Source organism: Litoribrevibacter albus (assembly GCF_030159995.1).
In the GTDB taxonomy this organism is placed as follows: domain Bacteria; phylum Pseudomonadota; class Gammaproteobacteria; order Pseudomonadales; family Litoribrevibacteraceae; genus Litoribrevibacter; species Litoribrevibacter albus.
Genome location: NZ_BSNM01000016.1, coordinates 461372 through 519042 on the forward strand (window position 1 = coordinate 461372; position 57671 = coordinate 519042).

Below are 57671 nucleotides of genomic sequence, written 5' to 3' on the forward strand. Positions count from 1 at the left end.
GGTCGCCTTCGTTCAACTCGTCACCGACCTTGGCAAACAACTTAGCGATAGTGCCTGCCGACGGCGACGGAATTTCCATCGATGCCTTGTCGGTTTCCACCACAATTAAATAGTCATCTTCAGAAACCGAATCTCCTTCTGACACAGCGACTTCAATAATACTGACCTTCGCCGCGCCACCCAAATCCGGCACACGTACCGTTATGTTCGAAGATGATGACGGAGCATCAGTAACGACTGGGGCTTCATCCCTTTGATCAACCACAGGCTCTGAAACTCCAGACTGAGAATAGCCTCCAGCACTCGCATCGGCTTCCACTTCCAAGGTGAGAATCAAATCGCCTTCGGAGACCTTATCCCCCACCGCCAGATTCATACTCATCACTACGCCTGCATCCGTGGCAGGAATTTCCATCGTGGCCTTATCGGTTTCCAACACAATCACCGCATCGTCGACCTCAACTCGATCGTCCACTGCCACACTGATTTCAATGACCTCAACATCGGCTCCGCCACCAATGTCAGGGACTCTGAGTTCAACACTACTCATATCAAGCTCCTTATATTGATCACGTAACCTAGCGGCGCGCCGGGTTTGGTAAGTTTCGGTCAATGTCGTATTTACGCATGGCATCGAGCACCACCGACTTATCGATGTCATTGCGATTGGCCAGCGCTTCCAACGCAGCAACCGCCACGTAATGACGATCCACTTCGAAGAAACGACGCAACTTCTGGCGAGTATCGCTTCGGCCAAAGCCATCGGTACCTAGCACCGTAAAGTCGGTCGGTACATAAGCGCGAATTTGCTCACCATAGAGCTTGATGTAATCACTGGACGCAATCACCGGCCCTTGCTGATCTTTCAGACATGAAGTGACGTAAGCCTCTTTTGGCGCTTCATCTAAATGCAGAAGATTCCAACGTCGAACGTGCTGACCATCACGCGCTAATTCATTAAAGCTGGTGACACTCCATACATCCGAGCTGATGCCGAAGTCATCTTTCAGTAACTGCGCGGCAGCACGAACTTCATTGAGGATCGCGCCAGAGCCCAGCAGTTGAACTCTCAGGCCGAATTCACCTTTGTCTTCTGCCTCTACTTCCGCGTCCACCGACTCAAACAGATACATACCTTTGATGATGCCGTCTTCAACGCCTTCAGGCATTTCCGGCTGACGATAGTTTTCATTCATGATGGTGAGGTAATAGAAAATGTTTTCGTTCTCACCGTACATACGACGCAGGCCGTCCTGAATGATCACCGCTAATTCGTAAGCGTAAGCCGGATCATAGGCCACACAGTTCGGAATTGTGCCCGCCAGAATATGACTGTGGCCGTCCTGATGCTGTAAGCCTTCACCGTTCAAGGTGGTACGTCCGGCGGTGCCACCCATTAGGAAACCGCGCGCCTGCATATCGCCCGCTGCCCAGGCCAAGTCGCCCACGCGTTGGAAACCGAACATCGAATAGAAGATATAAAACGGCACTAATGGATAATCATGAGTGCTGTAAGAGGTAGCACAGGCCGCCCACGCCGACATCGCACCGGCTTCGTTGATGCCCTCTTCGAGAATCTGGCCTTGCTTGTCCTCACGGTAATACATCATCTGATCACGATCGTGTGGCACGTACTTCTGACCTTCAGCGGTATAAATACCGAGCTGACGGAACATGCCTTCCATCCCGAAGGTACGGGCTTCGTCCGGCACGATCGGTACAATCCGTTTACCAATGCGTTTGTCTTTAGTAAGCGACGACAACAAACGCACAAACGCCATGGTGGTGGAAATTTCGCGTTCGCCCGAACCTTTCAACTGACCTTCAAAGGCAGCCAGTTCCGGCACGGTTAATGGCTGACTTTTCGCACGACGACTTGGATAGAAACCGCCCAACTGCTGCCGGCGTTTATTCATGTACAGCATTTCCGGGCTGTCTTCCGCCGGACGATAGTAAGGCACATCTTTCAGCTGTTCATCGCTTAATGGAATACCAAAACGGTTACGGAACGACTTGAGCGTATCCTGATCCAGCTTCTTCAACGAATGGGTCGTGTTTTGCGCTTCACCGGCCGAACCGAAACCATAACCTTTAATGGTGTGGGCCAGAATCACCGTCGGCTGGCCTTTGTGTTTGGTCGCAGCCTGGTACGCCGCATAGACTTTATATGGATCGTGACCACCGCGATTCAATTGCGCGATGTCTTCATCGGTTAAGTCTTCGGTCAACTTGGCTAATTCCGGGTCACTGCCGAAGAAATGTTTGCGGATATAGTCTGGGCCATTGCTCTTAAGGTTCTGCAATTCGCCATCAACCACAGCGTCCATCGCTTTCTGCATGGCGCCGTTTTTGTCTTGCTCGAACAGCGGGTCCCAACGACGCCCCCAGACTACCTTGATCACGTTCCAACCAGCGCCACGGAAAACGCCTTCCAGTTCCTGAATGATCTTGCCGTTACCACGTACCGGGCCATCCAGGCGCTGCAAGTTACAGTTCACCACGAAAATCAGGTTATCGAGTTTTTCACGACCGGCCAAAGCAATGGAACCCAAGGTTTCCGGCTCGTCCGTCTCACCATCGCCAACAAAACACCACACTTTACGATCCGAGGTATTGGTCAGTTCGCGGCTTTCCATGTATTTCATGACATGTGCTTGATAGATTGCCTGCAGAGGCCCCAAGCCCATGGAAACCGTCGGGAACTGCCAATAGTCCGGCATCAACCAAGGGTGTGGATACGACGACAAACCATTGCCATCCACTTCGCTGCGGAAGTTATCCATTTGCTCTTCACTGATCCGTCCTTCGAGGAAGGAACGCGCATAAATACCCGGTGCCGTATGCCCCTGGATATACACCAAATCCGCATCACGGGTTTCATCACCGGCGTGGAAGAAGTAGTTAAAGCCGACATCGTATAAGGTCGCAATGGAGGAAAAGGTCGAGATGTGTCCGCCCAGATCACCCGGTCGCTGATTGGCTCGAATCACCATTGCCAAGGCATTCCAACGAATCAAAGAACGAATGCGTCGCTCCATAAATAAATCGCCCGGCATTGGCGCTTCTTTGCTGACCGGAATGGTGTTGCGATAGGGCGTGGTGATTGAATACGGTAACTGGGTGCCTTCACGCGTTGCACGCTCGGACAGTCGGGTAAGCAGATAGCTAGAGCGATTGATGCCCTGCGTTTCCATAACCGACTCTAAGGAATCTAACCACTCTCGCGTTTCGACCGGATCTGTATCATCTAGCATCGACTACTTCTCCTAAGGAATCTTACTGGTTGAAGTCATTACTTATTGTTTGAAGAGACACTTCTGGGAACGCGACTGACATCACGACAAGCACTGCGACTAACATCACGACAGACGCCAACAAACGCGTTGATCATCGCGTGGTTATTCAAGCAAAGGTCTCTGGACATTCTTTTCTAAAGCGTTTCTAACGTAACTTTTAAAGCGCTTTTGTTTCGTAAACAGTTTGGTTATTTAGTGTTGTTGTTTTTAATCAGTCTCGAAGAGCGCCGCGCCCATTGCAGGCGCGGCAGACGGTCATTTAAAGGGATGGAACCAACCGTCATTCAAAAACCAATTAACTTGCGTCGGCGTTTGAGTAAGAGGTCTGACGTCCCTGCACTTCAAAGGCAGGTGAAGCCGTCGCTTCTTTGTTATACACCGCTGTGTCCAGCTCGTTTTCAGTCTTGCCAACCAACACAGATACCATCAGGTCACCACAGACGTTGACACTGGTACGCGCCATATCAAGAATTCGGTCGATACCGGCAATGATCGCCAAGCCTTCCAGCGGTAAACCAACGGTGGTCAAAACAAGCGACAACATGATCAAACCAGCGCCCGGGACTCCCGCCGTACCAATCGACGCCAAAGTCGCGGTAATAATGATGGTGACGTATTCCGCCATGCCCAGATCCACACCAAACGCCTGAGCCACAAACAACGCCGTCACACCCTGATACAACGCAGTACCGTCCATATTGATGGTCGCGCCTAATGGAAGAACAAAACTTGAAATGCCTTTGGAAACGCCCATTTCTTCACGAGCGCATTTGATGGTCGCAGGCAAAGTACCTGAACTGCTGGTCGTAGTGAAGGCAACCGCCGCAGGGTTAACCAAGGCTTTCAGATAACGAATCGGATTCAATTTCGCAAAAATACTGATCATGCCACTGTACACAACCACCACATGAATGATACTGCCGATGTACGCCACCGCAATCACTTTGATCAACGGCATAAGGATGTCCAAACCGTACTTACCGGATACCCAAGCCATCAGACCGAAGATACCGTAAGGAGCGAACTTCATAACAAGCTCAGTCAGCTTGTACATGGCTTCCGCCAGGCTTTCAAAGACAGCGACCGCTGGTTTGGCTTTTTCACCCACCAGGTTAAAGGAAATACCCAGACCCAAAGCAAAGACGATGATCTGTAGGATGTTACCCGCCGCAAGCGCGTCTACCGGGTTCTTAGGTACCAGACTGATGATGGTGTCCACCAGCGACGGGGCACTTTTGCCTTCATCCGCAGCGGCACTGGCCACCATGTTCAACCCTTCGCCCGGCGTCAGCATAGTCGCCAACACCATACCAATGGTGATTGCCACGGCTGTGGTACCGAGATAAATGAACACCGACTTCAAACCAATCCGGCCCATCTTCCGGGTGTCCTGCATGGAAGTCACGCCCACAATCAACGAGCAGAAAACCAGGGGAACAATCAACATCTTGATCGCGTGAATAAACAGGGTACCGATAGGTTTCAACACTTCCGCATCGTGGCCAAAAATGGCACCAACAATGATACCGAGCGTCATCCCAATCAGGATCTTTTTCCATAGAGCCATTTGGCCCCAAATTCCCTTGTTACTTTCATTAGTCAATGATGGTTGCATAACATCACCCTATAGTTGTTGTAGTGGGTTGGTGTAATTCATTGAACAAGTTCAAATACTCTCTGCAGCGGTGTTGGACGCCGCTTTTTTCAGCACAGTCTTTCAGGACAGTTTTTCAAAATCGTTTTTCAAAACAGCTATTTTGAAGACCGTTATGTTAGGGACTGCCAGATCACTCAAAGAGTTATTTGAATTTGTTCAACCATTTGGGTTATAGAGGCGGTTGTGTTTTGAATACAACCGCATTTCAAAAACCGTTCTTTAAAAACAATCAGCCTCAGCGCAACCAGCGCTGAGGTCTGATCATGTTTTCGGGTTTTAAAATTTCATCGAGCACGTCGGGTTGTAACAGCTCTTCCTCACGAATCAGCTCCAATACGCCTCGACCACTGGCCAAGGCTTCTTTTGCAATTCGGGTGGCGTTTTCATAACCGATGTACGGACTCACCGCCGTGATACTGCCGATGCTCTGATCGACCATGCTCTGACAATGCTCTTCGTTGGCAGTAATGCCAGTGATGCAGCGGGTTTCCAGCATGTGCATGGCACGGGATAACATGCGGATGGATTCCAGCACGTTGTACGCAATCAATGGCTCCATCGCATTCAACTGCAATTGCCCGGCTTCCGCCGCCATGGTCACCGCCAGATCATTGCCGATCACCTGATAAGCCACCTGATTCACCGCTTCCGGAATCACCGGATTAATCTTGCCCGGCATGATCGAACTGCCCGGTTGTTGCGCTGGCAGATTAATTTCGTTCAGACCACAACGCGGACCCATGCTCAATAAACGCAAATCGTTGGAAATTTTGGAGAGCTTCACCGCCAGACGTTTCAACATCGATGAGAACAATACAAACGCGCCCATGTCGGAGCTGGCTTCCACTAAGTCCGTCGCAGACTTGAATTGAATGCCACTGATTGCAGACAGCTGATCAACCGCCAACTTGGCGTATTCCGGGTCGGTGTTAATTCCGGTACCGATGGCGGTGCCGCCGAGATTCACTTCTTTCAACAGCTCGGTTAAACCGGCGACACGATCAATGTCTTCGCCTAAGGTCGTGGCGAAGGAATTGAATTCCTGACCCAAGGTCATTGGCACCGCATCCTGCAACTGGGTACGGCCCATTTTTAAAATGTGGTTAAACTCGTCGGCTTTCTTCAAAAAGGCTTGTTGTAACGACGCCAGGGCATTTACCAAATCGCCGTGACTCAACAAGATCGACAAACGAACGGCGGTGGGATAGGCATCATTGGTGGATTGGGACATATTCACATCGTTGTTTGGATGCAGATGTTGATACTCCCCTTTTGGATAGCCCAGATGCTCCAACGCGATATTGGCAATGACTTCATTGGCATTCATGTTGGTCGAGGTCCCTGCGCCACCCTGCACCATGTCGACCACAAACTGATCATGGCAGTAACCTTCCAACAGTTTGGCAACCGCCGCTTCAATGGCCTTGGTTTTCGACTCGGCCAACAAGCCCAGTTGATTATTGGCTCTGGCCGCCGCCAGTTTGACCATAGCTAAGGCACGCACGAGCTGTGGGAAATGACTGAGTCGCACACCACTCAAATCGAAGTTCTGCGTCGCACGATGGGTTTGAATACCGTAATACGCCTCCCCTGGCACCAGGGCTTCGCCCAGTAAATCTTTTTCCTTACGGAAGGGAGATGTCATGTTCATCGCGTATGTCGTACTCATCACTCGGCACCTAATCTTTATTTTTAATAACCAAGGGCATTAACTGCTGTTGTTTTTCGGTCTGCTGTTTATTTGTCTGTTGACTATTTATCTGTTGAAAACAGTCAAACCGTCCATAACAATCGCAATATGAGTGCCAAACACGAGAATTCGTCTTAACAGACTGTTTTAAAAAGAGTTTTATTGATTGACTGAAGGGTACGTTCGAGTCCAAAGGGGTATAACCTACAGACAAAGAATCATCAAAAAAGCCGTCTATAAACACGCTTTATCCAATAAATTCAGACAGTTAGCCTATAACCACACAAGTTATAACCTTTCTCCAGGTTATACCCCTTTGAGAGCGCAGTTTCGGATGAACAAAAAAGAAGACATACGACAGCAAAGACTCAGGAAGCAATACAGAAAAAACCAAACAGGCAGGCATAAAAAAGGCGCTTAGAAGAAGCGCCAAACAAACAAGGGTCATTACTTAAAGGTAAGAAATGATTATGCCACCAAGCGCTCACTCCGATTCAGATACCAAGCCACACAGGCATCCGCCAGTGCGCCGGTGGCATCCACCGCCAACGGCAATAACGGGGAATGGATCGACTCCAGCGCCAATGGAATCTCGGTACACCCTAAAATCACCCGCTCCGCGCCGTTATCCAACATGCGTTGCATCGCCAATTCCAAGAGCGCCGCGCCTTCGTTGACCTTACCGGATTTCACCAGATAAATGCCGTCCATCACCGAAGACTGGGTTCCGGACTCAGGCAGCATACATTCCAAGCCGTAATGCGCTAATTCCCGCTCATAGAATCCCGCCTTGAGCGTTCCGTCAGTGGCTAACAGACCCACCCGACGCACCCCTACCCCACGGACTACCCCACGGACAGCCGAATCTTGGGCAATGCGCTCAGCACAGACCTTGGCAATGTGCAGCAATTGAATGTGCGTTTCTTTGGCTAAGGCTTCATGCCAGTAATGGGCGGTGTTGCAGGGAATGGCGATACAGCCGGCTCCACCTTGCACTAAGGTATCCAAACCCATTTTTAGGGCTGGCAATGGCGATGCCGCGCCCTCCATCAAACAGGCGGTTCGATCGGGAATCTGCGGCACAGAATGAATCAACAACGGGATATGATCCTGATCACTTTGCGCCGGCGTCTTTGAGATGATTTTTTGGATGAAGTCCACCGTCGCCATTGGCCCCATGCCGCCTAATATGCCCACTTTATCGCATACCTGGTCATACATCTTGCCACCTACGGGATGACGCATGCTGGTTCTGCTGTCGGAGTTCAGGGATGTGTTGAATCGATTGTTCATCTTGAGATCTGCTCTGCTGGTTTACGAATAGCTCTCAACATAAAAACCACGCGTCACGGCTACCAATGCCAAAACAACACCCGCCATACGCAAAACGCATAGCCTTGTAACATCACCAATTAAGTCCAATAAAATCAATATGATAGAAATCCCATACCCAAACAACATGAGCTATTCTTTAAATGCATACGCCCAAGAATTGATAGGCAGTGTGGGAATTTGGTTTAGAATTGAGTTGTCATAACAAAAACAATCGAGCAGTAAACAAGACCATGAACATCGAAACTAAATGGCTGGAAGACTTTCTCTCTCTGGCGGCGACCCAAAGCTTTTCCAAAGCCGCAGAAGCAAGGCACGTCACCCAACCGGCCTTTAGTCGACGAATTCGAGCCTTGGAAACCGCCGTCGGTTGTCATCTTGTGGATCGCAATCACACCCCGATTCAACTCACCGCCGAAGGTCAGTTGTTTAAGATCACCGCCAGCAACACGCTGGATCAACTCAAGTCGAGCATCGAGCACATTCAGGCTCTGGCAGCTCGACATCAAGTGGTGGATTTTGCGGTGTCGCACACTTTGTCGTTGTCCTTCTTCCCGAGCTTTATTCAGTCCTTACAGGCGGAATTGAGTAACACCCATACGCGACAACTGGTCGCTAATGTCGATGACAGTTTTCAGGCATTAAAGAACGGCATCTGTGATTTTCTGATCGCGTATGGCGGGCAACATGTGGAATCGGATCGTTTCACCGGCTTTACGCTCGCAACCGAATCTCTGGTTCCGGTATCCATTCCCAACGACAACGGCCAGCCTCTCTATTCACTAAACAGCTTAAAGCAAGCAAACGACTCTGAAGGCAACGTTCTCACCGAAGCACTTCCCTATCTCGCCTATCCGGAAGATATCTTTCTTGGGCGGCAGGTCAAACGGCTGCTAAGCCAACACACCACCTCGTTGAAAAAGACCTTTGAATCACCGATGGCCGACAGCCTCAAAATGATGGCGATGCAAGGCTTAGGGATCGCTTGGGTACCCGCCTATTCGGTGAAACGGGAACTGGAACAAGGCCACCTGATGATCTGCGGTGATAACACCTGGCAGGCACCGTTGGATATCTGGTTGTATCGCTGTGATCGCCCTCTCTCGCCAAGTTCGGAGAAACTGTGGCAAGCCTTACAGGCCAGGTTTGAAGTCGTCACAACCAGTCAAACGCCGAAGAGCATCGCCAGCCATGACTAAGGTTTCGCGTCAGTCCATTGTATGGTGGAGATTTGCTGAACGGATTTTTTCGAAGTTGCGTTTCTGCGCGGTCCTTATGGCCATGTACACTGTTTCCGGGATCACACACGCCAATCTGCAAGACCCCAATAAAGTGATTCAGGTGGGCGGTGATCTCAATTATCCACCCTATGAATCTCTCGACCCCGATGGCAACCCTGCGGGTTATAACGTAGAACTGACTCAAGCCATCGCCGAAGTGATGGGCATCAAGGTGAACTTTCAATTAGGCGACTGGGGCGCGATGCGCGATGCATTGGAACGTGGCGACGTCGATATTCTGCAAGGCATTTCCTACACCGACGAGCGCGCCCAGAAGTACACTTTCTCACCAGCGCACGCCTATGTTCATCAATCCATTTTTACTCGTAAAGGTAACCCGGTAATTGATGATATTTCCGACCTCAACGGCAAGTCGGTGGTTGTGCAACGCCAAGGGGTAATGCACGACTATTTGTTGGACCATAACATCGGCGCGGAATTAGTATTGGTAGATACTCACGCCGATGCCATTCGGTTATTGGCCTCAGGCAAACACGATTACGCCTTGGTCGCTAACCTCCCCAGTTTGTACCTCAGCCAAAAGCTGGGCATTTCAGACATCGTCCTTTCCGGTAAAGCCTTCGAAGCGCAAAAATACGGATACGCAGTGAAAAAGGGCAATGAATCCTTACTGGCCCAATTCAGTGAAGGCTTAGCCATTCTCAAAAATACCGGACGTTATCAGGAGATCTACGATAAGTGGCTGGGGCCATTGGAAGAACAGAAATTCCCCTGGCGTAAATTCGGCACCGCCGCCATCGTCATTTCACTCGTTATTCTCGCTATTGTGTTTTGGAACCGCGCCCTAGCCAGAGAAGTAGAACGCCGCAGTAAAGAGCTGGAACTGCGCCAACAACAACTCATTCAGGCCGATAAAATGACCTCGTTAGGTATTCTGGTCTCCGGCGTGGCGCATGAGATTAACAACCCCTGTGGCCTGTTGATGCTCAACATTCCTATCCTTCGGGATTCCTATCAGGACGCCCTCACCGTACTGGAAGAGCACTACCAAACCCACGGCGACTTTGAGTTGGGCGGCCTAAACTACTCACGAATGCGAGAAGAAATACCAGCCATGCTCGATGAAATGTTCGCAGGCGTGGAGCGCATCAAACGCATTGTCGATGATCTGGGCGACTTCTCACGCCAAGACACCTCCCGCATCAAAGAAGAAGTGGACTTAAACGCCATTACCACGGCGGCGATTCGTCTGGTGGATAATACCCTGCGAAAATCCACCGAAAGTTTTCATGCCGAACTGGGCCATAACCTGCCGACCTTCAAAGGCAATGCCCAACGCATCGAACAAGTCATCATTAATTTACTGGTGAATGCCTGTCAGGCATTGGACGACAAATCCCAAAAGATCGAACTCAAAACCTATTACCGGGAAAGCACTCAACAACTGGTGTTAAAGGTGATCGATCAGGGCTGTGGCATCCCACCCGAGAACCTCTCGTCCTTGAGTGATCCGTTTTTTACCACCAAACGGGAAACCGGCGGCACGGGTTTGGGGCTTTCCGTCTCCTCCGGGATTGTTCGCGAGCACGGAGGTACGTTAACCTTCAACTCGAAAAGCGGCGAAGGCACCACCGTTACTCTATCCTTACCCATTGAATAGCATTTCCGCTCATTAATTTATTAGATAGCCAAACAGGCAGTAAACGCACCATGACCAAGAACACCTTTCCTTCCTTTGGCGTATTGCTGGTTGACGACGAAGCCCCGTTTCTTCGAAGCCTAAGCATGATGTTGGAACGCCGCAGCGGCATTAATAATCTTCATCGATGTGAAGACAGCCGCATGGTCATGGACATTCTTAAACGGGAACACATCGGCCTGGTGATTCTGGATCTCACCATGCCCCATATCTCTGGCGATCAACTGCTTGAACAGATCACCGAACAATACCCGGAAATCAGCGTGATCATTTTAAGCGGCTTAAATCAGGTGAAAACAGCGGTGGATTGTCTTCATCTCGGAGCCTTTGATTACTTCGTCAAAACCACCGAAGAAGACCGTTTGGTGGAAGGCATCAATCGTGCGATTCAAGTCTTAGAGCTGAAACACGAGAATCAGGAACTCAGCAAACGGGTACTCAACAACACCCTTGAGAACCCGGAGGTTTTTGAAAACATCATCACCACCGACAAAGGTATGCGCTCGGTGTTTCAATATCTCGAATCCATCGCCGCCAGCCAACAACCCCTGTTGATCACCGGGGAAAGTGGCGTCGGTAAAGAACTGTTTGCCAAAGCCGCCCATGCACTCAGTAAACAAACCGGCCCACTGATTACCGTCAATGTGGCCGGACTCGACGACAATGTTTTCTCAGACACCTTGTTTGGACATCAGAAAGGCGCCTTCACCGGTGCCGATCGAGCAAGACCCGGCTTAATTGAACAAGCCGCTGGCGGCACCCTGTTTCTCGATGAAATCGGTGATTTGAGCATGGCCTCCCAGGTCAAACTGCTCAGACTGTTACAGGAAGGCGATTACTTCCCACTGGGCAGCGACAAACCGAAAACGCTGTCCGCTCGCGTAGTGGTCGCCACCCATCAAAACCTCACCGACAAACAAGCCAACGGCGAATTCCGCAAAGACCTCTACTACCGATTGCGAACCCACCATGTAGAAATCCCGGCGCTGCGCCAACGCCAAGACGACATCCCATTACTGCTTGAACACTTTCTCAACGAAGCGGCGAACGAACTGGAAAAGAACAAACCCAGCATCCCCAAAGAACTGCTGGTATTACTGAAGAACTACAACTTCCCAGGGAATGTGAGGGAACTGCGCGCCATGGCCTTTGACGCCATGAGCCTTCACAAATCCCGAATGCTCTCGATGAACGCCTTCAAAAAAGCCATCGACGCTACCAGCGACGGGGCTATGCCGACGGTTTCATCCACAGAAAACACCACACAAAATGTGTTCAATCCGGATGAGCCTTTGCCACAGATGTCAGAAGTCTCAGACCTACTGGCTCAGGAAGCCATGCGCCGCGCAGAAGGCAATCAATCCATCGCCTGCTCACTAATTGGAATATCCCAGCCCGCACTAAGTAAACGGTTGAAGAAGATGGAGAGTTCAGGGGAGGACTGAAAATCAGGCCTCCTGTGGAATAGAGCTTTTCAGGAATTACGTTTTCAAGAAATGCTATTTCAAGAAACACTTTTTCAAGAAATAAAGGCGTTGAACAGCTTTAACACCTGCTGAGGTGATTCTATATGAGGAAAGTGCCCAACGTCAGAGATCGAGTGAAGATCTTGGGTATTGGATAAGTCTTTTAACCTCTGGAAGACGTCATGGCCATACATGGGGTCAGCCTCTCCGACCACATAACGAATCGGCACATCCGTCTCTTGCCAGGCTCTGGCCCATCGCTCTCCGTGCATCTGACGATCTTTCAAGAAGAAATTCAACTGGTGCAGTTGTTTGTTGCCGTTTTGCAGAAGCAGTAACTGCCAATAACTGTTCAGTAGTTGACGAATACCGGGCTCCGTTAATTGGCTTTTCGAGGTTTGCGAGAATACCCGCAGCATGCTTCGATCAAACTTCTTCTGATTAAACATCAAAGAAATTAGAAAACCTACCCTCGAGATCAGCAGTTTCTGGATGAGCCTTGGGTTCGAAAGCTCAGGAAAAATGGAACCACTCATTGCAAACAAACTCAGCAAATAAGGTGCTTTACCTGTGGCCTGCTCCGGATGATTTCCCCGATCCAATAGCTCCTGAGCCACCAAAGTGCCAAAGTCATGAGCAATCACGTGGTATTCCACAACACCCAGGCTCTGCAGTAAGGCTTCCACTATGTCCGCCTGAACCATCACACTATACTCACCCTGTTTAGGTTTATCTGAAAAACCAAATCCCAGCTGATCCAAAGCAATCAGGCGATAGTGTTTCGATAGTTCCGGCCAGATATGGTGCCAATCCCAACTGGATGTGGGAAAGCCATGAATACAAATCACACAGGGCTTTTCGGCTGAACCATCGTCCCGATAAAACACCTTATACCCAAGATACTCAAAGAACTGCCCCTGAGATTTCCATTGCTGAAGTTGTGCGTTCATCTCGCCCTCCTCAAGTTAACTTTTGAACCATGAGTGTATGAAGGCAATACGGAAGAATCGTCCGACTCTATAGAGCCGGACACATCAGCAAACCAGAGTGGTTTTTAACATTCAGTCTCATCAGCCATGATCAACCTTTGACGATATTCAGACGGCGTTAAGCCGGTTTCTTTTTTAAACGCGCTATAGAAGGTGGAGGTCGAACGAAAGCCGGATTCCAATGACAGCACCAGAGAGGTTTGTGGTTGCGCGTGATCGTCAGCATGATCTTTAGCAAGCAGTTGCTTCGCAAAAGCGATGCGATGATGATTGATAAACTCGTAAAAGTTTTTGTGATAGAGACTGTTCACCACTTGTGACAAGTGATTAGTCGACATCGACAGTTGATCTGCCAAACGGGATAGAGACAACTCCGGTTGCAGAAACACTTTATCCCGAACCATAGCCGTTTCCAGCGTTTGTTGTATTGACTGCATTCCCGCCATCGTTAAGCCTGAGGTACGATATTTCTCCGCCGAATCGGACACATCGTGCTCTTTCACATCCGACTGATGGGGCTGATAGTTCAAATGCAAGGAAGGTACTTTGGCAAACAGCCGTCCCGTCGAATGGTTAAAATAGACCTGCACACTCTGCAACTTATTGTCCCGAATACAAAGCATATCCACCCCGGATAACTCTTTTCCCGGCAGCACCCCAGAGAGGCGCCAAGGCGAAGCCACCAAACCTTCCCCCTGAACATTCCGTTGCTCAATGGTAACGGTCATATTCGGGAAACAATCAAACAACTCTTGCGCACGAAGCGCAAACAACGAGGCCGGAATTTCATCATCAAGGTTGGCATCGATATACACCCCATCCGGATGGAAACACGCCAAGATAGCCTCTGCATCGTGGTTGTTCCATGCTTCAAGATATTGATCGGTTACGTGTTTATGCCCCACAGAATAAGCCCTTTTCCATAAGATCAGACAGAGTGAGCATAACCGGTTCTGGAGGGGATAACTGTGTTGCGACTAGCAAACGGAGATAACCAGATATCCACATCATAATGAATATCTGATTTAGATCGACTGCCTCTACTCGGATTTGTTATCTGGCTTTGCTAGGTTTTCAACCTTACCTAGGACAGATTCTTTCTCAAGCTCTTCCTGAATATCTTGAGGCTTTTCTTTAAAAAGCGCTTTCGCAGACTTTTTGGCTTGTTCTGCTGCGTACTTCAATCGTTCTTCTGGAGTCATAGCGGTTTCACCAAGTAATGAGGATTTCCTTGCTTCGCAGGCATCAACACAAAGCCACCATCCTTTGATGTGTAATAATTTATCAACTTTTGGTTCATTGGCTCAACAATACGAATATATGAAGCACCAATAAGCCTTCCATAAGTTTCATAAGCGAGCTGAGATACAGAGAATAAATCACCTGCATGTAAACAATGTTTAGGCCTTCGTTCAATAAAATCCAGTCTCATACTAGATCCCATGTACGTTGGTCTGCCTAAAGTTAAGGATAAGAGAGTATCACTGCTCCAAACAGATAGATCAAAAGCTTTAGGATAAAGTTGGCAATATCGAGTTGCTAAGGACCAGTTCCAATCTACTTTTCGCTCTTCCATCCGTTCCCATGCTTTGGAAGCATTAAGAGCTTTAGAATCAATTCCTTTAAGCTGTAAGCTATGTAAATGGGGTGGCAGGCTTGTTTTAGCTATGACTCTTGCGTCATCACGATGCTCATCATAGCGTTTGATAGTCTGAATGTGACTTGCTTGCATTTCATCTTCCTTAATTCTTTACCTGATAATCAGAACATCCTTTTTAAATAGCTATTTGCTAGTTACAGAAAGCAGGACATTAACAAAGGTAAAAAATGGAATAGCTTACAAGCTCTCAAATATTACAATTTTCGTAATTATTTAGAGATTGGATTCAATATACGAAATCTAACCAAGAATTAAGCATTAGACATGAACAAAGATAGCCAAGCCTTCCCAAACGAGAAGGCACTGAGAGATAAGATTAACGACTCCGCTCAATAATCCCCATCATCTTGTACATCAACAAAGACGCGGCAAAGTCATAGGCGTGAAAGCCGGCAATCGGGGCGAATTCCATCACGTCGAAACCGATGATTTCACGTTGTTTGGCAACGGATTCGAATAATCCAAGGGTTTGATACCAGCCTAAGCCGCCCGGTACTGGCGTACCAGTCGAAGGAAAAACGGACGGGTCCAAACCATCAATATCCAGGGTGAAGAACACTTTTTTCGGGAAGTCTTCCGGCAGTTCGATAGCACTGATGTTTTGAGGCACTAGGTCATCTGCATCTTGATAGTAAACACCGTGCTTTTTACGAATCTCGATTTCTTCTTCACAGTAGGCACGGATACCCAATTGGTACAAAGGAATGCCTTCGTCCACACAGCGTTTCATCACAGAGGCGTGGCTGTATTTGTCGCCTTCGTAGGCGTCACGTAAGTCGGCGTGTGCATCGATCTGAACGATACCAAAGTCTTTGATGCCAGCATCCAACATGCCTTTGATGATGCCGTAAGTGACTGTGTGCTCTCCGCCAATGCCCACCGGCATTTTGCCCATTTCACAAATCGGTTTTACCGCAGCTGCGATGTTTTCAATCACTTGATCCGCATCGGCATTACAGTCTACCGGGCCGTGCGTGTAGATGCCCAACTCACATGGTTTGCTCTTGCCGTCCCACTCTTCCAGCTGCCAGGAAGCTTCCAGAATCGCTGATGGCCCTTCGTTAGTACCACCGCCATAAGATACAGTGCGTTCAAACGGAACAGGCACGATGTGGAACAAGGCCTCTTCCGGTTTAGGTTGTTCGATTTCGGAGCCCAAGAAAATTGGGTAAGTTAGTTCTTTAGTCATATTAGGAAAGTCGCTCTTTAAAATCTTCGTAGCCGAATTGTTTTACAACTCGAACCTCATCCGTTTCGCTGTTCCAGATCGCAATCGACGGCAGGTTGATACCGTTAAAGGTCGTGGTCTTGACCATAGTGTAGTGAGACATGTCGTCGAAGACGATTCGATCACCCACCTTTAGTGGCTCTGCAAAACTGTAATCATCAATCACATCACCCGCCAGACAGGTCATGCCGCCAAAGCGGTAGGTATGCGCTAACTCACCCGGCTGGCCTGCATTCATTACATCCGGGCGGTACGGCATTTCCAGCGTGTCCGGCATGTGGCAGGTGGCCGAGGTATCAAGAATCGCCAGATCCATCTGGTTATGAACGATGTCCAACACTTCGGTCACCAAGACGCCGGTGTGGATCGCTACCGCTTCGCCCGGCTCCAGATAAACCTCAACGTCGTACTTCGCACGGAAGTCTTTGACGCGGGTAATCAAGCCTTGAACGTTGTAATCCGGCTTGGTGATGTGATGACCGCCGCCGAAATTGATCCAGTCCATGGTCGGAATGAGGTCACCAAAGCGTTCTTCCACCGCCGCCAAAGTGCGGTCTAACGGCTCATAGCCTTGCTCACACAAGGTATGGAAGTGCAGCCCGGAGATGCCATCCAGATAATTTTCGCCCTTCTCCGCCTTGGCCTTTTCAAACTCGGCATACGGAATGCCTAAGCGGGAACATGGCGCGCACGGGTCGTAGATTTCCACTTCACCTTCAGAGTGCTGTGGATTAATACGCAGGCCCACATGCGGTTTACCACCGCGTTGCTTTTGCGTTTCTTCAACCAAACCTTTGAAGCGATACCATTGGTTGAAGGAGTTAAACAGCAAGTGATCTGCGATCTTTAGGATCTCTTTGAGATCTTTTTCAGCATACGCCGCTGAGAACACATGCACTTCACCGCCGTATTCCTGATGCCCCAACAAGGCTTCGTTTAAACCGCTGGCACAGGTACCGGACAGGTACTTCTTCACCAAAGGCGCAAGACTCCACATAGAAAAGGCTTTCAATGCCGACAGCACTTTCGCGCCGGATTCCTGCTGAACCTTGTTCAACAATTTCAGGTTGTTCTCAACCGCCACTTCATCCACCACAAAACACGGGGATGGCACTCGGGTTGGGTCGAAGTTTTTAAAGGATTTAGAAAGCATGAGTCGCTCATCAACCAAATTCAGAATCACAAAAGGGATAGAACCTATTCAACTTTCTGAAGCAGACGCTCCGAGCACTGAACTGTGTCCTCGGAGCGAACGTTCGAAATTAAATCTGCTCTATCCCTTAGTAACGGAAAAACTTAAAACTATTTTTCCAGCGGGTGCTCAGACAGCTCAACTTCTGTCCAAGGCAAACCGTACTTGTTCAGGTCTTCCATGAATGGGTCCGGATCAAGTTGTTCCATGTTCCAAACACCTTCTTTCATCCACTTACCTTCGACCATCATTTTCGCGCCGATCATCGCAGGAACACCGGTGGTGTAAGAAATCGCCTGAGAATTCACTTCTGCATAACAGGCTTCGTGGTCACAGATGTTGTACACGTACACCAACTTCTCTTTGCCATCTTTCGTACCGCGAACGATACAACCGATGCAGGTACGGCCTTTGGTGCGTGGACCAAGGCTTGCAGGGTCAGGAAGTACTGACTTCAGGAATTGAAGCGGAATCACTTCCGTACCTTCGTACATTACAGGCTCGATTGAAGTCATGCCGATGTTTTCCAACACTTCCAGGTGCTTCAGGTAGTTCTCAGAGAAGCTCATCCAGAACTGACCTTTCTTGATGGTTGGGAAGTGCTTAGTCAACGACTCCAACTCTTCGTGGTACATACGGTAAATGTTGTAGGTACCCACGCCTTCAGGACAGGTAAACTCCGCCTTGGTCGACATCGCATCAGTCGGCTGGAAATCACCGTCTTCCCAGTGACGACATTCAGCCGTTACTTCACGGATGTTGATCTCTGGGTTGAAGTTGGTCGCGAACGGATGACCGTGATCACCACCGTTTACGTCGATGATGTCCAACTGATGCATCTCATCAAAATGATGCTTCGCCATGTGCGCCGTATACACGTTGGTTACGCCCGGATCAAAGCCCGAACCCAGCAACGCCATCAAACCTTTCTCGCGGAATTTCTCTTGGTACGCCCACTGCCACTTGTATTCAAACTTCGCTTCTTCAGGCGGCTCATAGTTGGCGGTATCCAAGTAGTGAACGTTCGCTTCCAAACAGGCATCCATGATGTGCAGATCCTGATAAGGTAACGCCACGTTGATTACCATGAACGGCTGCTCGGCTTTCAACAACGCCGTCAATTCAGGTACGTTGTCCGCGTCCACTTGTGCCGTACGAATGGTTACGCCGGTTTTTTCTTTCACTTGTTCAGCAATCGCCTGACACTTGGCTTCAGTACGACTCGCCAAAATAATATCTGTAAACACCTCAGATAACTGAGCACACTTGTGGGTAACCACACCACCAACGCCACCGGCGCCGATAATCATAACTTTAGCCATAATAGTTCCTTATCTATCAAGGTCAGACACAGTGTCTCTCATCGAATCATGCCCGAGTTTCATTTGCATGATTCTATTGATTCTTTCATTACAAAAACAGTTCGTTCTCACGCAGTTTGTTTTCAACAAACCGGGGGATGGTTAAACCGCTTAACCATCACGCTCCTCAATCGTGCTCGTAGTAGGTGTAGCCATCCAAACTTGCTGAGAAGGCGGACAGAATCTCCTGACGAGTCGCGACACTGATCTTGCCGCCGCGCACCGCTTTCTCCACGGTATTGCGGAATTTGTCTCGTAATCCACGCGGATCGTACTCTACATAGCTCAATACATCGGCGATGCTGTCACCATGTATCTCTCGCATAAAATCATAGCTGCCATCGGCATTAATGCGAATACTAACGACGTTGGTGTCACCGAACAGGTTATGCAGGTCACTCAAGGTTTCCTGATACGCACCCACCAGGAAAGTACCGATGTAATAATCTTCGCCTTTCTTCAACGGATGCAGCGGTAAGGTTTTACGACCACCAATGAACTGGTCGATCTTACCGTCACAGTCGCAGGTTAAATCCGCAAACATCGCTTCACGGGTTGGCATTTCATTCAAACGGTGCACCGGCAACATCGGGAACACCTGTCCAATCGCCCAGGCATCCGGCAACGACTGGAAGACACTGAAGTTGCCGTAGTAGATGTCCGCCAAATCTTCGCGAAGGTTGGTCAATTCATCCGGAAGATGCTCAACCCCCGGCGCCAACGCCTGAACCTGCTGAACGATGTTCAGGAAGTAGTTTTCAGCGGTTGCACGGGTACGCAAATCCACCTGTCCACGGTTGAACAAATGACGAATCTCATCACGATAGAAAATCGCGTCGTTGTAACATTCCTGAATGTTTTTGCCGTTGATGCTCTCGGTCACTTCGTAGAGGTTCTTCAACGTCTCGTTAGCGTCCTCATCCGGCTGTTCAATTACAAATACCGGGTCAAAATGTGCGACATCCAACACGTTGAACAAGAACAAACTCGAATAGGCCACCGTTGCACGACCAGACTCGGAAATCAGCACCGGATGATCAATCTCCAGCGGGTCCAGGGTCTGCATCACCGCTTCGACGATGTCTATGCAATACTCGTCCAGGGTGTAGTTCTTACTGTGGGTGCCGCTCTGCTGCGAACCTTCGTAGTCCACCGCCAAACCGCCACCCAAATCCAGGTAGCCCATCGGCGCGCCTTCGTTAATCATGCTGACGTAATAACGACACGCTTCCTGAACACCTTTACGAATGTTATGAATGCTTGGTAACTGCGAGCCTAAATGGAAGTGCAACATCCGCAAACAATCGAGCATGTCGGCGTCTTTCAGCAAATCGATCACTTCCACCAATTGCAGGCTGTTCAAACCGAAGATACTGCGATCGCCACTGTCGTGCTGCCAATGCCCTTCCACAGTTGTGGATAACTTCACCCGAGTACCGATCATCGGCTTCACACCCAGCTCTCGGCTGCGTTGAACGATCACTTCCACTTCGGTCGGACTTTCCACCACGAAGAAGCATTTCCAGCCCAACTGAATAGCGCGAAGACCCAAATCGATAAACTCTTCGTCTTTATAGCCATTACATACGATGTAGCTGTCTTCGTTTTGCAACGATGCCAGAGCAATGATCAGCTCCGCCTTACTTCCGGCTTCCAGACCATGACTGTAACGGTTACCAAACTGGGCAATTTCTTCCACCACATGGCATTGCTGGTTTACTTTAATCGGGAAAACACCGCGATAGGTGTTTTGATATTCCAGCTTTTCAATGGCGGCACGGAAAGCTTCGTTGATTCGACTGATGGAATGATCCAGCAGGTTCTCAATCCGCAATAGAACAGGCATATGCAGTTCGCGGTCTTTCATACCTTCGATGATGTCCATCAAAGATACGTTAACCTTATGACCATTCACCGGACAGGTGATAACAATTTCACCTTGATCCGACACATCAAAATAGCCATTACTCCAATGATTAATACCATAGGTTTCTTTGGCGGTTTCGATGTCCCAATGTTGCAGTGGTGTGGATTTCATACTCCAGGCACTCCGAAGTCAGTGGCCTTTTCCAGATCAGTGTAGTCAATCTTGGGTAACTCACATGAACTGGCCATCAGCACAGAAAATAAGGTCTTTATCGATAGAACAACCTTGTTTTTTTGAAGGGCGGATTCTAGCAGTTTTTACACGCCAGTCGACCAGAATCTACGCTATTTTACAGCCAATTTAAAACCAGCTGATCTTTCACCGCAAAACGATCAAAATGTCCTTTCACGGTGTCCAATATTTCGTTCAGGTCATGGTCATTTTCGGCCATACAGACAAAGCTCAATGCCTGGCCGTTTGAGGTCATTCGACAAGTGCCCATATCAAACTCGACCAAGCCTTCATTGGCCGACCAAGTGGCTGGCACTCTATGGGTAAAGTGTTTACACAATCTATGAATGTATCGTTCTCCAGCTTGAGTGTTCACCACACCTTTCTTATGCATTACAAGCTCCTTAAAAGCCCCTTTGTCTGCTTATCTTCAAATTATCTTGTCAGTGCTCTGTCGGCCAAGACGATTGGAAAGCCTCTGGAACACGCTTCGACACGCCCTCGAATGCCGTAGGCTTGCTCCAAGTGCTCCGGTGTCAACTCATCAGGACGCACCAACGCCAACACACCTTGCCGGGACAGAATCAGCACGTAATCGCAAAATCGCAATGCCAGATTCAAGTCGTGACTGGCCACCAAGGCGATGGCACCCGCATTGGCGGTCTCATCACGAATGGCTTCCAACACATTCAATTGCCAGTGGAGATCCAGCGCACTGGTCGGCTCATCCAACAGCAATAACTTGGGTTGCCGAACCAACACTTGTGCTAAGCCAACCATTTGCCGTTGACCACCGGACATCTCACTGAGGCGCTTTAGCGCCAGATCCCGAATCCCTAACCGGTCGAAGATACGTTCAATCGATACCTCCACCTGCGCTGCGGTCAAATCCGTTCGAACCGCACGACAGGCACTGAACACCACCTCATAAGCCACCAAACTGATGGCTTGAGGCAATGCTTGCGGCAAATACCCGAGCGTACGAATCACGTCCGCTCTGGGCATGGCCGACAGAGTTTGTTGTTCAAAATAAATATCGCCGGAGTACTTCACCAAACCGGCAAAGGATTTCAGCAAGGTCGATTTACCCACCGCATTTGGCCCAACCACCGCCACTAACGAGCCACTCGGCAGCTCAGGCAGATTGATGTCAGAAATGACCCGTTTCGAACCATAGCCAATGTTTAACCCGGAAACCGATAACGTCATACCGCTGCCCCCCGTCCACGACTCATAATCAAGGTGATGAATAACGGAATCCCCACCAGCGCCGTCACAATACCCACAGGTAGAATCACACCCGGCACCAGCGCTTTGGAAGCGATGGATGATAAAGACAACAGCAAGGCGCCAGCCAAGGCACTGCCCGGCAAGAAGAATCGGTGATCTTCGCCCAACATCATTCGTGCGATGTGCGGCCCAACCAAACCGATAAAGCCGATTTCCCCCACAAACGCCAAGGCAATGGCCGTTAGCAGGCTCACCCGCAACAGCACCACCAGACGCACCCGCTCAACATTAATGCCGATGCTGCGCGCCTGATCTTCACCGGTTCGCAAGGCCGTCATCGACCAGATATGGGTCAGGCTCCAGAGTAAACAGATTCCGAACACCGCCGACACAATCGCGACCTTGTCCATACTGGCCCGCGCCAGACTGCCCATCGTCCAGAACACAATCTGTTGAAGCGAACTGGCATCAGCCACGAACTGCAATAAGCCGACAATGGCGTTCAAACCAAACATCAAGGCGATGCCGAATAACACCACGGTGTGGATACTTGCCCCTAAGCTTCGGGACAACACCAAAATCAGGATCGACGCAGCAGACGCAAAGACAAAGGCCGAGGCCGGCAGCAACACCGTGAAGCTCAACCCCAACCAGGACAAATCCAACACAATCGCTAACGACGCGCCCAAGGTTGCCGCCGCCCCGACGCCCAAGGTAAATGGGCTGGCCAGCGGGTTATTTAATACCGTCTGCATCTCGGCACCAGCCAAGCCTAAACAGGCACCCACCACCAACGCCATCAAGGCGTAAGGCAGACGCACATCCCAGATAATCACATCCGTAGTTGCATCATTACTGCCCGCAATCAGCCCCTGAATCACATCCACAAACGACAATTCGGCAGGGCCGGTGGCGATATCCGTCACCAGAGACATCACAGTGGCGATCACCAACACTGCCAATAGCAGCAGGCGTTTCCAGATAAATTGTCGATATTCGCCTGACAGGCTTTTTCCTTCAGAACGACTAGAGGGATTCCCGGCGTTATCCACACCGCTGCCGGGCTGAGTACGTGTCATATCAAGCTGTTCAGCCATATCCAGTTGCTCGCTCATTGCATGGCTCCCTGTTTGACACCCACTCGCGCATGACGAGCAAAAGAAGTGGTTTCAGTAGCCTGCGTATCCAGACTGATCCAGTAAGTGCCTTCCAAGGGTACAGGTTGAAAACGCTCGAACAGTTCCGCCATCGTCGCCTGCGGATCTAAGGACGAAAAGGTTTCCGGATACAACCATTTGGCAAACGCCTGCACCGCCACCACATTCATCGGGGTGTTATAGAAATGATGCCAAATGGCAAACGCCTTACCTTCTTTGACAGCCCGAAGCTGCCTTACACCACGGGAATTGGCCGCCGATAACGCATTCTGGAACGACAATCGCGCCACGTCTTCTGAGACACCTGCGCCCAACACGATATAAGGCGGAATGTTATCCACCGCCGGATTAAGATCCGCCGCTCGCCAGGTGTCGGTGGAACCGATGGCGGTGGCGATATAGACATCCGGCTGAATGGTTAACAGATACTCCATATTCATCACACCTGCCGCGCCCGGCACAATGGCCTGAGCCACATTGTTGGCTTCCACCGAATTCGCAAACGACGCCATCATGCCCTTCACCATAGTTTCACAACACAAATCCTGCAGCCCCACCCGACTGTGGATAAACACACTGGGCGACGAATCTGCGTGCTGCTGTTTGCGCTGCGCCAAACCGTCGTAAACCCGTTGCAGTTGAGCCTGATAGAAAGTATTAAATTCAGCAGCTTGTTGTTCACGCCCCATCACCTTACCCAGCAAGGTCATGCTTTTCGGGGTATTCGTCAGAGGATCACGACGGAAATCCACAAACACAATCGCCACCCCTGCCCGTTCCAACTGACGAATCACATGAGCGTGACGCGCTGTTGGCCCATGCCCTTCCAAACCAAAAATCGCCACATCCGCATTCAAAGTCAGAACCTGCTCAACGCTGAACGAATCGGCGGAGGTATGACCAATCTGCGGAATACCGTCAATTTCTGGAAACTTGCTACGATATTGTCGATAACTTCCAGGATCTGTCTGTTTAAAGTCTGCCAACATACCTACAATTTTCGAGATCGGTTGTTCGTCCAATATCGCTAAAGCCGGAATGTACCGGCTTTCCCCTAAAATAATTCGATTCACCTTGGCGGGAAGACTGACCTCACGCCCTGCCAAATCGGTAATACGCTGTATTTCTCCGGCCCATACAGAAGCGGTAGTCAGTAAAAGTACCAACACCCTGACGCCACTTCGCAGAAACGTCAGCTTCATGCGGTTCAACAAAGTATTCATCGTTCTATCTCATTTATTCATCATCACGGGATACCACTCTCATCAATAAAGTGGCGTTCGCAGCGTTTAATCCTGCTCTGCTAAGGCTTGCTGCGTAGCATCTTCGGGTCGCCGTTTTAGTAGTTTTATAGATACCATCCTTGGTATAACGGTCTGTATCACTCTTATTCAGAGTTCCCCAAGCCCTGATTCATCCTGATCAGGGATGCACTTACTCGTTGGACGTGTTAGTCAAACACCTGCTCCTTAGAACACTTACCTAAGGAGATAATCGCTCCCGAGGGAGCAACAAGAAGTGGTTCTTGAATGGAGGAAACCCCACCACCTGTTGTTGCCCGCCCCGACAACGAATTCTGCCCAGAGCTACGATCTTTAATACACAGATCGTCTCGTTCTAGATTCGTAGCGCTGCAGTTACACGGATATCACGACCCGCTTCCGGAGAGCCCACAATGGATTCATAACCGGTGCCAGAGGTTAGATTTTCAACACTGGTGTGATCCAGATATTGCTTATCAAACAGGTTCTTTACGGTAAACGTCAGAGAGAAGTCTTCGTCGGAGGTAGGCAACCAACGAGCATAAAGATCATGAACACCGTATCCCGGCTTACTTGGTTTAAGCGGTTCACCTGCGTCATCATCCAGCTCAATGTCGATATCATGAATGCCTTTCACGTACTCAGCCGTCCAACCCAGCATCAAATCGTGATTCACTTCGTAAGAGACGTCAGTCACCAGGGTGTCGCCTTTGGATGCTGCAGTTGATCCGTGAATATAACGGGTGGTGGTGACATCATCGGCTTCGGTATCGGCACTGTGGTAACTGATCATCGCAGTCAGGCGATCCCACACGTAATCCGCTTTCACGTAGTAACCGATCGTTTCGATGTCATCTTCAAGGTTCTCGCTGACACGGGACCAAGGGAACACACCACCAATCGGGTTGTGAATCTCATGCTTGTAAACACCCGCTGCCAAACCAAAGCTGCCCATTGAGAAGTCCATGCCTAACTCAATGTTTTTAGATTCTTCAGCGTCCAGATCGGCGGCGTTGGACGAAGACGACAACTTGAAGGAGTCCTTCACTTCAGGCCCACGGAAGGCTTCGGCATAGCCCAGACTGAAACTTAAATAGTCCGTTACATCGTAATTCGCACTGATGTTCGGGCTGAACTTATTGTCATTGAAATCCTGATCGTTCACATCCTCTAACTCGTAGTCGTCGTAACGAACACCTGCGGATACGGTCAGGTCATGAGTGACTTCGACCACGTTCTGTAAGAACAAGCCTCTGACCCGGCCATTCTCTTCAAAGTGAGGATTCGCAAAGTCCACATCGTTCAGATAACTCTTATCATCACGATAATTCAGACCATAAATCATCTTGATATTGCGGATGCGACTGATGTTCTGAACCGTAGCGCCGTAAGTCTCCACCGCACCATCGTACGACGTACCACGGAACTCACGTTCTTGTTCATTGGCGGTGTTATACAAGTTCACTGACAAATCCACCATGTCATCTGAACTTGGGTTGTATTGATAATTCAGAATGGCGGTATCTCGCCAGCCCTGCGTTGGTTCCGGCACATTACGGGCACTGGCAATCAGATCCGGCTTATACAGGATGTCGCCATCTTCTTTTAACTTCTCATAGCTGACCGACAATTTCTGCGCGTCTGACAAGTTCGTAACCAGTTTCACATAACCCAAACGCTGACCGGATTCTGAACCTTTGATTTCATCACCGTTGCCATCCTCTGCGTTCTCATGCTCCGCCCGTACAAAGCTCGCCAGGATGCTCATGGTGTCCGTCTCGTCTCGACCAAACACCGACACCGTGGTTTTGAAGCCCTCGGTGTTGCTGTAGTAAGTCCCTTTTACTAACGCACCCGCCGTTTCACCGTCACGCAGTAAGTCGCTTGGATCTTTGGTTACGAAACGAACGGCACCGCCCAATGCACCAAAACCTGCGGAGGCATTACCTGCGCCCGCCTCGACTTCCACTTGTTTCAACAAGTCAGGCTCAACCGCCACCCGACCAGAGTGGTGAAAGGCAGAGCCGGCTTGCTCCGCGCCATCCACCGAGATGTTCAACGCATCTTCACCGATATTACGAAGATACAGCTTTTGCCCCATGCCGACAGAACCACCCGCGTTGATTTGAGGATCAAGCTGGAAGATTTCACCAAGATTCGACGCCGTGGTTTTTTCCAGGTCTTCCGCCGTAATGAGACTGTCGATGCCACCGGTCGCCTGACCTTTCACCTCGATCATCACAGTCTTGTGATCGTCTTGTTGAGACTCTGCTTCTGACGCAACCGCTGCCTGATGAGCCATCGCAGCAGCAACCGATACTGCCAATAAACTGAGTTTATTCTTCGTTGTTGTCTGTACTCGCTGGAACATGCTTTACCTCGTTAATGATAATAATTATCAATTGAGAGGCATTATTAATAAATCAGAAAAAAAGTGAACAACTTTTACAACTGTTACTTTTCGGTTACATGGTTTGATGGAGGGAAGATAGGCGTGTTTGGGAGCTGGTGACTGTTGTTTCAGCGTCTTGAGGGGATTGATACAAGAATCGGCAGTAGTTCCACTAAGAAAACAGAAACAGTTGATAGAACATTGGGTTCTAACCTTGGAGAGGCCTTCAGGTTTTTGCGCCTTAACAACCCCTCGGTCATATAAATGTTATAACTAAACCTCAGGTTTCTCGTTAATTTTTTCTAAAATATTCTGAAACATCATCAGATCGTTTGTGATTTCAACGGAATCATCGCTTTCAGGATCAAGAATGGACTTTCTCTTTTTAAGGTTTTCCATTGTTTGTTTGACTGAGTAGCGAATTAGCCTTAGCTCCATTGTATTAAACATTCTATTTTTCCCTAGCTCTTCTGTACTCGTTGAGGTTAACTGCATATTCTTCCGCCCACGCTTTTAGTTTTTTCTTCCAAGTATCAACGTGAATATCAGTTAGAGATCTAATTGTATAGTGACCTTTAAACTTACCATTAGTTAAGTCTTTAGATATGGTGAAGCCGTGTGGTAAAGGTGTGTCTTTTGGTAAAACCCACCAATCAGAACCAAATGAAAAATTTGGTGCATTAAACAAACTTAATCCGCCTGAACTTGAATCAATCATTTTAGTTTCGGCATTGATCTTTACATCATAGACCTGGTCTTCTGATCTAGGAGGCAATGTCCTTAGATAATCAAATTTAGGCTTAGTTGGCGTGCCTCCTCTGAAAAGATCTACAGGTATTTTTATGTAAAACTCAATTGGTGTATGCATATCATAGTCCCTTTTGATATTTCAAATTAATGTTTCGAACAAATGTTGTCGCAACCTAATCCTTTTAGATCCCAAAGCCAATCGCACTTAAGCACTGGTTTTCATAGGATCTCTGACCAACAAACCAATTTTATGGAAAAGCCTGTACCTTTGTAACACAAGTATTAATCCTTCAGCACCTGTGACGAAAACTGCTTTTCGTGATGAGCTCTGAAAATCAAAGAATGACAGGACAGCCAATCTAAGAAAACACTCAGTCCAATCAACCAATGCAAGATAATCCGTTAAGAGAACAGGCAAACCCTTCTTTGGTTCGTTATTCGGGTACCCCGTAAAAGGAAGCAAGCTCCTAACTTGCTCTTTAGGTGAATTAGAATCTTCAGTCTTAACGGCTTTAAGATAGTGCTTTTTAACGGAAGTATGGTCTGAATGTTCCGGAACTCTTGCCATTTTGGCCCGAACAGCGTTGAGATCCACATAGGCCATGCAGGCCAGCAATGCTTTTTCATCTAAAAGGGCTTGAGATTTCAAGCGACCCTCCCAGAACCTACCACTACATTGCGCTTCTCTGGCAATAGTTTCGTTCAACACTCTCATGAACCAGCTAATACCCTGTAAACGCTCTCGCCATTTGGAAATAAGCAAATCAAGAATGATCTTCTCGCCTTAATTCAACTCTTTGTATTGAAGGAATTTAGTGGAAGTGGGCAAGATCAACGCCAAATTTAGCCGTGCGCCTTGACAACCCCGGGTCATATAGATGTTATGTGAATATTACAATTCATCAACCTCGTTCATCATCGCACGGTGAATACGTTCCATTAGATAACGAAACATACGATGATCCATTTTTTCATCGCAGTGCATAGAAAGCTCTTCGGTCTCCATCATTAATCGATGAAACTCTTTTTCCTGAACTTCTCTTGGCATATGTTTTCTTGTACTAAGTAACTTGTCCAATTTATTCGATATTCTTTCGTACTCAATTGACGAAAGACCTCCTTTGGATATACCTCTTCTGTTCTCCATTAGAGATATTTCCATCATCTTCCGCATGTCGTTCAACTGAGTTTGCAAGACATCAATTGCAAATGCCTCTTTGTTGTCGCCTTCTAAAGTTGGAATACTTGCAGGATTACTTAAAGCCATGAGACGAACTATAGAGTTGACATTACCTTGTTGGCCTTCAGCTGCTTTAGTGGCAATTATCGCGTCAGTCAATTCTTTCTGAGTTTTTAATACATCGTGATACTTCATCCCTTTGTCATATTCTAAGTATCGCAAAGGACCAATATCAAAGATTTTAGGGGTTCCTTTTTCCTGAATAAGGACTACAGGTTTATCGAATGCTTGCCGTATACCAAGCTCAAATAAAACATTAGGATTACGCGAACTTAGATCACAAATAGCAATCGGTGCATCAATTAGTTGTTTAAGTATATCTAAGTGGATAAAGTTTGTTTCTTTTACTTCATCTGCACGTCGGGAAGTAAACTCTGTATTTGAAACAGCAGGCTTAATAATATCTTCGTAAACTCGTTCAAAATGACCTTTATCATAACCATCAGCATCACTGATAGGCATTATGACAAAGCAATCTTTATTTTCTTTTCGTGCCATAGTGATTAATCCATTCTAGCTTACAGGTTCAATTCACATAACGCCCCGCTAAATGCAGAGCAGTAGTAACTCCAGAGGTAGCCACGCTTATTGTAGCCGTAACAAATTTGAACTACTTGTTAAGCATTCTTGGGCCTATAGGCAACGATATTTACCGTACCTTTGCCTTTATATTTCTTCATTTCAAAATCATTACTAAGGCAATGAATGATCTCAGGTAACTTTGTCGCGCCATAAGTTCTCGGATCAAAATCAGGTGTTGATCTTTTCACAAATGACCCTGCAGATGAGACATTCGCCCAGCCATCATCATCTTGGTACTGTTCCCAAGCTTTTTTAAGCAGAGGTAATAATTCTAATGCACTCGTTTTCTCTGTAGCGATATTTTCGTTAACTACAGGTTCCAATTCTAAAGGCGATGTAGAGACAATTTCAGCACCTAGGTTTTCAGTGAAAATAAAGTCATCGCAAGCATTTCTGAATGAGATTGGCGTCTTCTTTTCTCCGACGCCGAAAACAAATATCTCTGACTCTCTATGTCGAGAAGCTAACTTCGTAAAATCACTGTCACTTGAAACCAAAGCAAAAGCATCGAATTTATTGGAATAAAGCAAGTCCATTGCATCAATTATCATTGATGCATCTGTTGAGTTTTTACCTGTCGTGTAAGCAAATTGCTGAATTGGCTGAATTGCCAATTCATTTAAAGACTGCTTCCAGTTCTTTAGGTATTCGCTAGACCAGTCTCCATAGGCTCTTTTGATGACAATGTGACCATGAGCTGATATTTCATCCAGTATTGCTTTCACTTTTGAATATTGGGCGTTGTCTGCGTCAATTAGTACAGCTACTTTTTTGTGATCATCCAAATCTTTCATTCAAACTCCAATCCTGGTACAAGGTAAGGATGCTTAACAGCCAATTCTGCGTCCTAAGAACGAACATCAGTTTTCCCTAAAATGCGTCCTAACCCCTGACACATACATTATTAAAACAATAACCTAATACATGCTAGCAAGTATGTTAACCCCCAGCTGTGTCTACATAATGTAATTATTGAATTCCGAAAATGAGTCTTTAAATAGAATTTTTTTAGGAACAGATACTTAGAAGTCAATACGTCCCCAACGCCCCAATCAACCTACCTCGGCAACTGAATCCGCATCATCAGCCCACCTTCGGGAACATTACCGGCTTCTATCGAGCCACCAACCGCTTCAATCTGACGCCGGGCCAGGGCCAAGCCCAGGCCAAATCCACCCGGTTTCTCTGCCGAGGGGTCGTGCATCTGTTGTTCAGAGCGCGACTTTTCTACTCGAAAGAAGGGCTGGAAGATGTCTTCACAGTACTGTTCGGGGACACCGGGGCCTTGGTCTTGTATCTCAACGGTGACGGCATCCTGGTCGGAGGCAACCTGAACCGTCACCACGCCCCCAGCGGGGGTATATTTCAAGGCGTTACGAATGATGTTTTCCAGCGCCTGTGCCAAAGCCCGATGACTGCTGCTGGGCAGAATGATGCTCTCAGGGAAATGGATGTCGATGCGTCGATCCGGGTATTCAAACTGGGCGTCTTCCACCAGCAGCTCCAAGAGCTCGATCAAATCCACTTCTTCTTCGTTGAGGCGTGGTTTTTCATTCTCCAGCCAAGCCAGAGTCAGTGTGTCTTCTACCAGCTGCCGCATGGTGATGGATTCTTTCTTCAGGCGCTGCATGGATTCTTCGGTTTTAATGCCGTGTTCGATGCAGTCCACCGCCATGTCGATGCGGGCCAGAGGCGTCCGTAATTCATGCGACAAGTCCGCAATCAGTTGGCGTTGCGTCAGAATCAAAGAGCCTATCTTGGCGGTCATGGCGTCGAAGGTTTCTGCCAGTGCCGACAGTTCATCGTTCCGAGTCCCAAGAAAGCTTTTCACCCGTACCTCGTAATTGCCCTTACTGAACTGCCGGGTGGCCCGTTCCAGTTGTTGAAGCGGCAGCATGACGTGTCGGTACAGCACCAAAGCCACCGCCGTCAGAAGAATCAAGGGCAAGGCAATTTGTAATAACAGATGGGTGTATTGCAGATAAGCACCCGGTCGCATCCGCTGCGGTAGCTGAATCAAAAAGTGCAGGTTGCGTTCACTGAATTCGCCCCCTTCAAAGGTGATGTCCATAATCGGGTTTTCTTTGAAATAGAGGTGAATCTTCCACTCGACACTGCGCCCGAGTCGAAAGCCTTCTTTAAACTGATCAGACAAATAGCCATTGGCGAGCGGTATCACTTGCGAACTCACCACCGCCGCCCAGGTTTGTTCTTCTTCCTGCAACGCCTGTAACCATCGGGCCAATGCCTGCTCACCGTCATTCACCAGAATCGACTCGGCAGTCTGCCCCATGTTCAGTAATTCTTGCTGATATTCCTCGGCGATGTAACTCATTCGGTGTTCGGTGCGTTTGGTCAGCACATCCACCGCCCAAAACAGCAATACCGTGCCGGCCGCAATGGTCCAGCACAGTCGCCACATCAGTGGCTTATTCTTTGGCAGCGAAATCAACGCCTGCTCCTCAGTCGGTCAATTAAAGCCTTTATCAATTAAAACCATCATTCAAAACCGTATTCAATTAAAGCAATAGCCTTTGCCGTGTACGGTGGCGAGACGATCTGCCGGCATACCCGCGTCCATTAGTTTGCGCCGCACCCGGCTGAGGTGCATATCCAGGCTGCGGTCATATCGGCTGAACTCCCGTTCCAGCACCGACTGATACAAATAGGGTTTGGTGAGCACTTCGTTATGGTTTTCCAACAGCGTCCATAACAGCTTGAATTGAATCGGGGTAAGGCTGATCGACTGTCCGTCATAACGGACACTCTGCCGATTTCTGTCCACGGACAGCACATCCACCGTCAGAGAGTTCACCTGAGCCTGCGGTTTGATCATGCCCCAGGAGCGACGCAGCAGAGCATCGATCCGTAATACCAGTTCGGTAAAATTAAAGGGCTTCGGCAGGTAATCATCGGCACCGCTGGAATAGCCCTGTATGCGCTCTTCTTCCGCCCCACAGGCGGTCAGCATCATGACTGGCGTGTGCTTGCTTTTACGCAGTTTGCTGAGCACCGAAAAGCCATCCATCGTGGGCAACAGCACATCCAGCAGAATCAGATCAAACTTATCACTTAAAGCGCTCAGTAAACCTTGTTCACCGTCGTGACACTGCCGAATCCGGAATCCCCGGCCAGCGAGCAGGTCGGCCAATTGATTGTTTAAGGTAATGTCGTCTTCAATGATTAAAATACTGGGAGAACGTGCTTCCATGATAATTGCCTGATCAGTGCGTACTGCTGTTTATGTAGTTTTCCCGTCAGGCTAATGCGAATCATTTTCATTTTCAACAATGATTCGTCGCTTTATTGATCTGTCACAAATGTAAATGATTATTGATTACTTTAATCAAGCTCCCTAGTATGCGCTGTCGAACACTTTTTTACCGATTTGGCTTTCACCGATCTGTGTGAAGCTAATTTTTACTTTGAGCGCGTGATATGTCTGACTCGGATATCTACCCAGTACCTCTTAATGACACTTTGAATAACCCCCTTAATGCCCCCCAGAATGACTCTCTTGATTCGGCTTTGCAGGGCACGACGGGTGATATGTCTGATGGCAACCCATCCCACACCTCACCGGTATTTACTGGCCCGATACTGCGGACATTTTTTTATTATGTGATTCCATCCATCGTGGGCTTAATTGCCATAACCACCGCCAGTCTGGTCGATGGGGTGGTGGTCGGAAATTATCTCGGGCCCGAGGCACTGGCCGCCATTACCTTGCTCATTCCCTACTTCACCTTGCTGTTCGGCATTGCCTTGATGCTGGCCATTGGTGGCTCGGTACGTGTGGGAAAATACATTGGCGAGCAAAACATCGCCGCCGCATCCGCGATGTTCAGTAAATCACTGATCGCCACCTTTGTGATCAGCAGTGTCGCCGCGCTCATCACCAGTCTGGCGGACGATACCTTGTATCGAATATTGGGCGCCCCCGAGTCGCTGATACCAACACTCTCGGCGTATTTCCAGGTCATCACCTGGGTCATGGTGCTGCAACTGGTAACGATGGTGCTCTATTACTTTGTACGCGCTGACGATCACCCCATTCTTGCTACCAGTGCCCTGATCACCGGCGCCGTGCTCAACATTCTGTTCGATATCCTGTTCATCGGCTATCTCGATATGGGCATCGCTGGCGCGGCTTACGCCACCGGCATTGCACAAGTTATTCAGTTGCTGATTCTTGGTCGGTATTTCATCAGCCCGAAGAAAACCCTGAGCTTTTCCCTACGACAGCAGCAATGGCGGGAATTAATCCACAGCGCCTATAACGGCGTGTCCGAGTTCATTAACGAATTATCCGGGGGATTGATCATCTTCTTACTGAACTGGTTATTGATCAGTCGGATGGGCGTCGATGGTGTCGCAGCCTTCACCATCGTCAATTACCTGATCTTCCTCAGCCTGATGATGGCCTATGGCATTGCCGATGCGTTGCACTTACTGGTCAGCCAGAATTTTGGAGCGCAGAATCACCGACGCATTCAGCACTTCCTGATGACCTCATTGTGCTCAGTGGCTCTTCTAGGCATTGGCCTTGTGTGCCTGCTTACACTGGCCCAGACCTCAGTTGTTCACGCTTTTTTGGATGCAGATCAAACCCACATTGCTGAACTTTCACAAACCCTCATTGGCTTCATTTGGCCGCTATTTTTAGTGAACGGCGCCAACATCATGCTGTCGTGTTACCTCACCGCCATACATCAACCGACGCCGTCAGCGGCGGTGGCTTTGTCCCGAAGCCTGCTCTTACCGGGCGGCTTATTGCTGGTGTTGTTTTGGTTGCTCCCAGGCTGGTCGTTCCTAACCGCGTTGCCTATCGCAGAGTGGCTGACCTTTCTGCTAGCCTGTGTGCTGTGCTTCCGCTGGCGACCGTCTCAGCTTGCTCGCCAGCGTTAATTCAACACGATTAATTCGGTACGGTTAATCAGGTACGTTAAGTAGGCGCTGAAGTCAGTCCCAAAGCGCCTACAGTCAGCCCGAAAACAAAACGAAACAGCCCTCAAGTTTGCCAGTCAGGTAACAAATGTAACTATTGTTGCAATTGATAAGCATTCTCATTAGATTCATTTCCTCATTCTATATGTTCTTTCTTCAGACAGGAAAATGAGGACTTCCCCATGCGCCAATCGGCCAGGCAAATCGCAGATCATGCGTCATTCCAAGCCTTTATGAACAGCTACCTGAAAGAAGTTGATCCCGGCGTCTGGCACCAGGCTAACCACTGGCAACAGCAGACAGACCAAACCCTGTCCGCCACCAGTCATCAGGTGCTGGAACTGAAACTGCCGAGCCAACATATCACCCTTGCGGTGGGCGTCAGCTACCGTTCACAAGTGGGTCGCCACACCCTGACTGAAGTGTTCCAAAAACCCTTACATCAATTCGATTGGCAAGCGCTGGATTTTTTCTCCGCGATCTTATTGCTGATCAAAGAACTGTACGCACCTGCGCCGGGTCATCCGCAAAGCGATCAACAACGCAAGAAGGAGCTGGAACTGCTGGCGCGCCTGATCGAAAGTCAGCAGGTGATGACACGCTACCTTGAACAACGGTTGGACGATCCTAAGTTACGCAACCTCAACTTCATCGATTCTGAACAATCCATTCTGTTCGGTCATTGGCTGCATCCCACTCCGAAGTCCCGTCAGGGCATTCATGACTGGCAACATCAGGACTACAGCCCGGAGCTGTGTGGTGAGTTCCAACTGCATTATTTTTCGGTTGATCGAGCCCTGATAGAACAAGGCTCTATTCTGAGTCAAAGCGCGGAGGCGATTCTGCAACAGATTCTGACTCAGCAAAGTACCGCGATGGATACCCTCAGCCTGCCATTGTCAGAGGATCGTTTACTGATACCAACACACCCATTGCAAGCTCAATGGTTGCTGCATCAGGATTACATTCAACAACGCATTGCTTCCGGTGAAATTCAGGACATCGGCCCATTAGGCGCCAAATTCACCCCCACCTCGTCAGTTCGCACTCTGTATTCAGAGCAGTTGGATTTCATGGTTAAGTTATCGATTCCGGTGAAAGTGACCAACTCCATGCGGATCAACATGCACCATGAATTGGAAGCCGGCATCGTGGTGGCGAACCTGTTGAGAACCAGCCAGTTCAGCCACAAATACCCGCGCTTTCAAACCATTGATGATCCGGCCTACGTCTCAGTAACGTTACCTGAGCGTGAAGAAAGTGGTTTTGAACTGATTATCCGGGAAAACCCGTTCAGCCGTTGCCAACCCAATGCCGACCAGTTGTCCGTGATTTCGCTGGCGGCACTGACTCAGGACGGCATCACAGAAGACCAGCCGTCCCGACTCTCCCAGTTGATCCACCAATTGGCGGATAATCAACAAAAAGAACAGCAACGCCCCATTGCACAGGTCGCCGCCCAGTGGCTCGAACACTATTGGCAGTGCGCCATTGAACCGGCCATTCGCCTCTACGACGAGTATGGCATCGCGCTGGAAGCCCACCAGCAAAATTCCCTGCTGGATGTCACGGACGGCCTGCCCTCCCGTTATTTCTATCGGGACAATCAGGGCTTTTACCTATCGAATGCTCATAAAACCGCCCTGCTGGCGATGGAGCCACAACTTGCCAACACCCCGGAGCTGTTTTATGACGATGAGATGATTCTCAACCGCTTCAGCTATTACCTGATCGTCAACCAATTGTTTTCCGTCATTAACCGCCTGGGCATCGATCAATTACTGCCGGAACATCAGGCGCTGGAACTATGCGTCGGCTGGTTAGCGATCTTGGAAAAACAACTCACCGGACAAGGAAAAAGGCTGGTCGAAAGCTTACTCAGCCAGCGCGACATAGCCTTTAAGGGCAACCTGTTAACCCGTATCCACGATGTGGATGAACTGCAGGCCGATCAGGAATTGGCGGTTTACACCAAAATCAAAAACCCGTTCCGGGCCATCGCCTTTGCCCAAGGGGTGGTCACCAGCGAGACCGATTCAGGCCAGCGTTTAGATGATCAAGGCACAGCCACGGCAGCTCATACCCTGCATCTGAATGCCTTGATTTCTGCCTCTGAACGGGGTTCCGCCACGCACTTTTCCGATGTGTCCGAGACAACCGGAGGGCAACGTGAGTCAGCTTAACCCGATGGAACAGGCAGAGCTGCTGACCCAGAAGCCAGTTTATGCAAATACCAAACGAAGCACTTCTAAACAAAGTGCTCCTAAGCAAAGCACTTCTAAACAAAGTGCTCCTAAGCAAAGCACTTCTAAACCAAGCGCTTCTAAACCAAGCGCTTCTAAACCAAGCGCTTCTAAACCAAGCGCTCCTAAGCAAAGTACTTCTAAACAAAGCACTCCTGCCGAGCGACGGGTCATTCGTCAGTTGTTCGAAGCCCTACTGTTCGAGCAGGTAATTGACTACCAATTTACGCCTCGCACCGATGCGCCGGGGGTGTTCACCTTTTCTCTGGGTGACATCGATTATCAGGCAAGAGGCTATATCGCTGGCTTCAGCCGCATTCGTCTGGATCAGGACAGCGTGGTTAAGTGCTCATCCGATGCAGAACACACGGCGTCGCCCGAATTAAGTGACATACTGAACGCGCTGCCGACCACCCCAGCGATTAAACGCAAGCTCTCAGAGCAGCTGGCTCAAACCATTTACTTGTGTCAGTGGAATGCCGAGCACTTACCACCCCGTGGTCGTCGAGCAGAGCTGGACTATCCGACGCTGGAATCTCAGCTCGACGAAGGTCACCCTTATCACCCGTGTTTTAAAGCCCGAACCGGCTTTTCAGTGGCCGATCATCAAGCCTACGGGCCTGAATGTGCCTCGCCCATACAATTGCACTGGTTGGCGGTTCGGCGGGATCTTATCTCACAAAGTTTACCGCCTATCTTTTCGTGCGTGCCATCATCACCCGAACAATCACCACAAGAGCAATCACCACAAGAGCAATCGTCATCAGCACTGGACGATCTGCACTTCTGGCAACAGGAAATCGGTCTGCCCGGTTGGCTCGACCTTCAGCAACGGATGAATACCGCCCGTCTCAGTTGGCGCGACTACACCTTGCTGCCAATTCACCCGTGGCAATGGCACAACCTCAAAACCAAGGCACTGGCAGAACCCTTAGCCACGGATGAACTGGTGCATCTCGGCGCGGCCGGCGATCTCTATCAGGCCACTATTTCGGTGCGCTCGCTGATCAACATCAGCCGCCCGGAGAAAGCCACCATTAAATTACCGATGAACATGATCAACACCTCGTCGCTGAGAAAACTGACACCCCATTCGGTGTGTTCGGCACCGGCCATTTCTCACTGGTTACATCAGGTGGTGAGCAAGGATCAGTTCTTTCAACAACACCCGCTCATTTTGTTAAATGAGTTCGCAGGCATTCTGGTTGAGGATCAGGGCGACCATTGGCAATCCGTATTGAGCGGACAACTGGGAGTGATCTTCCGGGAAAGCCTCTTTCCGTATCTCAAGCCGCAACAACAGGCCCTGCCGTTTACCGCCATTTACGCTCAGGAACACGATGACCAACCGCTGATTCAACCCTGGATTGAGCGTTACGGGCTGGAAAACTGGTTCAGCCAATTGATCGACGTGGCCGTCATTCCCGTCTGGCATCTACTGGTGAAACACGGACTGGCGGTGGAAGCCCACGGCCAGAACATGGTGCTGGTTCATCAAGATGGCAGGCCTCAGGCACTGATCCTGAGAGACTTCCACGAAAGTGTTGAATACGTGGAGGATTACCTCGCAGAGCCGGCATTAAAGCCCGATTTCGAACAGCTGAACCCCTGCTACCGCGAGGCTCCGGACAACGAATACTATTGGATGTCGTCTGTGGAAGCACTGCGCGAACTGATCATCGATACCCTGTTTGTGTTCAACTTATCGGAGTTGGCCTGCGTCTTTGAACGTCACTTCGACGTCACTGAAACAAGCTTCTGGCAAACCATTTATCAACGCTTGCAGGCATACGCCAAACAAGGCCATTGCAGTCAATCACGGCTGGATCGGATGCCAATCAATCAGCGTGAGATTTCCACCGAATCCCTGATCGCCAAGAAGCTGGCCGATGTCGAAGAAGACCACTTCCATCACGCCATCAACAACCCGTTTGCTGGCTTGCCGCCGCTCTCAGTTTAATTTTCCGCCTTGATATTTTTGAGGACGTTCCATGTTTTTTGTAAATGACGATTACTTTGACCAAGGCTATCTGGCCCAACAACAGTCCACCTTTGAGCAGCTAACGCTCTCTTCTGAATCACGTATTGCGGTGTGTCTGGAAGATACTGCGCTGTGGTTGGCGCTCTGTTTCTATCTAAAGTCCATTCAAGCGTCGGTGATGCCGATTCATCCCGCCATGCCGAAAGAGGCGGCGCTACGAATGGCCCAAAAAGCAGGCTGCAGCCGGTTGTTCTATCACGGTTTAGAAACTGAACATACCTGCACAATTGATACAGAAAGCAACACGATCAACAATTTTACCAACTCAATCAACGAAGTTAATAACATAAAGCGTGATTCTGGTGTATTGATTCAAATGAGCTCCGGCACCACCGGCGAGCCTAAGTGCATCGACCGCAGCTGGCAATCCATCGACCGGGAAATTGAAAGCTATCTGTCGGTATTTACCCTGCCGAATCAGATGACGCCTTTGATTGCCTGCCCGGTGAGCCACTCCTACGGCTTAATCTGCGGTGTGCTGGTGGCCTTAGCTCGTAAAAAAATGGCACGCGGTCAGACGCCGAGAGTCATTACCAACATCAACCCCAAGTATCTGGTGAAAACCATTCAGGGGGCAGACAAACCACTGTTGTACACCTCACCGACCATGCTGCAAGGGGTGTTGCGCTTACTGCCTAAAGAACAGAAATTACATGCGGCGATGTCATCAGGCACGATTCTGCCAAAGCACACCTTTGACCAGTTTTCGCCACGCATCGAGCATTTCTTCCAGCAATACGGCTGCTCCGAAGCCGGTTGCATCACCATCAATCAAAACATGACGTCGGCCATTGACGTGGGTACACCACTTCCGCATCTGAGCGTAACGGCTGGCAACTCGGCCGATGCACCGGATGAAGTGGTGGTGACCACAGACGCCGGACAGGTTATCCACACCAACGATCTTGGTTATCTGAACGTGGATGCGCAAGGGCAAGCCATGCTCAGTTTCGTCTCTCGCCTCGATGACACCATCATAGTGGCCGGGCTGAATGTTTATCCGCAAGAAGTGGAAGACCTGATTCTCAGTCATCCCCACATCACCGATGCGGTGGTTTTCAAAGTGGAAGACAAATACGCCGGGCAGCGCGTTGGCCTGCAATTCACGGCACAGCAACATATTGAACCGTCTGAACTCAGAGCTTGGTGCCAGGCCAACCTCGCCAGCTTCCAGATTCCTCAGTACTTCGATCAGGTGGAACAGATCGAACGTCTGGCCAACGGCAAGGTGAATCGAAAACAGATCGCCCAAACCTTTCAGGAAACCCAGACAAAAAACGCGCGGGCCAGAGCGCAATCTGCAAATACTCAGCCCGCCTGATCAGGATGCCCTAATGAACACTGTACCAACACTGACCCAAGCTCAAATCATTCAAGCGATTTATGACGTGTTGAATGAGCACATGATGATTCCGCAAATTGATGCCTTTCACCCAGAGGCGAAACTTAATCAGGATTTATACCTCGATTCGGTCTTGGTTTTGGAGCTGATTCTGAATCTGGAAACCGAGCTGGGGCTCGATATTCCCGACGACGCACTGACCAAAGACGACTTTGAAACCGTTGCGAATCTCGCTGACTTTTTGCTGACCAAGAAACATCAGGATAACGCCGTAACTGCGACCTCTGAAACGCCACTTGGAATCACTGAAACACCAGCGGAAGCAACGCCGGACGCTTCATCTGACGAGGCCGAAGAAGAGTTGGACATCAAGGTACACTGCTTTGTCAGCTGCATTTGCGACATTCTGAAACCAAGCCCGCTGGTGGATCACCGCCCGTTTTATTTCGGGGTGTGGGATGCCGATATCGTAATCAACGACCAGCACCAGTTGGATTACCACTCCGACACCATCAACCATGACAACTTCCGTCATTGGTACAAGGCCTTGTATTCGGTGGATGTCGAGCCTTGGTACGATCCGTCACAAAGTAAGGACGCCAACATCAACACCTTACTTTCGCTGCTGGACAGCAAAAGCGATCACCAGCGGGTGATGGTGATGATCGATATGTACCGCCTGCCGGAGCGCGAGAACAAGTTCAATCAGAACCCCTTCCCCCATTACGTGATGCTGGAAACCACCGAAGACCCGAATGAATGGCTGATGCTCGATCCGGATTTCCGCTGGGAAGGCCGTCTGCCGAAAGACAAAATCCTGCATGCCATTGCATCACCGGCGGTCGCCGGCGGTTATCACTTCGACAGCCGACAGATTCAAGCCACCTCCGATGAGGCCATCCGGGATTATTTCATCGACAGCCTGATCCCGGATCACAACCCGATGACCGACGCCGTGCGAGCTGTGGTCACTCATCACCAGCAGCAGGATCAATTCGCCCAACTGCCGGATGCCTTAAAGCAACTGCCGGTACTGGCCATTCGAAAATACGCTTACGAACACGGCCTTGCCTACTTCTATCTGGCCTTGGGTTACGATCTGGACGCTGAGCAGGACAACGAATTTGAAGACCTTTGTGTGATCATCGAACAACTGGTCGAGAGCTATAAGCTGGTCCAATACCGAGCTATGAAGCTGGCCAAAGCCGATAGCCTTGGAGATCAGAAGCAACCACTGCTGGATGAAATCCAGACCATTCTGGATGAACAGGACGCCCGCGAATTCCAGGTCAAAACCCGCCTGAATGAACTCTTTAACGATTGGCATCAGCGCACCTTCAATGTCGATACCGTCCATATCGACACCGTCAATGTCGACAGCCAGACTGGCCATGCAGTATCAGTAAACATGGATCAACCGGAGGCGGTGCCCGCATGAAACTGTCGATCTGTACTATCTCCTTCCGACATCAGTTAGTGTCCATCGACCAACTGGTGAACTGGGCCCGCGCCAATCATTTTCAAGGCATTGAGCTGTGGGGCGTGCATGCCAAGAATCTGGCCGAGCAACCGAGCTACAACAAAGACTGGTTGGCCGGATTCGGGTTATCCGCATCCATGATCAGCGATTACCTGCCCTTACAAGGCCCGGAAACGGCCGCGTTCCAAAAGGTTCAGCAGTTATGTTTGCTGGCCAAGCACTGGGGCGCCACCAAGCTTCGTACTTTTGCCAGTAATCTCGGCAGTCATCAAGTGACCGAAACAGAACGGCAGGACATCACACGCCGCATGCGTGATATCTGCCAATGGACAGCGCAACACGGCATCACCCTGATTGTGGAAATCCACCCCGGCACACTGGCGGATACAATGGCCTCGACGCTGCGCTTGCTTGAGGATGTCAATCAACCCAATCTCAAGATCAACTTCGACGTGCTGCACGTTTGGGAATCGGGGGCCGATCCCGTTGAGGCCTTCCAGTTACTGAAACCGGAGATCGAACACTTCCACCTCAAAAACATCAGCTCGGCGGATTTACTGAGCGTATTTTCCCCGCCCAATGTCTATTCCGCCTCGGGCAGTCGTGAAGGTCTGGTGCCCCTGTTTGAAGGGGCGGTGGATTACCAGCGCTTCCTGGAATATGTCATGCAACAACCCGACAGCAAATTCCATCACATGGATGCCTCGCTGGAATGGTTTGGCGACCAATGCAAACAAACACTGAGTCAGGATCGCTATAACATTCAGCGTCTGGAGCAACAATTCGATTTACCGCAACGCATTGTAAATTAAGTCACTCTTACCAAACACACGATGCCATACGCACAGTAATAAACGCACAGTAATAAACGCACGATAACAAACCCGACCGACTTGTACGAATGTGGAAACAATCGTCAAGCGCCCGTGTTTGCTTGACCGGCTTGCTAAATTGAACTAGAAATAGGGGGTCTTATTCAGGTTTTTACACTCTGATTTTCATACAGTTTTTGACGTTTCAGCCTATAAATTAAGAAACCTCTTAACAACAGAAAACGTCTTCGTTGCCTTTAAATGGATATTAGCAATGACCGATTTTTTAAAACCGGAAGGTAGTAATCTTGTCGCAAAAAGCAGCAAAGGCACAGAATACGTAGTAAGCAGGCTGGTCTATCGTGGCGCATTATCCGAACCTTATACTCTGGAAGTAGACTTGTATGCGCAGGAAACTGACGCATCTACCTGGCTGGGCCAGGAATTCAACTGCAATTACTACGATACCTTAGGTACCTCCCGAGACGCAGAAAGAGAGTTTCATGGTGTCGTTACCGAAGCACAAATTCTTTCCGCCGGTGAATCTCAACGTTACTTGTTGCATCGTCTGACCTTAAAACCCTGGTTTGCCTTACTCGAATTCAATTCTGGCAACCGGGTCTTTCAGGAAAAATCCACCGAAGACATCGTCACCAGCATCTTCAGCGACCTTGGCTTCAAAGGGAAATACTCAACCGGGTCCTTGCCTTCCACCAAACGCGCCTATTGCCTGCAATTTGAAGAGAATGATCAGGACTACGTCGAACGATTACTCGCCGAAGAAGGCATTCACTACTATTTCGAACAAGACAGCAGCAGTCATAAGCTGGTTCTGCACGATGCCTCCCTGCCGTTTGATACCTCCGGTAAAATCAGCCTGGACCACAAGCTGACTGCCACTCAAAGCAATGAAATCCTGCTCAGTTGGCTACCCAAGTTTCAGTTCCATACCTCAGGTGTCGAGCTGTCCAATTACGATTACAGCAAAACCAAGCTGACCACCAGCAAAACCAAAACCAGCAAACATAAGATTTCCAACAGCTCCAAGTTAACCCAGTCGCACTTTCCAACCCCCAGTGTTTCTGGCTTGATGGACGATCTTGCAAGCCGCCTGGTGAAATCCCGATTGGCTCAGGCTGAACGCAATTACCAGCTGATTGAAGCAGAAACCAACAGTGTCGAACTGGTGCCGGGCCGCTATGTGTCAGTGAAATCACACCCGGACAAAAGCCAACAAGGCGATTACCTGATCACCGAAGTTGAGCAAATATTTTTCGTCGACAGTTCCAGCGCATTTACCTATCAGGGGCGTTTCAGCTGTGTTCCTAAAGACAATGGTCATTACCCGGAATCGATCGCAAAGCCCAAGGTTCAAGGGATGCAAAGTGCGGTGGTTGCAGGTAAGAAAGAAGACGAACCGGCCAGCGATGATCAAGGCAGAATACGCATCAAATTCCATTGGGATACTGATGCCGAAGGCGATAAAACCAGTTGCTGGGTACGGGTGGCTCAATCTATGGCCGGTAATGGCTACGGCCTTCAATTTATTCCCCGCGCTGAACAGGAAGTATTGGTCAGTTTTATCGATGGCGACCCTGACCAGCCGGTAGTGACCGGAACGGTCTACAACAGCAAACATTCGCCGCCGTATAAAACCACCGACACCACGCAATCCGGGATCAAAACCCAATTGGCCGGAAAATCCAACGAAATACGTTTTGATGACAAGAAAGACAACGAACAACTGTATTTTCATGCCGCCAAAGACATGCTGACAGAAGTGGAAAACGACGCCACGAAAACGGTGACCGGCGAGCAAAAAACCACCGTCACCAAAGATGTTTCTCTCACCACGGAAAAGAACTACACCCTGACCACCACTGAGAACATCAACCAAACCACCAAGAAGAATTTCACCCTGACCGCTACCGATGACATTAGTGAAAAAGGTAAGAACATTACGCTGGAAGCCGACACCCAGATTCAATTAAAAGTGGGTGACAGTAAAATCACCATCACCAGTTCTTCGATCAAGATTGAAAGCACCAACATTACTGTGGACGCCGGCAGTGCTCTCAAAAACTCTGCAACGAACATTACCAACAGCGCGACCTCGGCCTTTAAAGCCAGTGGTGCAACCTTAGCCCTGTCTGGCTCAGGCAGCGCAGAACTCACCAGTAAAGGTTCAGTAAAGGTGGATGCCAAAGCCTCGTTAACGGCACAGGGTGCGATGAGTGCCGAGCTGAAATCCAGCCTCAAGGCATCGGTCTCAGGCAGTGTGATGTCGGAAGTCAAAGGGGCCATTGTTAAGATCAACTAAGCCTACTAAATCAGCTAAACCAAGATATGTCAGGTAAACCAAGGTATATCAGCTAATAAGCAGGCCGAAGCCGTAATTGAAGAACCAGAGTTAAGAACAGTATTGAGTATCAGTAATGTATAAAAAAATTCCGTTAGATCAGTCCTTAAACATTCTGCAGCGCTATGACGTCAGTGAGGAATGTCTGGCGCTCATTAATGGCGCAATGCCGCCCGCTGAAGTCATTGATCAATTACAAAACGCCAAGCTCGATAATGATCTGGTTCAGTTCTTGTGCCATGCCTTACCGGTCAGAGAAGTCATTTGGTGGGCCTGTCTTGCAATGGAACTTCGCCTGCAGGATTGGACACCGCAACAAGCCAATGCCATTACCTGTGCCAAAGGTTGGGTAAAAGAACCAGACGAAGCTCATCGTCGTCAGGCGGAACACATCGTCAATAAGATTGGTCACGATTGTGCGCCGGGTTGGTTAGCGCAAGCGGTGTTTTGGAATGGCAGTGGCAGCATCACCGATGTTGGAAAACCGGCGGTCATGCCACCGGAAAATCTTTACGCCAAAGCAGCAGCGGGCGCCATCAATATGGCCTCCGTGATGCCGGCATGGGATGGCAGTGACGAGTATTACCAGAACGTTATTCAAATCGGATTAGACCTGGCCAATGGCGGCTCAGGGAATGTCCATTAAACTTAGTACAGAGGTTATTAAACCTTAATTCTGTTACCTAAATTACTTGTTACCTGAATTAGAAGGAAATCCATAATGGGCACTCCAGCATCACGCGTCGGCGACATGCATGTTTGTAGTATGCAAACCCCGGGAACGCCACCTATTCCCCATGTGGGCGGCCCCATATCCGGGCCAGGTATGCCAACGGTATTGATTGGTAACGTACCGGCTTCGGTAGTGGGTGACATATGCGTGTGTGTCGGACCACCTGACGCCACCGCCAAAGGCAGCGCAACGGTTCTGATCGGTAATCGACCCTGTGTTCGAATGGGAGACACCAGCGCTCACGGCGGCTCGGTGGTGGTAGGAATGCCTACGGTATTGGTGGGTGGTTAAGGTTTCTTTCCCGAGCTGTGTTTGACGAACTTGTTAACCGTAATCCCTGATTATTTTGACACAGGCTTCTAGTATCTTTGCCCGGAATTTAGACTCTAATTCCAATAACTTCGGATCTGTTTCTAGAACTTTGTCTAGATTCCAATACAGCCTTTCTGTACCAACAGGCATATTAACTGGCAAACTATCATAATACTCACGAAAAACAGGAAATTTATCTTCCCAGTTTTTACCTAGCCACCCAAGCTTGCCTAATACCTTATTTGAACCAACAGTTATTCCCACCTGCCCTGAGATAATAGCTTTTGCGGATGAAACCAACTTTTTAGTTCTAGCTTTTTCTTGCTCTGGAGTCATGCTTTTATCGGCTAACAGTAGAGTATTTGTTTTTCAGTAGAAGTAAGAATGATCTACCCAAAAAATAATCCGCTGTATGAACTAATCTCTCACAGCCCATACAGCGGATCATAACAAATAACGTCTACTGAATAATCTCTACTTAAAAGTAACTACTTAATACGCGCCACCAGCTTCTCAAGCTTTTCATATTCCAGCTGAAGCGCTTTGCTATCACGTTGTTTATAACGGTCTTGCTGCATCTGATTATCCAGGTTAGCACTTGAACAAATAGAACATATAGCCTTTCTGGAACCTCCTCTTCTCGTAATTCCTTCTTTGTGCTCTGAGGTTCCAAAGTGAGCAATCACCGCCAATTGTTTCTCAATTTTATTCATTTGATCTTTCAGTCGACCCAGCACGCCGTTGTTGTATTTGGCCGCGATCTTACTCTTGTGGTGACTGACATTATCATCACCGACTTTCTTATCCTCGCTCTCAATCTTCTCAAGCATGGTGGCACCGGTATAAGCCGTTTTAGAGCCGTGGTAATTTACCTTGTAGCTCTTCGGATCAACCCCACACAAGGTCAAGGCATTGATGACATTCAGCAAATAACCTTTCGCAGGCCCATAGTGACCGCTGCCGGTATTCAGGTGTTTGATCTTACCTTCCACCACTTCAATTTCACCGGCGCATAAGACAGGTTTACCGCCCATGTAACTGGAATGGTATTGCCCGGTTTGTTTATAGGTGGTTCCCGAAAGGTGCGGGCCACTGTAAAAATCCCCCACCACCGACAACACATAACCACAGTGTTTGTCGGAGATGGTGTTTTGGCTGCCGGTGCTTTGGGTAAATTCCGAATTCATCTTGACCCATTTCGTAGAGTCTTTTGAGGACCACCACTTTTTCTGGTAGACCACCCCGTTTTTGATTTTTAACCGATACCTTTCCCGGTCTTGTTCTTTGTAATACAGCGCCGATCTCTTTTGAAAGTCGACTTCGTAACCGTGATCGGTCATGCCTATCGTGAAATTATCCTGCAGCCAGTTAGGCAGTTGGTTAATGGGTGTTTCCAACTGATAGCTTAACAACTTAACCACTTGAGCAAACAAGGCATTCACCCCCGTTGAACGTCGGGTATTCACTGACTCGTCTTTTCGACCGGCCAACACCAGCCAACGATCCAGCGCATAATACAACTCGGCCATCACCAATAAGGCATCAGGGCCGAACTTGGCATCGGCGTCTTTATCCTGAATTTTATTAATGGTGGCTAATTTGGCCTCGATGAAGTTAAGCAGCCTTCCCCTCGACTTCATTGTCAACTTTGTGCTGCTTTTAAAACTGGCCACCGTCATCAACACTTTACAGGACGTGTTCACTGTTTCTTTATTCTGAATCTTTAATTCTGGCATCTTTAAATTCCTGTTTTCATTCCTTTTTAACGCCATCGCAGATCATCAACAATGGCCCTTTGCTGGAAATTCCTACCCTGTTTTATTCTTGTTATTTCGAACTCATGTTCCCTTTATGCCTCTTTGGCAGCCAACGCCACCGAACTTCCCGTATGAGAAGAGAACATGTACAACACGCCGAGTACCACCGATAAAATGCCAAACAACGACATTGCCAGTGGCGAGTTATTATTTAAGAACAGCAACTGAGCAATCACCGCCGGGCCGGCCACATGGCCAAATCGCTCAAGAAAGACATAGGTTGCAGCTATCTTTTTCACGCCTTCACGCTGCGATACCTCAGTATTATTAATGTGCGTCATCACAGGGGCGGCTAAGAGCCCGTTTGAAATCCCCAAAAAGATGATTGCGGTGTACAGCACCAGAGAATTTCCGCCAATGCCCAGCGCACTGGCTTGATTCGACAGCCACAACAACGATTCCATACCCGGCATTAAGCCGGTCACATCAGTGCCCTGCTGGCTGACAAAGCCAACAAATACCGTCGCCACGCCACCGACGATGGCACTGCAAATTAACACTCGCCGTGACATCCCCGGGCCATCGACCAAGCGGGTCACGTATTTGGTCATCACCATGCTGGCCACGTAATAAATCATCAACATCAAGCCCACATCGTCGGCTTTATAGCCCTGCCCCAACATCACCAAAGGCACAGCAAACATCACCACACCGGCAATCGACATCTTGCCGACAATCCCAATGAGCGTCAGCGTCCGCATGAACTCGGCATCCCGAACCACCGAAACGATATTCCTACGCAGCGCTTCCCAAGGGTGTTTGCTCTCCTCTGTTACTTCTTGAGCCACATTGCCAGCGATGGATTCCGCCCGAGGCACCAGATTCCACAGGTAGGCGATTGATAACAAACTGACCATTGACGCCATCAGGAAGATCATTCGGTAATCGATGTAAGCGTAGAGCAAGGCGCCGATGGCTGTGCCGGCAATCAGCGCTGAGTTTCGACCCACCACTTTCACAGCATGACCACGGCTGCGCTGGTTTTTAGGCGTAATCACCATCACATAGGATTGCAGGCCAATCAGGAACAAGCCCTGTCCAATGCCCGAAAAGATTCGCGCCAAGGCCACAATCCAGTAATCATCACTTAGGAAGATCAGCATCATGCCTATGAATTCGGCGAGGAAACCGACCGTCATCAGTTTCTTGAGGTTGCCTCGTTCCGCATATTGACCGGCAGGGATCAGCACCAAAGCAAAAAATAGGTAATACAAGGTGAACGGCATGGACGCCGTCGCAAAACTGGAGCCGCTATTGGCAGCCATATCCGCAATCAGCTTAGGTAAGAAGGGCACAAATAACGCGTTAACCAGCACCACCATAAAATAGGCCGGTTGCACCAGGTTTAAGCCGATTTCAAAGCTGATACTGCCTTCCTTATCTTCAGCCCCTGCAGACGCTTTGCTGTTAGCATTAGTGTGAGAAGCTGCATTAGAGTGAGAAGATGCGTTCTGAGCGCGTTTATCCAGCAATTCAATGAGCGACGTACCAGCATTGAGGAAAATCCACGCCAACAAAGCACAGGCAATAAACAACACAATGAAGGCTTTGGTGCTCGATAAAATGGTGCGAATCAACACATCCGTAGGAATATTCACTGCCACCCGAAACTTGATGTTTTCGCCCTGTTCCTGGCCTAAATCATTAACGTACTCGTAGCAGTCTTCCAACACCTGATAGGGTTTGCCCACTTGTGTTGGATCGGTGTGCGCCAGATTGGTATCGCCTTTGATCAAGGCAATGGCCTCAATGGTCCGGTTGCCGGATTTATACTTGTCGAGCATTCGGTCGATGCCCGCCAAGTCTTCGAGATGAACACCCACATCACGCACCGACGTCAACCGCTGAACCATCGAATCGGTCATCGCCCGAGTGGTGGCATTGGCACCATGCTCATACACGTTATACACGGTTTTACTGATTACCAACGACAAGGCCAAATAGCAAAAGACATAGGTGATCTTGAGTACCCGCAATCGGCTCGAAGAGCTGGTGGCTCTCAATTCATAGATGGCAATCACCACCAAATAGAGCAGCGTCAAACCAATCACGGCTTCAAAAGGCAAGGCAAATTGCCGATCCAGCTCTGACACCAGCAACGTCTTATCGGCTTCTACCTGAACTTCCCCCACTGGCCCAAACTTGCTGGTAAGCTGCTGTGAGATCAGATAACTGCGCTCAGATTCCAGGCTCTGAAACGCCGGGAAATCAAACTCAATCGGGTTCGGTCGATACTCGTTGAGATTCGGTTTAAAGTCTTCCTGCTGAGTCCCGTCCTTGGATTCAAAAAAGATGATCGCGCCACTTTGATCGATGATCCGAATATTGAGGATACTGTCATCGGACTTCATTAACGTCGAAGCAAGAGTCCGAAACCCGGAAAACTGACTGACGGGAAGACCTGCATTCAGATAGCTGTCGAAGCCGTTTTTAACAATTTCACTTTGCGCCGACATCTTGTTCAACTGAAACGGCAAATACTTCAACTTGGCTTCGTTATAGCCAATATACGTTAGCAGCATCAAGGTGCTGAACACTATCACCAACATCGGAACGCAATACCGAATGTTTGTTAAACGCTTGATCATGAATCGAATCCGCTATTTACCATCATTACTACTTACCTTACTTACTACTTACCTTACTTACTGTTTAACAAGGGCACGGCCCTGCTCAGGTTTAGGGTCAGTTATTGTTTCTTATCAGGAGGTCACAGGTTTTGGCCGAACGACCGCACCAACTCACCCTTGTAGCCGTACACAAAGTCCGCGCCTTCCAAAAAGGTAAAGGGCACTTTTAAACCGAGCTCTCTGGCCACCAGAAAATTCAGAGCAATATCCGGTGGGGTAACTACCCCCACTTCCAGGCTCCCAGGGTCAACGCCATCTCTTAAAATTCGTAAGGCATACACAGCCGCCAGGTGGGCGTTGTTCCGGCGATCAATACCTATGGCGACCGCCGCGCTTTGACGGCCTTCTCTCACCGCATTGGGATTGGTGGACACGATGGGAATGCCATTGGATAACTCACTGACCATATCCAGGTTAGAAAAAATGGCGGTACTGCTGGTCATCCACATCAGGCTGTGTTTCAAGGTCGGATCGAGGCTTCCCAAGGATTTCACCGCTTCCGGTAACCCCTTTGATAACTGGGCTCTGGCCTCTTCTCTGCTGTTGACCGTAACATCAATCACCCGAATGCCTTGTTCCTCCATCGCCTGACGAAACGGCAGCACTTCCGTTTTCACTACCTGTTTGTGGTTCTTGTTATAAAGCAACGCAACGTGCTTCAAACCCGGATTCAATTCGAACAAATAATTTAATTGGATATCGATGGGTACATTCAGCGAGGTGGTCGCAATGTTGGTGCCTGAGCCTTCTTTATAAGAGCTAACCTGACCTAAGGTCACCGGATCTTTATTAATGGCCGTGACCACGGGTAAAGGACCATTTCGATAAAAACGATGAACCAGTGCCGCCGACTCTGAACCCATGGTGAAGATCAAATCAAAACCTCGTTTCTGAGCATCGCTCAATAACTGTCGACCTACGGTCTCATCCCGATTGATATTGATGACTTCAAATTCAGACAAAAATTTTTCCTGCTGAAAGACCTCAAGCAAGCGATTCATCGCCAGCTTATAACTGCCGGATTTTTTAGCCACAATCACCAGAATCTTATGCAACTCACCACGGGATGACCGATCGTTGGGTGTTACCAACAATTTTGATGAATCCATGATGTCGAGGCTTGATCGCCAATGCTTATGATTGATCTCTGAAAACGTCAACCAGCTAATGTCCCGGTCTGATGCCTGTGCGGATAAAGTTATGCTGGCTAACACCAAACTAGCGAGCAGTGCCCGTGCACTCTGCTTGCAGATTCTGAGCATGACCTTGTAAACAACCCAATTACTCACCACGTTGATTCCTGTGTTCGTTGTATTCCGGTTCCATACTGACCGTCAGATCCAGATCTGCCAGTCGTTGAATAAGATAGCGCTGATAGAGTTTCGGCAGTCCACTGCCCTCAATCATCGATAAAAATCCATCAGACAAAGGCTGCTTCGATATCCAACTCAATGTCGGCAATGTTCCAAAGCAGGTCACATGCATCACCACAAAAAACGCATACCAATCAAGTTCTGGTGTAGCCCGAGTGGCACCTCGTTTGAGCGAAGGGTGTGAATAAGACTGGCTAAACCCCCGATAAGGCAATTGAGTCAAATCACCGCCCACGATCATCGCATGACCAAAATCGATCAACTGAACAGCGTCAGCCACGTCGTCATCTTTACCAACAGATAGAATCAGGTTATTCGGTTTGATGTCGCAATGAACGATGTCCGACTTATGGCACGCCACCAAAGCATCGACCAATAGCATCAACACCCGCAGATGACCTGGAAAGGCCGGGCCTTTACGTCGAATGACCGACGCTAATGTGGAGCCATTCGAATAACTGGTGACCATCATCAATTGATTTTCGGTCGCCACCTTGTCGATCAAACGAGGCACGCAAGACAACGGCAAAGAGGCCAGCACCTTGCATTCATTACTTAATAAATAGCGCCCGCTCTTATCGCTGCGTGCTTTGATGCAATGCCACTGCTGCGAAGGTATATGCCACCAGCGCCACACGCCTTTACCGATTGGAAGAGGTAAGGACTGATACTCCGCAAACACCTCCTCATGAGCCAAATCAGTAGTCTCAGAGATCAAAGCATTACGAGCCTCTATGAGTGCAGTCATGCTAGATAGACTCCGGTAACCGGAAGCGATTGAAGAAGCCTTTCACAAACGGATTTACTTCGCCTTCCACCTGCAACTGCAGCTCAATGTATTGGCCGTCTTTTTTGGTAATCAACGCACTGATGTTTTTCTCTCGGGTTAATTTGCCATCCATCGCTTCCGCTAAACGGAACCAGCTCCAATCGCCTTGATAGGACTGACTGCTCAGTGTGCTTTCATTGTTCTTCAACCAAACATCGAGCGTTCTGCTTTGGGTTTCTGCCAAAGGCCAGGTCATTCGCGTCCAGAACGCTGGGCCATGTCGATAGACAAACAGCGGTGTATCACTGCGAATCGAAAACTCGGTCAGCCCGGAACTCATGCTTTGGGTTTTCAGGGTGAAATCCACATTAAAGTTATCTGCTTCGAACAGGGCTTTTTGAATGCGCTGAGCATCGGCTTGTGCTTTCCAAAAACCAGAGTCCAGTTCAAAGGAAACACCTGGTAAAAAGGATTTTTGAACCGGCGAGCCATTATCTCGCGCGTCAAAGCCACTCAAATACGTATTGGTGAACTTTTCCAAGGTGCCTTGAGGTCCAAAAAAGGTTTTGAAGTCATTGAGATTCACACCCGCTTGTTCCTTGGCGTTAAACGGGTACAAAGCACGAATGTTTTTGCTGTAATAACGCAGCACCTTATCTTGCCAGCGCTTATTCAGATAGGTTCTCACATCTTCCATAGCAAACTGATTGGCTCGTTCTGCTACCGACAGCGTGACATCCTGCAGCAGCACGTCGTAGTCGTAATCCGACAGGCTCTGTAACTGGGCGAGAGGGCTGTTGTTGCCGACCTCAGCCAGTTGCTTAAAGAAGAACTGGCCTCGATCATCACTGTACATGGCCCGTTTTAACCAGTCCGCCGAATCCGCCAAATGCTGGATCAGTTTATCCAACGCATTTTGACCGGCCTTATCTTCTTCAACCAGTTGATGGTAATACTTGAACGGCTGACTGATGGTGTTAGCCACTTTGATTTTATCTTGCTGTTTCTGAGCAAGAATGGATTCGCCCTTATCCAACAAGCCGTCAGGCAGGTTCTCGGATAAGCTGGCCACGTCAACATTGTCAGACACCGCCTCAGTCGCTAACGTCTTCGTATTTTCGGCACGTTCAAATACGCTCGTCAGCTGTGTATTGAAGGTGATCATTTCATAGACACTGCGCAACGGCGATGACACAGGATCAACGCTGGCAGTAAGTTGCTCGGTCAACGCATTCCAGCTATCAACCTTTACGCCTTCGATGTTGTCTGCAAAATTCTTCCAATAGGCGATGTATTCTTCAATGTAACGACGTTTAAGCTGGCGGGTAATGCGGCTCAGTTCGGCCTTACTGACCGAGCTACCAGCCATGTTTTCATAGGCCTTGAGTGCTTTCTCAACCAACAGGAAGTCGGTATCCAGCATCAGAGCTTCAAAGCCTTCCCGAGTGAAAATATACGGCGCCAGATAACCACTGAAACCGTCGTTGAATCGGAACACTTCGTTAAAGCTGCTGCCCAGTAAAGGTCGTAGATCCACACGGCGATTGAACGGCGGTTGTTCCAAAATGTGTTGGTACATCAGGTCACTGACGTTTTCATTGGACAGTGAATCTTTCACTACCTGGATCAGCGCCTGATCACCTTCCGGAGGCACTACGCCTGTTTTCAGCAAGTCTTCAATTAACTCTTTGAAACGCACCAGGGTTGGACCATCGCTCTCACCTTCTTCCCGTAGTGACCCCAGGTAATAACTCACCAAAGGTTCAATGGTCGCACGTTGATGATCGTTCAACAGCTGATGCAGATTAAACAGCACCAGCGTTTCTACTTTATTGCCCAGCTTGTTGTAGATGTAGAGATCATTTCGAAGGTAATCGCGCAGGGAGATCAATAAAATATTCTGTAGTTCAGTGCGGTACGCCTGATCCACCGCTTGGGCAATGCTTGGATCAGGTAACCAGGACACCACATACCAAGGCTTAGGTTGATCATACACATGAGCAATGTCCCTCAGCTCTGACAAACTGAAGATCGTTGTTTGCAACTCATCACTCTTAAACTTGCCTTCTGTAATCGAGCTTTTATAGCTATCGAGTCGGTTCAGCGCCTGAGCATCGAGCGCCTGATAGTATTGAAAGTTTGCCCACAATAACCAGACAAACCCGGCCAGCGTCATCGCTAAACTGCCGCTGACACCAAACCGTAGCAAGGTATATAGGTTCTCGCGTCGGCTATTGACGCCAACCAAACCGGCTTCACGCACAATATCCTGACTGAACAGTTTCTTCGCAAACATACTGCCATGAGACACCACGCTGCTGTTGGCAGACACCGTCTGATTGCCCAATCGGGAAGCCAGCAGCATCGAAAGCCGATCCACCGGAACCCCTTCACGGCTGGCGTTTACAAAGAAATAGCCCCGGAAATTTAATGCCGTTGAAAAGTGCTCTTCCAAAAACAGTTGTTGAAAGTAGTACTCGATTTCGGTTTTCAATAGCCCGAACTGATACGGCGCCACCAAAATGGATTTGCGATAGTCGGTGTTTAATTGCAAACGTAAAAACGAATACACCTGAGACGACAGTGTGTCTTGCAGTTGGTCAAATGAATGGTTAAACCATTCCGCCTGATACCCTGCAAACTCCTCTACCGGCATCATCGCACCAAATGGCTGCTCCAGTTTTTGTTCATCGATCACCGAAAAGAACTGACAGAAATCGGCTAACTCGACCATATCGGTAAAGACACTGTACACCGGCAGGTTCAAGCCAAAGGCCTTGTTCAACCGATTCAACAGATTGCGTTGTTCTTTGGCTTTGGTGCTGACTTCTTCATTGTTCAAATTCAATAAGTTGGCCGCAGGTAAAGTAAACAACACACCATTGGCCGCTTGTCTCGGGCGATATCGGTTCAGTAATTTAATCACTGCGTCTAAACAGGCATCCAGTTCAACGTCAGAACAGACTCGGGAGTGAGCGCCCACCACGATGGCAAAATCACTGACCCAAAACGTGATCGGTAAACTAAGTTTGTCCTGCTGAACGATCTGAAAGCCCATTTGATTGAGCAACACTTCGTCCTGTTGAGGCTGCTCATTCAGCAAGAAATACCAAGGCGTTAAGCCGTATTTGTTCTTTCCCTTTTGACGCTGGCTTTGTTGCCAAAGTTGATGAAAATCGCTGTCGATCACATTCAACATCTGATCCAGCTTGTCTTTATCGCGTTTGTTCTGCTCATCCGAGGCAGATTTACGAGCGACCTTACTCATGCCCCAGGCAAGACACCATGCGACCAAGCTTCCCAATAACAGGCAGAGCAAACCACTGAGAGCGGCTTCCAGAGGGTTTGACCATTGCCACCAGCCAAGTAGGTTAGACACCCACCAACACAGCCCGGACAATGCCAAGCCAAGGATGACATAGAGTAAAATTTCAATTTTTGAACGCTTCATCAATCAGAGCCCAGCCTTCCATTGGGAGTCATTTTTTTTATGATTATTCATCAGCATCGTTGTGCTGTTCCGTCGGTTTGCCATACAGCCTTTCCGCCCGTTCCATTTCGTCTTCGGTGCTGTCATAGATAAACTCGGTATCCTGACCGACATTAAAATAATTCGAACTGAATTTAGGTAAGGTAATGAAATTCCTCGCCCGTTGTTCCAGAGTATTCTGATACCAAAAAGACGCGCCTCCCCAAATCAGCCCAATCGCAATGAAGAACACCAGAAACTGGCCGCCAAATCGGGCTCTGCGGTGCGGTTTACGCACAGCGGGCAACTCCATCGGAGGTACCGGGGTCATCGAAGAGGCTTTACGATAAGGATTCAGCAACAGCTCCAACTGGTGCGTTAAGGCATCCAGCTTTTCCCGGCCCCGTAATCGGTATTGCCCGCGAAAGCCCATTTTTAAAAAGATATACACCAGCTCCAGCCAGTCCATCAGTTGATTGGGCTGACGTAACGCCTTTTCGGTCACCTGGAAAAACTGCTCGCCACCGTTACGCATCCCAAATAGTTCACTGAGTAAGGTATGGTTTTCCCAACCACTGTCTTCACCCCACTCGCAATGCATAATGAATTCATCGAGCACCACACAAAATAAGAAGCAGGTTTTATCGGCCACCGACGGCGGGTAATCCAGCGCTGCAATACGATGTTTTAGCTCGCTGATTGCCCCCTTGAGCACCTGTTGATGTTGGTGTAAGTCGTCCGGTTTGGGTATTCGGGTCACCACCACGCACATCGATAACATTTCGGCACAGGCATTCAGCAACTTATTTTTGCTATGAAGGTAGTTCTGCAACGCGTGGGTGTTTCTCATCTGATTTTTCAGAACGTCGTTGCCTTCCAGCAAAATCCGAATGCTGTCGGTTGGACGAAACTGAGACTGTGCAAATGCGCGATTCACATCCTCACTAAAGTCATCCGACGAAAACTGATCCGCTGCGAATCCACCGAAGGAAGGGCCTGCTCTGCTGTCCGATCTCGGCGCGCCCTGACCCGATACCGGCTCGGGCCGGACCGTTGAACGATTCTGGGGAGATGACTGCCCAACCGGTTCGCCGTTTTGGTCATAAACAATGGTATCTTCATCCAGAAAATCCGAATTCATATCCCTACCCCAGTGCATACAGCGTTAGTTCAAGATCAGGAATACTCAGGTCAACGTGTAGCGCGATGGCTTCTCGTCGATCCACAATGTCTTTCCAGTACGGGTGATGTGTATCGATCTCAAAATAGGTCACATCGGATTTTGGTTTCAGCTCACTCGGCGCTACCGATAACGGCGTCAAGGTGACGCCCGACAAGCTGTTGCGAACCACTTCCGCAATCTGGCTGTTGGCACTTAATTTACAAGCTTCCGGGAAACGCTGAGCTAACATCACCGAGCCCATGCTCGATTCCACGCACAAAATAAACCGGCTGTTGGTGAGCACTGCAACATCCTGAACCGCCACTCTCAACAGACGACGTTTCTGGAATAACGAGGTATCCCACTTGAACTCCATAACGCTGTCGTTTTGGGCCAGCGATAATTGCTCACGCAGCCTTGAGAACACCTGATTAAAGGCCGGGTGCATATTTGAAATCTGGAAAGATTCCATATCATCCGCCACCGACGGCTGATAACTGCACAACTCCGCCGACAAGGTCGATAATTGCTCATAAACTTCTTCAGTGGGCACAGAGGTGTTTTCCAGCGTTAACTTAAACCAGGGAATGTATCGGTTTAGCGTTTGTAGAAGCAGATAATCGCGCAGCAAACTGTGTTCGCTTTGATGTTTTTGCCCGG

At 49.0% G+C, this 57671-nt stretch carries 45 protein-coding genes (2 of these 45 running past the window's edge); 12 read left to right on the forward strand and 33 right to left on the reverse strand.

Annotated features, from left to right (window positions below; all coding sequences use genetic code 11):
- From aceF to cuyB, 5 genes are all read right to left on the reverse strand, one after another.
- Positions 1-550, reverse strand: partial view of a dihydrolipoyllysine-residue acetyltransferase gene (aceF, locus tag QQL66_RS16745; protein ID WP_284382976.1) — the start only. It extends 1148 nt beyond the left edge of the window; only the first 550 of its 1698 coding nucleotides appear in the window; it begins with the start codon at positions 548-550; the stop codon falls past the left edge of the window.
- 28 nt (positions 551-578) lie between these two features.
- On the reverse strand, positions 579-3254 hold the full coding sequence (gene aceE / locus QQL66_RS16750; RefSeq protein ID WP_284382978.1) for a pyruvate dehydrogenase (acetyl-transferring), homodimeric type: 2676 nt from the start codon (positions 3252-3254) through the stop codon (positions 579-581).
- Positions 3255-3591: 337 nt separating this feature from the next.
- Complete coding sequence (locus QQL66_RS16755; RefSeq protein ID WP_284382979.1) at positions 3592-4911, reverse strand: dicarboxylate/amino acid:cation symporter; 1320 nt, start codon at positions 4909-4911, stop codon at positions 3592-3594.
- A 277-nt stretch (positions 4912-5188) separates the two neighbouring features.
- The gene (locus QQL66_RS16760; protein ID WP_284382981.1) at positions 5189-6622 is read right to left on the reverse strand and encodes an aspartate ammonia-lyase; all 1434 of its coding nucleotides are present in this window, start codon (positions 6620-6622) and stop codon (positions 5189-5191) included.
- 489 nt (positions 6623-7111) lie between these two features.
- A complete protein-coding gene (cuyB, locus tag QQL66_RS16765) occupies positions 7112-7936 on the reverse strand; it encodes a cysteate racemase (RefSeq protein WP_284382983.1) in 825 nt (274 codons plus the stop codon).
- A 272-nt stretch (positions 7937-8208) separates the two neighbouring features.
- On the opposite strand from cuyB, the gene QQL66_RS16770 reads away from it, so the two are divergent.
- The 3 genes from QQL66_RS16770 to QQL66_RS16780 are packed head-to-tail and all read left to right on the forward strand — an operon-like array spanning position 8209 to position 12360.
- Positions 8209-9174 carry a LysR substrate-binding domain-containing protein gene (locus QQL66_RS16770; protein ID WP_284382984.1) on the forward strand — a complete coding sequence of 322 codons (966 nt, stop codon included), beginning with the start codon at positions 8209-8211 and terminating at the stop codon, positions 9172-9174.
- Positions 9167-10876: a transporter substrate-binding domain-containing protein gene (locus QQL66_RS16775; RefSeq protein WP_284382985.1), complete on the forward strand. Its 1710-nt coding sequence runs from the start codon at positions 9167-9169 to the stop codon at positions 10874-10876. Before QQL66_RS16770 ends, QQL66_RS16775 begins: the two co-directional genes overlap by 8 nt.
- A gap of 50 nt (positions 10877-10926) precedes the next feature.
- Positions 10927-12360, forward strand: coding sequence for a sigma-54-dependent transcriptional regulator (locus QQL66_RS16780; RefSeq protein WP_284382987.1), 1434 nt, complete (start codon positions 10927-10929; stop codon positions 12358-12360).
- 74 nt (positions 12361-12434) lie between these two features.
- On the opposite strand, the gene QQL66_RS16785 is transcribed toward QQL66_RS16780, so the two are convergent.
- The 20 genes from QQL66_RS16785 to QQL66_RS16880 all read right to left on the reverse strand — a co-directional run bounded on the left by QQL66_RS16785 (position 12435) and on the right by QQL66_RS16880 (position 32733).
- The gene (locus tag QQL66_RS16785; RefSeq protein ID WP_284382989.1) at positions 12435-13331 is read right to left on the reverse strand and encodes an alpha/beta fold hydrolase; all 897 of its coding nucleotides are present in this window, start codon (positions 13329-13331) and stop codon (positions 12435-12437) included.
- A 104-nt stretch (positions 13332-13435) separates the two neighbouring features.
- Positions 13436-14275 (reverse strand): nuclear transport factor 2 family protein, encoded by an 840-nt coding sequence (locus QQL66_RS16790; RefSeq protein WP_284382992.1) that lies wholly within the window; start codon positions 14273-14275, stop codon positions 13436-13438.
- 135 nt (positions 14276-14410) lie between these two features.
- The gene (locus tag QQL66_RS16795) at positions 14411-14572 is read right to left on the reverse strand and encodes a hypothetical protein (RefSeq protein WP_284382993.1); all 162 of its coding nucleotides are present in this window, start codon (positions 14570-14572) and stop codon (positions 14411-14413) included.
- Positions 14569-15102: a hypothetical protein gene (locus tag QQL66_RS16800; protein ID WP_284382994.1), complete on the reverse strand. Its 534-nt coding sequence runs from the start codon at positions 15100-15102 to the stop codon at positions 14569-14571. Before QQL66_RS16800 ends, QQL66_RS16795 begins: the two co-directional genes overlap by 4 nt.
- Before the next feature lie 244 nt (positions 15103-15346).
- Positions 15347-16219, reverse strand: coding sequence for an agmatinase (gene speB, locus QQL66_RS16805; RefSeq protein ID WP_284382995.1), 873 nt, complete (start codon positions 16217-16219; stop codon positions 15347-15349).
- 1 nt (position 16220) lies between these two features.
- Complete coding sequence (nspC, locus tag QQL66_RS16810) at positions 16221-17411, reverse strand: carboxynorspermidine decarboxylase (RefSeq protein WP_284382997.1); 1191 nt, start codon at positions 17409-17411, stop codon at positions 16221-16223.
- A 149-nt stretch (positions 17412-17560) separates the two neighbouring features.
- Positions 17561-18772 (reverse strand): saccharopine dehydrogenase family protein, encoded by a 1212-nt coding sequence (locus QQL66_RS16815; protein WP_284382999.1) that lies wholly within the window; start codon positions 18770-18772, stop codon positions 17561-17563.
- A 166-nt stretch (positions 18773-18938) separates the two neighbouring features.
- The gene (gene speA / locus QQL66_RS16820; protein WP_284383000.1) at positions 18939-20849 is read right to left on the reverse strand and encodes a biosynthetic arginine decarboxylase; all 1911 of its coding nucleotides are present in this window, start codon (positions 20847-20849) and stop codon (positions 18939-18941) included.
- Positions 20850-21027: 178 nt separating this feature from the next.
- Positions 21028-21303 carry a DUF2218 domain-containing protein gene (locus QQL66_RS16825; protein WP_284383002.1) on the reverse strand — a complete coding sequence of 92 codons (276 nt, stop codon included), beginning with the start codon at positions 21301-21303 and terminating at the stop codon, positions 21028-21030.
- A 41-nt stretch (positions 21304-21344) separates the two neighbouring features.
- A complete protein-coding gene (locus QQL66_RS16830; protein ID WP_284383004.1) occupies positions 21345-22118 on the reverse strand; it encodes an ABC transporter ATP-binding protein in 774 nt (257 codons plus the stop codon).
- Positions 22115-23254, reverse strand: coding sequence for a FecCD family ABC transporter permease (locus QQL66_RS16835; RefSeq protein ID WP_284383005.1), 1140 nt, complete (start codon positions 23252-23254; stop codon positions 22115-22117). Before QQL66_RS16835 ends, QQL66_RS16830 begins: the two co-directional genes overlap by 4 nt.
- Complete coding sequence (locus QQL66_RS16840; RefSeq protein ID WP_284383006.1) at positions 23251-24519, reverse strand: TroA family protein; 1269 nt, start codon at positions 24517-24519, stop codon at positions 23251-23253. Before QQL66_RS16840 ends, QQL66_RS16835 begins: the two co-directional genes overlap by 4 nt.
- Before the next feature lie 394 nt (positions 24520-24913).
- Entirely contained in the window at positions 24914-26929 is a 2016-nt protein-coding gene (locus QQL66_RS16845) for a TonB-dependent receptor domain-containing protein (protein ID WP_284383007.1), read from the reverse strand.
- A 294-nt stretch (positions 26930-27223) separates the two neighbouring features.
- A complete protein-coding gene (locus QQL66_RS16850; protein ID WP_284383009.1) occupies positions 27224-27400 on the reverse strand; it encodes a hypothetical protein in 177 nt (58 codons plus the stop codon).
- Position 27401: 1 nt separating this feature from the next.
- The gene (locus QQL66_RS16855; RefSeq protein WP_284383012.1) at positions 27402-27818 is read right to left on the reverse strand and encodes a Tse2 family ADP-ribosyltransferase toxin; all 417 of its coding nucleotides are present in this window, start codon (positions 27816-27818) and stop codon (positions 27402-27404) included.
- 87 nt (positions 27819-27905) lie between these two features.
- Positions 27906-28349: a hypothetical protein gene (locus QQL66_RS16860; protein ID WP_284383013.1), complete on the reverse strand. Its 444-nt coding sequence runs from the start codon at positions 28347-28349 to the stop codon at positions 27906-27908.
- 243 nt (positions 28350-28592) lie between these two features.
- Positions 28593-29438 (reverse strand): hypothetical protein, encoded by an 846-nt coding sequence (locus QQL66_RS16865; RefSeq protein WP_284383014.1) that lies wholly within the window; start codon positions 29436-29438, stop codon positions 28593-28595.
- A 119-nt stretch (positions 29439-29557) separates the two neighbouring features.
- Positions 29558-30316 (reverse strand): NYN domain-containing protein, encoded by a 759-nt coding sequence (locus QQL66_RS16870; protein ID WP_284383015.1) that lies wholly within the window; start codon positions 30314-30316, stop codon positions 29558-29560.
- A 263-nt stretch (positions 30317-30579) separates the two neighbouring features.
- Entirely contained in the window at positions 30580-31974 is a 1395-nt protein-coding gene (locus QQL66_RS16875; RefSeq protein WP_284383016.1) for a sensor histidine kinase, read from the reverse strand.
- Between the two features lie 63 nt (positions 31975-32037).
- Positions 32038-32733, reverse strand: coding sequence for a response regulator transcription factor (locus QQL66_RS16880; RefSeq protein ID WP_284383019.1), 696 nt, complete (start codon positions 32731-32733; stop codon positions 32038-32040).
- A gap of 227 nt (positions 32734-32960) precedes the next feature.
- Here QQL66_RS16880 and QQL66_RS16885 point away from each other — a divergent pair, with 227 nt between their 5' ends.
- From QQL66_RS16885 to QQL66_RS16925, 9 genes are all read left to right on the forward strand, one after another.
- Entirely contained in the window at positions 32961-34430 is a 1470-nt protein-coding gene (locus tag QQL66_RS16885) for an MATE family efflux transporter (protein ID WP_284383021.1), read from the forward strand.
- Between the two features lie 221 nt (positions 34431-34651).
- Entirely contained in the window at positions 34652-36652 is a 2001-nt protein-coding gene (locus QQL66_RS16890) for an IucA/IucC family protein (RefSeq protein ID WP_284383022.1), read from the forward strand.
- Positions 36639-38672 (forward strand): IucA/IucC family protein, encoded by a 2034-nt coding sequence (locus QQL66_RS16895; protein ID WP_284383024.1) that lies wholly within the window; start codon positions 36639-36641, stop codon positions 38670-38672. Before QQL66_RS16890 ends, QQL66_RS16895 begins: the two co-directional genes overlap by 14 nt.
- 31 nt (positions 38673-38703) lie before the next feature.
- Positions 38704-40074 (forward strand): AMP-binding protein, encoded by a 1371-nt coding sequence (locus tag QQL66_RS16900; RefSeq protein ID WP_284383026.1) that lies wholly within the window; start codon positions 38704-38706, stop codon positions 40072-40074.
- Positions 40075-40087: 13 nt separating this feature from the next.
- Positions 40088-41533: a DUF6005 family protein gene (locus QQL66_RS16905; RefSeq protein WP_284383027.1), complete on the forward strand. Its 1446-nt coding sequence runs from the start codon at positions 40088-40090 to the stop codon at positions 41531-41533.
- A complete protein-coding gene (locus tag QQL66_RS16910; protein ID WP_284383028.1) occupies positions 41416-42387 on the forward strand; it encodes a sugar phosphate isomerase/epimerase family protein in 972 nt (323 codons plus the stop codon). The genes QQL66_RS16905 and QQL66_RS16910 overlap by 118 nt, the downstream gene beginning before the upstream one ends.
- A 274-nt stretch (positions 42388-42661) precedes the next feature.
- On the forward strand, positions 42662-44707 hold the full coding sequence (locus tag QQL66_RS16915) for a type VI secretion system Vgr family protein (RefSeq protein WP_284383029.1): 2046 nt from the start codon (positions 42662-42664) through the stop codon (positions 44705-44707).
- Between the two features lie 115 nt (positions 44708-44822).
- Positions 44823-45392, forward strand: coding sequence for a DUF6931 family protein (locus QQL66_RS16920; RefSeq protein ID WP_284383030.1), 570 nt, complete (start codon positions 44823-44825; stop codon positions 45390-45392).
- A gap of 75 nt (positions 45393-45467) precedes the next feature.
- Entirely contained in the window at positions 45468-45770 is a 303-nt protein-coding gene (locus QQL66_RS16925) for a PAAR domain-containing protein (RefSeq protein WP_284383031.1), read from the forward strand.
- A 33-nt stretch (positions 45771-45803) separates the two neighbouring features.
- Here QQL66_RS16925 and QQL66_RS16930 read toward each other — a convergent pair whose 3' ends face one another.
- From QQL66_RS16930 to tssK, 8 genes are all read right to left on the reverse strand, one after another.
- Positions 45804-46127 (reverse strand): hypothetical protein, encoded by a 324-nt coding sequence (locus QQL66_RS16930; RefSeq protein WP_284383032.1) that lies wholly within the window; start codon positions 46125-46127, stop codon positions 45804-45806.
- Between the two features lie 152 nt (positions 46128-46279).
- Entirely contained in the window at positions 46280-47527 is a 1248-nt protein-coding gene (locus QQL66_RS16935; protein ID WP_284383033.1) for a hypothetical protein, read from the reverse strand.
- 113 nt (positions 47528-47640) lie between these two features.
- Positions 47641-50196 (reverse strand): MFS transporter, encoded by a 2556-nt coding sequence (locus tag QQL66_RS16940; RefSeq protein ID WP_284383034.1) that lies wholly within the window; start codon positions 50194-50196, stop codon positions 47641-47643.
- Positions 50197-50318: 122 nt separating this feature from the next.
- Complete coding sequence (locus QQL66_RS16945; RefSeq protein WP_284383035.1) at positions 50319-51527, reverse strand: ABC transporter substrate binding protein; 1209 nt, start codon at positions 51525-51527, stop codon at positions 50319-50321.
- The gene (locus QQL66_RS16950; protein ID WP_284383036.1) at positions 51520-52359 is read right to left on the reverse strand and encodes a protein kinase family protein; all 840 of its coding nucleotides are present in this window, start codon (positions 52357-52359) and stop codon (positions 51520-51522) included. Before QQL66_RS16950 ends, QQL66_RS16945 begins: the two co-directional genes overlap by 8 nt.
- Position 52360: 1 nt before the next feature.
- Complete coding sequence (gene tssM, locus QQL66_RS16955) at positions 52361-55831, reverse strand: type VI secretion system membrane subunit TssM (protein ID WP_284383037.1); 3471 nt, start codon at positions 55829-55831, stop codon at positions 52361-52363.
- 43 nt (positions 55832-55874) lie between these two features.
- On the reverse strand, positions 55875-56990 hold the full coding sequence (gene icmH / locus QQL66_RS16960) for a type IVB secretion system protein IcmH/DotU (protein WP_284383039.1): 1116 nt from the start codon (positions 56988-56990) through the stop codon (positions 55875-55877).
- Between the two features lie 4 nt (positions 56991-56994).
- Positions 56995-57671 carry the 3' end of a type VI secretion system baseplate subunit TssK gene (tssK, locus tag QQL66_RS16965; RefSeq protein WP_431356921.1) on the reverse strand. The gene runs 727 nt beyond the window's last position, so 677 of the gene's 1404 nt are visible here — the last part of the coding sequence; its start codon lies off the right edge, out of view; it ends in the stop codon at positions 56995-56997.

What these genes read in the sequence shown, in the direction of transcription:
- QQL66_RS16925 (WP_284383031.1), top strand. Translation starts at nt 45,468, where the DNA reads ATGGGCACTCCAGCATCACGCGTCGGCGACATGCATGTTTGTAGTATG.
- icmH (WP_284383039.1), bottom strand. Translation starts at nt 56,990, where the DNA reads ATGAATTCGGATTTTCTGGATGAAGATACCATTGTTTATGACCAAAAC.
- QQL66_RS16825 (WP_284383002.1), bottom strand. Translation starts at nt 21,303, where the DNA reads ATGCATAAGAAAGGTGTGGTGAACACTCAAGCTGGAGAACGATACATT.
- QQL66_RS16800 (WP_284382994.1), bottom strand. Translation starts at nt 15,102, where the DNA reads ATGCAAGCAAGTCACATTCAGACTATCAAACGCTATGATGAGCATCGT.
- QQL66_RS16770 (WP_284382984.1), top strand. Translation starts at nt 8,209, where the DNA reads ATGAACATCGAAACTAAATGGCTGGAAGACTTTCTCTCTCTGGCGGCG.
- QQL66_RS16865 (WP_284383014.1), bottom strand. Translation starts at nt 29,438, where the DNA reads ATGGCACGAAAAGAAAATAAAGATTGCTTTGTCATAATGCCTATCAGT.
- QQL66_RS16780 (WP_284382987.1), top strand. Translation starts at nt 10,927, where the DNA reads ATGACCAAGAACACCTTTCCTTCCTTTGGCGTATTGCTGGTTGACGAC.
- QQL66_RS16760 (WP_284382981.1), bottom strand. Translation starts at nt 6,622, where the DNA reads ATGAGTACGACATACGCGATGAACATGACATCTCCCTTCCGTAAGGAA.
- QQL66_RS16850 (WP_284383009.1), bottom strand. Translation starts at nt 27,400, where the DNA reads ATGTTTAATACAATGGAGCTAAGGCTAATTCGCTACTCAGTCAAACAA.
- QQL66_RS16885 (WP_284383021.1), top strand. Translation starts at nt 32,961, where the DNA reads ATGTCTGACTCGGATATCTACCCAGTACCTCTTAATGACACTTTGAAT.
- QQL66_RS16815 (WP_284382999.1), bottom strand. Translation starts at nt 18,772, where the DNA reads ATGGCTAAAGTTATGATTATCGGCGCCGGTGGCGTTGGTGGTGTGGTT.
- QQL66_RS16830 (WP_284383004.1), bottom strand. Translation starts at nt 22,118, where the DNA reads ATGACGTTATCGGTTTCCGGGTTAAACATTGGCTATGGTTCGAAACGG.
- QQL66_RS16905 (WP_284383027.1), top strand. Translation starts at nt 40,088, where the DNA reads ATGAACACTGTACCAACACTGACCCAAGCTCAAATCATTCAAGCGATT.
- QQL66_RS16940 (WP_284383034.1), bottom strand. Translation starts at nt 50,196, where the DNA reads ATGATCAAGCGTTTAACAAACATTCGGTATTGCGTTCCGATGTTGGTG.
- QQL66_RS16930 (WP_284383032.1), bottom strand. Translation starts at nt 46,127, where the DNA reads ATGACTCCAGAGCAAGAAAAAGCTAGAACTAAAAAGTTGGTTTCATCC.
- QQL66_RS16900 (WP_284383026.1), top strand. Translation starts at nt 38,704, where the DNA reads ATGTTTTTTGTAAATGACGATTACTTTGACCAAGGCTATCTGGCCCAA.
- QQL66_RS16870 (WP_284383015.1), bottom strand. Translation starts at nt 30,316, where the DNA reads ATGAAAGATTTGGATGATCACAAAAAAGTAGCTGTACTAATTGACGCA.
- QQL66_RS16835 (WP_284383005.1), bottom strand. Translation starts at nt 23,254, where the DNA reads ATGAGCGAGCAACTGGATATGGCTGAACAGCTTGATATGACACGTACT.
- QQL66_RS16795 (WP_284382993.1), bottom strand. Translation starts at nt 14,572, where the DNA reads ATGACTCCAGAAGAACGATTGAAGTACGCAGCAGAACAAGCCAAAAAG.
- QQL66_RS16890 (WP_284383022.1), top strand. Translation starts at nt 34,652, where the DNA reads ATGCGCCAATCGGCCAGGCAAATCGCAGATCATGCGTCATTCCAAGCC.
- tssM (WP_284383037.1), bottom strand. Translation starts at nt 55,831, where the DNA reads ATGAAGCGTTCAAAAATTGAAATTTTACTCTATGTCATCCTTGGCTTG.
- QQL66_RS16845 (WP_284383007.1), bottom strand. Translation starts at nt 26,929, where the DNA reads ATGTTCCAGCGAGTACAGACAACAACGAAGAATAAACTCAGTTTATTG.
- QQL66_RS16855 (WP_284383012.1), bottom strand. Translation starts at nt 27,818, where the DNA reads ATGCATACACCAATTGAGTTTTACATAAAAATACCTGTAGATCTTTTC.
- QQL66_RS16915 (WP_284383029.1), top strand. Translation starts at nt 42,662, where the DNA reads ATGACCGATTTTTTAAAACCGGAAGGTAGTAATCTTGTCGCAAAAAGC.
- aceE (WP_284382978.1), bottom strand. Translation starts at nt 3,254, where the DNA reads ATGCTAGATGATACAGATCCGGTCGAAACGCGAGAGTGGTTAGATTCC.
- QQL66_RS16950 (WP_284383036.1), bottom strand. Translation starts at nt 52,359, where the DNA reads ATGACTGCACTCATAGAGGCTCGTAATGCTTTGATCTCTGAGACTACT.
- speB (WP_284382995.1), bottom strand. Translation starts at nt 16,219, where the DNA reads ATGACTAAAGAACTAACTTACCCAATTTTCTTGGGCTCCGAAATCGAA.
- nspC (WP_284382997.1), bottom strand. Translation starts at nt 17,411, where the DNA reads ATGCTTTCTAAATCCTTTAAAAACTTCGACCCAACCCGAGTGCCATCC.
- QQL66_RS16785 (WP_284382989.1), bottom strand. Translation starts at nt 13,331, where the DNA reads ATGAACGCACAACTTCAGCAATGGAAATCTCAGGGGCAGTTCTTTGAG.
- QQL66_RS16755 (WP_284382979.1), bottom strand. Translation starts at nt 4,911, where the DNA reads ATGCAACCATCATTGACTAATGAAAGTAACAAGGGAATTTGGGGCCAA.
- QQL66_RS16775 (WP_284382985.1), top strand. Translation starts at nt 9,167, where the DNA reads ATGACTAAGGTTTCGCGTCAGTCCATTGTATGGTGGAGATTTGCTGAA.
- QQL66_RS16840 (WP_284383006.1), bottom strand. Translation starts at nt 24,519, where the DNA reads ATGAATACTTTGTTGAACCGCATGAAGCTGACGTTTCTGCGAAGTGGC.
- QQL66_RS16880 (WP_284383019.1), bottom strand. Translation starts at nt 32,733, where the DNA reads ATGGAAGCACGTTCTCCCAGTATTTTAATCATTGAAGACGACATTACC.
- QQL66_RS16935 (WP_284383033.1), bottom strand. Translation starts at nt 47,527, where the DNA reads ATGCCAGAATTAAAGATTCAGAATAAAGAAACAGTGAACACGTCCTGT.
- cuyB (WP_284382983.1), bottom strand. Translation starts at nt 7,936, where the DNA reads ATGAACAATCGATTCAACACATCCCTGAACTCCGACAGCAGAACCAGC.
- QQL66_RS16920 (WP_284383030.1), top strand. Translation starts at nt 44,823, where the DNA reads ATGTATAAAAAAATTCCGTTAGATCAGTCCTTAAACATTCTGCAGCGC.
- speA (WP_284383000.1), bottom strand. Translation starts at nt 20,849, where the DNA reads ATGAAATCCACACCACTGCAACATTGGGACATCGAAACCGCCAAAGAA.